This window comes from Labedella endophytica (assembly GCF_003990045.1).
Lineage (GTDB): Bacteria > Actinomycetota > Actinomycetes > Actinomycetales > Microbacteriaceae > Labedella > Labedella endophytica.
This window is the reverse complement of the sequence record NZ_RZGZ01000003.1, coordinates 397,004-454,323: the sequence shown is the minus strand read 5'-3', so window position 1 is coordinate 454,323 and position 57,320 is coordinate 397,004. Positions and strand designations below refer to the sequence as shown.

Below are 57,320 nucleotides of genomic sequence, written 5' to 3'. Positions count from 1 at the left end.
ACCCACCGGCACTCTCGAGGGAGAACAGCGCCACGATCCCGACGACCCCGACGCCAGCGGCCACGACGGCCAGGCGCTCCCCCAGCACGAGTCGGAACCCGACGAAGAGTGCGAGGACTCCCACGAGGGAGACGATGAGCCCCCACGGGATCGTCGCCGGCCCGACGGTGAGGACGAGGGGGTGGGCGACGGTACCGACGGCGCCGTACACGACACCGACGACGAACGCGAGGGCTGCGCTCACGAAGCGCGACGCGGCACTCGGGCCGTCATCGACGGGCGAGACGGAATCTCTCGGGTCTCCGGTCGCTGTCACCGCAGAAGTCTATCTGGACTTCTCGAGGACCCCTCGCTATGGTCGGGAGAGGCTCGCTGGTTAGGCAAGCCTTCCCATACCAAACACACCCGGCGCTCCTCCACGTCGTCGGGTCCCGCGTGAAGGACCGTCGTGTTCGCCAGTCTGCTGATCGGTCTCCGAGAGGGCCTCGAAGCCGCCCTCGTGGTCGGCATCCTCGTGGCCTACGTCGACCGGATCGGGCGACGGGATGTCCTCCCCCGGCTGTGGCTCGGCGTCGCCGCGGCGATCCTCCTGTCCCTCGGTGTGGGGGCCGCGCTCACGTGGGGGCCCTACGGGCTGTCCTTCCAGGCGCAGGAGATCCTCGGGGGCGTCTTCTCCCTCGTCGCCGTGACGCTCGTCACCTGGATGATCTTCTGGATGGCCGCTAACGCCCGCACGCTGGGCACCGACCTGCGCGGCCGGGTGGACGCCGCGATCGGAGCATCCGGGGGCGCGGTCGTCCTGATCGGCTTCGTCAGTGTGGGTCGCGAGGGGATCGAGACGGCCCTCCTGCTCTGGGCCGCGACCGCGTCGTCGCAGAACGCGATCTCGGGATCGATCGCCGCGGTGCTCGGGATCCTCATCGCCGTCGCCATCGCCTGGCTCATCAACCGGGGCCTCGTGCGAGTGGACCTCTCACGCTTCTTCCGGTGGACCGGCGTCTTCCTCGTCGTCGTCGCCGCCGGAATCCTCGTCTACGGCATCGGCGACCTGCAGGAGGCCGCTGTCCTCCCCGGGTGGGGCGTCGCCGCCTTCGACGTGAGCAGCATCGTGCCGCCCACGAGCTGGTACGGCACGCTGCTCGCCGGAATCCTCAACTTCACCCCGCAGCCCACGTGGGCGCAGGTCATCGCCTGGGTCGTGTACCTCGCGGTCGTCCTCTCGCTGTTCCTGGTGCGCACTCGACGCCCGAGCGACCGGACCGGATTCGGTCGAGCCGGACCCTCTCCGAGCACGAGCCTGCCCGCCTGACAGGCGCCCCGGCCTCACGCTCTCCCGCGTCGACCGCCGTCGCGGACACTCGTCCGCACTCGTCGCGGCGCCGCGCGGCACCGCACGGCACGCGCCGATGCGTCGTCCTCTCGCTCTCCCCCCCCCCCCCCCCTCCCCATCCGACAGGAGTCCCCCATGCACGCCCGTCCTCTCCCCCTCGCCGGCGGTATCGCCCTCGTCTCGCTCGCCCTCGCCGGCTGCGTCGCGAACAACCCGACCGACGACGCATCCGCGCTCACCGTCTCCATCGCGGACGACGCGTGCGAGGTGTCCGCGGATTCCGCGGCCGCCGGCGTCGTCACGTTCAGCCTCTCCAACGACGGCTCTGACGTGAACGAGTTCGAGATCCTCGCCGACGACAAGCTCCGCATCGTCGGAGAGAAGGAGAACATCGCCCCGGGGCAGACGGTCGACTACGTCGCCGATCTCCCGGCCGGCACCTACTACACGGCGTGCAAATTCCAACAGGTCGGCTCCCCCGTGGGCCTCGCCGAGTTCACCGTGAGCGGCGAGTCCGCCGCCGTGACCGAGGACGAGCAGGAACTCGCGGACACCGCCGTCACCAACTACGTCGGGTACATCCGCTCGCAAGTGGGCGAGCTCGTCCCCGCCGTTCAGGCCTTCGCCGACGCCTACGCGGACGGCGACGACGATACGGCCCGCTCGCTCTTCGCGTCCACTCGCGTGTTCTACGAACGGATCGAACCCACGGCCGAGGCGTTCGGCGACCTCGATCCGAAGATCGACTTCCGCGAGGTGGACGCCGCCGCCGACGGTCTCGACTGGACCGGTTTCCACCGGATCGAGAAGGACCTCTGGGCGCCCGAGAGCGGGGATCTCAACTCCGACGGTACCGACGCGCTCCTCGGCTGGGCCCCGTCGACACCCGCGCAGAGGCAGGAGTTCGCCGACGGTCTCGTGGAGGACGTGGCCGAACTCCACGAACTCGTGACGGCCGACGACTTCACGGTGTCGCTGAGCGACATCAGCAACGGCGCCATCGCCCTCCTCGACGAGGTCGCATCCGGCAAGATCTCCGGCGAGGAGGACTGGTGGTCGGCGACGGACCTCACGGACTTCGCCGCCAACGTGCAGGGGGCCGAGGTCGCCTTCGGCAACGTCAAGGACATCGCGAACGCCCAGGGCGACGACGGGGCCGCCCTCGTGAACGAGATCGATGAGCGGTTCGCGTCCCTCGACGCCCTCCTCGCCGACTACGGAAGCATCGATACCGGATTCGTGTCGTACGACGACGTCGATGATGCCGACAGGAAGGCGTTGTCGGACGAGGTCAACGCCCTCGCCGAGCCCCTCTCGCAGCTCACGAGCGTCGTCCTCGGAGCGTCCTGACGATGACGCACCGTCCGGAGGAGCCGATGACGGGCGACGACGCGACACCCGGTCGCGGCGTCTCCCGTCGCGGGCTGCTCGGGCTCGTCTCGGCGGGAGCCGCCGGGCTCGCGGCCGGTGCCGCCGGTGGAGTGGGCTTCGCGACCGGTATGGGCAGCACGGGTGAAGGAACCGCCGGCTCCACGGCCACCTACCCCTTCTACGGAGATCACCAGGCGGGTATCACGACCCCGGCGCAGGATCGACTCCACTTCGCCGCGTTCACCGTCTCCTCGACGCTCGATCGCGAGGGACTCATCGGCCTCCTCTCCGATTGGTCCGCCGCGGCCGCCCGATTGACCCAGGGCCTCGACGTGAGCGAGACGGGTGCGCTCGGCGGATCCGACGTCGCGCCGCCCGACGACACCGGGGAGGCCATCGACCTCCCCGCGAGCGGGCTGACGATCACGTTCGGATTCGGCCCGACGCTCTTCGAGGACGCCGACGGGGTCGATCGCTTCGGCATCGCGGCCCGCCGCCCGCCGGGCCTCGCACGCCTGCCCCGTTTCGCCGGGGATGCCCTCCGGCCGGAGTGGAGCGACGGCGACCTCTGTATCCAGGCGTGCTCCGACGACCCGCAGGTAGCGGTCCATGCCATCCGCAACCTGAGCCGCATCGCATTCGGCCGAGCCTCCATCGCCTGGTCGCAGCTGGGCTTCGGGCGGACCTCCTCCACCTCGACGGCTCAGACGACGCCGCGTAACCTGTTCGGCTTCAAGGACGGCACCGCGAACCTCAAGCTCGAGGATCGATCCGGCGTCGACGACCACGTGTGGGCGGGAGCGGACGATATCGCGTGGATGCGGGGCGGGACCTACCTCGTGGCGCGGAAGATCCGGATGGTCATCGAGGTGTGGGATCGCCAACAGCGTCAGGAGCAGGAGCGCGTCATCGGGCGATCGAAGGGCGAGGGTGCGCCGCTGTCCGGCGGCACCGAATTCACCGAACCCGACTTCGCGGCGACGGGAGCGGCGGGCGAACCCCTCATCGACACGGCGGCCCACGTCCGTCTCGCCCACCCGGAGAATCTCGGCGGGGTGCGGCTCCTCCGCCGCGGCTACAACTACGTCGACGGGAACGATGCGCTCGGCTCCCTCGACGCCGGGCTGTTCTTCATCAGCTTCCAGCGCTCGATCGATCAGTTCACGGCCGTGCAGACAGCCCTGGCCGGGGACGCCATGGCCGAGTACGTGAAGCACGTCGGCTCGGCCGTGTTCGCTGTCCCTCCGGGCGCACGCGACGACGGCTACGTCGGAGCGAGCCTGTTCGCCTGATCGAGCGAACACGCTCGTCCCGGCACCATCGCCCACGCGGTACCCTCGAGACCGCACGGTTACGCCGACGAGCCCTGTTCTCGTCCTGAACGGAGGCGACGATGGCGGTGACACCCACGGCAGAGCTCGACATCGACGCGACCCTCGTCGCTTCGCTCCTCTCCGATCAGCACCCCGATCTCGCAGGTGAGCCGCTCCGTCTGGTGGCGAACGGCTGGGACAACACCCTCTTCCGGCTCGGCGACGATCTCCTCGTCCGCCTCCCCCGGCGCGCGGCCGCCGCGCAGCTCGTGGAGCACGAGGCGGCGTGGCTCCCGATCCTGAGCGCACTCGTCCCGGTGGCGACGCCCGTCCCCGTCCGGACGGGGTCTCCGTCGTGGCGGTACCCCTGGTCCTGGACCATCTCGCGCTGGATCGACGGTGAGAGCGCACGTCGGCTGACGCCGGGCCAGCGCGCTCCCCTCGCCCGACCGCTCGCCGAGGCGCTGACAGCACTCCACGTGCCCGCACCCTCCGACGCACCGCTCAACCCCGTGCGTGGGGTCGACCTGCGTTCCCGCGATGCCGCCGTGCGCGGCCGGCTCACGGCGTCGGCCTCACCCGCTGCCGGTGGGCTCGAGGCGCTGTGGTCGGATCTCGTCGACGCACGCGCGTGGTCGCGCGAGCCCGTCTGGGTCCACGGCGACCCCCACCCGGGAAACGTCCTCGTGAGGGACGGCCGGCTCGCCGCTCTCATCGACTTCGGCGATCTGTGCGCCGGGGACCCGGCGACCGACCTCGCCGCCGGGTGGCTCTTCTTCGAACCGGACGCTCGCGCGCACTTCCGCGCGACGGCGGACGCCCGAGGGCACTACGACGCGGCCGATTGGGTCAGGGCGCGCGCGTGGGCCCTGATCATGGGCACCGCGATCGACGCCCACTCCGACGACGACCCCGCCATGGCCGCGCTCGCAGCCCACACCCTGACCCAGGTCGCCGAGGGCTGAAGCGGAAACGAGAACGGCCCCCTCTCACGGAGGGGGCCGTTCCATCGAGCAGGTCCGGTCGGACCGATCGAATTACTCGGACTGCTTCTTGAGGCGTGACGTGTTGCGGGCGCGCGCGTTCTGGTCGAGCTCGACCTTGCGGATGCGCACGATCTCGGGGGTGACCTCGACGCACTCGTCCTCACGGGCGAACTCGAGGCTCTCCTCGAGCGTCAGCTGGCGCGACGGTGTCATGGACTCGAACGTGTCGGAGGTCGACTGACGCATGTTGGTCAGCTTCTTCTCCTTCGTGATGTTCACGTCCATGTCGTCGGCGCGCGAGTTCTCGCCGATGACCATGCCCTCGTACACCTCTTCCGTGGGGTTCACGAAGAAGGACATGCGCTCCTGGAGCGCGATGATGGCGAACGGCGTGACGACGCCCGAGCGGTCGGCGACGATCGAGCCGTTCTGGCGCGTGACGATGGCGCCGGCCCACTCGCCGTAGCCGTGGGAGATCGCGTTGGCGATACCGGTGCCGCGCGTGATCGTGAGGAACTCGGTCCGGAAGCCGATGAGCCCGCGGGACGGGACGATGAACTCCATACGGACCCAGCCCGTACCGTGGTTCGACATGTTGTCCATGCGACCCTTGCGGGCGGCGAGCAGCTGCGTGATGGCGCCGAGGTGCTCCTCGGGAGCGTCGATCGTGAGGTGCTCGAACGGCTCGTTGACTTTGCCGTCGATCCGCTTCGTGACCACCTGCGGCTTGCCGACGGTGAGCTCGTAGCCCTCGCGTCGCATCTGCTCGACGAGGATCGCGAGAGCGAGCTCTCCACGGCCCTGGACCTCCCAGGCGTCGGGGCGACCGATGTCGAGGACCTTGAGCGAGACGTTGCCGATGAGCTCGCGGTCGAGGCGGTCCTTGACCATGCGCGCCGTGAGCTTGTGACCCTTGACCTTGCCGACGAGCGGCGAGGTGTTGGTACCGATGGTCATCGAGATCGCCGGGTCGTCCACCGTGATGCCCGGGAGCGGCCGCACGTCGTCGGGGTCGGCGAGGGTGTCGCCGATCATGATGTCGGCGAAGCCGGCGACGGCGACGATGTCACCGGGGCCCGCGCTCTCGGCGGGGTAGCGGTCGAGGGCCTTCGTGATCATGAGCTCGGTGATGCGCACGTTGTGCACGTCGCCGTCGTGGCGGACCCACGCGACCGTTTGGCCCTTCTTGAGCGTGCCGTTGAAGACGCGCAGGAGGGCGAGGCGACCGAGGAACGGCGACGAGTCGAGGTTCGTGACGTGCGCCTGCAGGGGGTGCTCGTCGTCGTACGTCGGCGCCGGGATGTGCTTCAGGATCGCGTCGAAGAGCGGCTCGAGGTCCTCGGCGTCCGGCAGCGTGCCGTTCTCCGGCTTGTTGTCCGAGGCGCGGCCGGCCTTGCCCGAGGCGTAGACGACGGGCACGTCGAGGACGGCGTCGAGGTCGAGATCGGGGACGTCGTCCGCGAGGTCGGAGGCGAGACCGATGAGGAGGTCCTGGCTCTCGGCGACGACCTCGTCGATGCGCGCGTCCGGTCGGTCCGTCTTGTTGACGAGCAGGATCACGGGGAGCTTCGCCTCGAGTGCCTTGCGGAGCACGAAGCGCGTCTGCGGGAGGGGGCCCTCGCTCGCGTCGACGAGAAGGCAGACGCCGTCGACCATCGAGAGGCCTCGCTCGACCTCTCCACCGAAGTCGGCGTGGCCGGGCGTGTCGATCACGTTGATCGTGATGGGGCCGTCGGTCGCGTGGACGCCGTTGTACGAGATCGCCGTGTTCTTGGCGAGGATCGTGATGCCCTTTTCGCGCTCGAGCTCGTTCGAGTCCATGGCGCGGTCCTCGAGGTGCGCGTGCGCCTCGAACGAGTTGGTCTGACGGAGCATGGCGTCGACGAGAGTCGTCTTGCCGTGGTCGACGTGTGCGACGATCGCCACGTTCCGGAGGTCTTTACGTGTGGCAATCGCCATAGTGCTGTCCTGGTCCTTCTGTTCGGCTGGGTGTCGCGCCTCGGACGAGCACGTTGCTCGGGGAGGATCAGGCACGGGAACGGCACTGATGAGACGCTGGATGGGAGGTTCTTCGGGCGCTCGGACGCGAAAATCGTCGGTACCCTGTCACTACTTTACCCGGATGACGGGTCCCCCCGCAGATCACACCCGATTCACGGGCGTCGTCGCTCCCTAGTCGTCCGTGCCGGCCGCCAGAATCTGGCGTCGCAGATCCCGTCGTGCGGCCTGCGTCTCGGGGTCAGGGATCGGGATCGCGGCGATAAGGCGTTGCGTGTACGGGTCCTTCGGCGATCGGAGGATCTGGTCGCGCGAGCCCGTCTCGACGATCTTGCCGTGGTGCATCACGGCGATGCGATCCGCCATGATGTCGACGACGGCGAGGTCGTGGCTGATGAAGAGGCACGCGAAGTCGAGCTCCTGCTGCAGCGACTTGAGGAGGTCGAGCACGGTCGCCTGCACCGAGACGTCGAGTGCGGACGTCGGCTCGTCGGCGACGAGCAGCTGGGGACGCAGGGAGAGCGCCCGCGCGATGCCGACGCGCTGCTTCTGACCGCCCGAGAGCTCGTGGGGGTATCGGTTGCGGTAGTTCTTCGGGAGCCGCACGCTGTCGAGGAGCTCCTCGACGCGACGATCGAGGTCCTTGCCCTTCGCCTCACCGGCGAGGAACAGCGGCTCGCCGATGCTCTCTCCGATGGGGAGTCGCGGGTTGAGCGACGACGACGGGTCCTGGAAGACGATGCCGACCTTCCGTCGGAGCTGCTTCACGAGCCCACGGCTGTGCTTCGACAGGTCGATGTCCGTCACCATGAGGTGACCGTCCGCGATGGGCTGCAGTCCGATCGCGGCGCGACCGATCGTGGACTTTCCCGACCCCGATTCGCCGACCAGGCCGAGGATCTCGCCCGTGGCGATCTCGAGCGAGACGCCGTCGACGGCTCGGAAGGTCCCGACCTTGCCCCGCGCGCCGTACTCGATCACGATGTCGTTCATCGCGAGCACCGGCTTGGCGACGTGCTCGGTGGTGACCGCCGGACCGGACTCCCGAGCCGTCGCCTCAGCGAGGGTCTCGACGACGTCGATCTCCGGTCCGTCGTCCGTCTGGCCGAGGTGGGGCACCGCAGCGAGAAGCGCCTGGGTGTAGGGGTGCTGCGGAGAACCGAAGATCTGGGCGGCCGTGCCCTGCTCCACGATGACGCCCTCCTTCATCACGACGATGCGGTCGGCGATGTCGGCGACGACGCCCATGTCGTGGGTGATGAGGAGCACGGCGCTGCGCAAGCGATCCTTGAGGTCGCGGAGGAGCTCGAGGATCTCGGCCTGCACGGTGACGTCGAGGGCCGTCGTGGGCTCGTCGGCGATGAGGAGGGACGGGTCGAGGACGAGGGCCTGCGCGATCATCGCGCGCTGGCGCTGGCCGCCCGACAGCTGGTGGGGGTAGGAGTCGAACGCCTTCTGCGGGTCCGGCATCTCTACGAGCGCGAGCATCTCCATCGCCCGGGTCGCCGCCTCGGTCGGCGTCATCGAGCGGTGCGTCCTGATCGTCTCGATGATCTGGAACCCGACCGTGTAGACGGGGTTGAGCGCCGTCATGGGCTCCTGGAAGATCGCGGCGACCTCCTCACCGCGCAGCGAGTGGAGGTCGCGCGGCTTCAGTCCGACCACGGAGCGACCGTTCACGCGGACGTCGCCGCGGACGCGCGCATTCTTCGGGAGCAGGTCGAGGATCGCCATCGAGCTCGCGCTCTTGCCCGACCCCGATTCACCCACGACCGCGACGACCTCTCCGGCGTCGATCGTGTAGGAGAGCTTCTGGGCGGCCGGGACCCACACACCGTCGACGCCGAAGTCGACACTCAGGCCGTCGACCTCGAGGACGGTGCCCTCCGGCCCGGGGACGGTCGTGTTCTTCGGTGACTCTGCAGTCGTCATCGGACGACCTTCCTTTCGATGGTGCGGCCGGCGCCAAAGCGTCCGGTCCGAGGGGAGGCCGCGCAACGGCGACCTGAGAGGATGGATGAATGCCAGATGCTTCGGCGCGGTTCGAGCCCGTGCGCCTCACGTCCCGCTTCAACAGGGTGGTCGCCGGTCTCATCTGGGCGGTCGTCGTGGTCTTCGGGGCCGGAATCGCCGCGACGGGACGGATGGACGACTACGTCAATCTCGCCCCCCTGCTCGCCTATGCGGCCGCGGCCTCGTACTACCTGCTGTGGCGACCGTGGCTCGGCGTATCCGACGACGGGATCGACGTGGGGAACGTGGTCACAGAGGTCCACATCCCCTGGGAGAGCCTCGTGGACGTCGACACGAAGTACGCTCTCGCCCTCCGCGTTCCCGGCACGGCCTACTCCGTGTGGTGCGCTCCGGCGCCCGGCGCGGTCGGCATGATCCGTGCGACCCGTGCGCAGCGATCCCAGACGCGGGCTACGACCCGCGAGTCGGTCGTGCGCCCCGGCGACCTGCCCGACACCGAATCGGGTCGAGCCGCCGCAGTCGTCCGGGAACGCTGGTTCGCTCGCCGCGACGCCGGCCTCATCGAGGCGGGCGTCGCAGATCGGACCCCGGTGCGCGTCACGCGCGACGTCGTCGCCATGACGGTGCTCATCGGTGGAGCCGTTGCGGCGATCGCGGGTCTCGCGTTCCTGTGAGATCAGGAGGGACGGCGCGGTCATGACCGCTTCGCGACGGTGTCCGTGATTTCCCGCATCTTGCGCCGCTTGAAGCGCTTCTGACGGGGGTCGAACGCGTCGCGCAACCCGTCTCCCACGAAGTTCACGAGCAGGGCGAGGCCGACGATGAAGAGGGCCGGCCACCAGTAGAGCCAGGGGCGGGTCGAGAACGCCGACTGGTTGTCGCTGATCAGGAGTCCGAGCGACGACTCCGGCGGGCGGATGCCGTAGCCGAGGTAGCTGAGTCCGGTCTCGAGCAGGATCGCGCTCGCGGCCAGCAGCGTCGCACTCACGATGACCACGCCGACGGCGTTCGGCAGGATGTGCTTGAAGATGATGCGCATGTCGCTCGCCCCCGCGACGCGGGCGGCCTCGACGAACTCTCGCTCGCGGAGGCTCAGGAATTCAGCGCGCACGAGTCGGGCGATGCTCATCCAGGACACGAGCGCGAGCAGGATCGACAGGACCCACACGCCGAGTCCGCTCGACCCGGCCGTCTGGCCGACGACCGCGCCGATGACGATCGCGGGGATCACGATGAAGACGTCCGTGATACGCATGAGGACGGCGTCGACCCAGCCACGGTAGTACCCGGCGATGGCACCGATGACTGTACCCACGACTGTTCCGAGCCCGCCGATCACGAGCATGACGATCACGGAGTTCTGGATGCCACGCATGACGAGCGCGAAGTAGTCGACGCCGATCCGGTTCTGACCGAAGGGGTGGTCGCCGAGAGAGAACGGCCAGAGCGACAGCGACGGGGCACCCGCCTGCGCGTTCAGCGACGTGAAGCTGTGCTTCCACCAGCCGGGGATGGGCCCGAAACCCGTCGCCGAGAAGGCGAAGACGATGACGAGCACGAACAGGACGAGCGACACCACCGAGATCCGGTTCTGGAGGAAGCGCTCAAAGATCAGGCGACCCTGGCTCTTGCCGACGACGGCGTCGGGCCGGTCCTCGGGTTCGGGCTGGGTGGGAACGCCCAGTTGGATGTTGACGCTCATCGGTTCACCTCGTGAGTGGGGAGCAAAGCGGGACGGACGATCACTCGGGCGCGCATCAGCGCACCCGGACTCTCGGGTCGAGAGCGGCGTACGCGAGGTCCGCGAGGAAGTTGAAGGTGATGGCGACGATCGCGATCACCAGGAAGTAGCCCATCACGGGATTCAGGTCTGTGCGTCCGAGCGACGTCGCGAAGAGGTTGCCCATACCGCTGATCGCGAAGACGCGCTCGGTGATGACCGCGCCGCCGAGCAACGCTCCCACGTCGGTCGCGACGATGGTCGCGATCGGGATGAGCATGTTCCGGAACGCGTGACGCATGACGACCGTGCGCTCCGGCAGACCCTTGGCGCGAGCCGTTCGGATGTAGTCCTGGTTGAGGACCTCGAGCAGCCCCGCACGGGCATACCGCGTGTACTGCGCGAACGAGATGAGCAGGAGCGCGATCGTCGGCAGGAGGAGGTGGGTGAAGGAGTCGATTCCCGTGAGCCACACGTCACCGTTGAACCCAGGGGTCTGAGACCCGATGGTGGCGATCGGGCGTCCGTTGATGCGCGAGCTGTTGACGTAGTCGGGCCACGACTGCATGAAGCGGTCGAGGAAGACGAGCACCATCGAGACGCCGATCGTGATGGCGCCGGCTCGCATGGACTGGCCGCGGTCGGGACCTCCGAGCAGCCATCCGATGGCGAGACCGACGACGACCGTCGCGAGGAACACGAAGAGGAGCGTCCACACGGACGAGATGTCGAACAGGCCCTGCAGGGCGAAGTAGGCGACGAACGCGAGGGCGGCGGAGATGCCGGCCGTCGTGAGCGCGCGACGATTTCCGAGTCCCGACACGAGGAGGGTCGTGACGATGGCGACGACGGCGACACCGACGAGGATGCCGACCGGCCCGAGGCCGGGGTTCTGGAACCACTCCGAGACCGCCATGTAGCCGAGGACGACACCGGTGGCCACGGCCGAGATCGCGAAGACGGTGAGTCGTCTCCTGAGTGGTCCGCCGATGAGCACTTGCCAGATGAGACCGGCGACGATCGCGATCACGATCACCGTGACCGCGGGTATGGCACCACCCTGCTGGAGGAAGTTGTTGAACCCGATCGCGATGAATTCTTTGAGGAGGACGGCGACGAGGAAGGACGGCAGGGAGAAGAGGAAGAAGCTCACGAATGTGATCGTGAGGTCGAAACCGCTGTACTGACGGAGTGCGGTGACGATTCCGACGACCACGCCGAGCAGGATCGCCGAGAGCGTTGCGACGGTGACGAGCTGCAGCGTCGACAGCATCGCCGACGGCAGGATGGTCGCGACTTCCGCGTTGTTGAGCGTCAGGCCGAGGTCGCACGAGTTGGCGAACGGGATGAGGCACTGTGCAGCGCCACCGAGCCAGAGGAACCACCGCAACGGTGCGGGGACGTCGAGATCGAGAGCGGCCGTGCGGGCCGCGATGAGTTGGGCCTCGGTCGCGGGGTTTCCACCGCGCAGATCCCTGAGCGGATCCCCGGAGTTGGCGGCGAGCACGTACATGATGAACGATGCCGCGAGCAGGATGAGGACGGAGACGGCGATCCGCCTCAGAATGAATGACGCCATGGACCTGAGACCTCTGTGACTCCGAGTGGGAGTGCGTGTCGAGTGGGAAGGGGTGGCGTCCGGTGTGCCGGACACACGAGGCGCCGGATCCCTGAGGACCCGGCGCCTCGCTCACCCCACGGGGGTGTGAATCGGTACTAACTTACTCGGCGATCGTCCAGTCCTGAGCGTTCCAGACGATTCCGGTCTGGTTGCCGAAGAACTCGATGCCATCGACGGTGCCGTTCGTAGCGAACAGTCCGGGCGACTGGAACAGCGGCAGGCCGTAGAAGTCGGCGGCGGTGGCCGCGTCGATCTGGACCTTCAGCTGACCGAGGGCCTCGGGGTCGAGCTCCGTCTGTGCGGCGTCGACCATCTCGTCGACCTCCGCGTTCGAGTACTTGTTGTAGTTTCCACCACCGGCGGTCTTGAAGATCTGCGCGAGGGCCGAGTTGCCGGCTCCCGGGGAGATCCAACCGAAGATCGAGGCGTCGTATTCTCCACCCGGCAGGAGCGAGCTCCAGTCGGGCGATCCGGCGTCCTCGATGATGAATCCGGCCTCGGTCGCCGAGGCCTGGATGGCCTGGAACGAGTCGACACGGTTGGGGTTGTCCGTGTTGTAGAGGATGCGGATCGTCGGGGTCGCACCGGCGAGGAGCTCCTTGGCGCCCTCGATGTCCGGCTCGGCGTACGCGTCGTAACCGGATGCCGCAACGGCGTCGGTGTACTCGGTGTTGGCCGGGACGAAGATCTGGGAGTTCAGGACCTCGGCGCTCGGGTTGATCGGGGTGATGATCGACTCGAGGATCTGCTGGCGCGGGATCGTCTTGAGGAACGCCTCACGGACGTTCGCGTCGGCGAAGACCTCGGAACCGAAGTTCAGGTCGAGGTGGTCGTACGAGAGCTGGTCGCCCTCGATGACCGTCTGGTTCGCGTTCTCGAGAGCGGTCAGCGTGTCGGCGGAGGCCTGCGGGTAGATCGCGTTGACCTCACCGTTCTGGAGCGCCGTCACCTGGGCGTTCGCGTCCGGCACGAAGCGGAGTACGAGCTCGTCGTAGGCGGGGACGTCCTCACCCGTGTACTCCGGGTTCTTCGAGAAGGTCATCGACTGGTTCGGCGTGTAGTCGCTCATGATGAACGGTCCGCTCGCGACGAGAAGCGACTCGTCGGTCGGCATCGAGGTGAAGTCGTAACCGGTGTTCCAGAAGTCGGCCGCGGCCTTGAGGGTCTCGTTGGGCTCGACCGGGTTGGCCGGGTCACCCTTCGGGGTGTCCATGAGGACCTGGATGAACTCCTCTTCGGTCACTCCGGCCTGCTCGGCGAGAACGTGGGCCGGCTTGTCGAGCAGGTTGCCGAGCTCCCAGTCCACGAAGGGCTCACCGTAGACGAGCGTCAGGCCGAGGCCGTCCTCGCTGATCTCGGGCATGGCCGTCGTGTCGAGTCCATCGGTGCTGCCGGCGAGCTGGAAGTACTGCGTTCCGCTCGTGGGCTCACCGGTCGCCTCGTCGAGCGTCGCGTCGTTGTAGTAGCCGGACCCGATCGCCCAACCGACGAGCAGGTCATCAGCGGTGATGTCTTCGCCGTCGGACCACTTCAGTCCGTCGTTGAGCTTGTACTCGACCGTGAGCGGGTCGTCCGCGGTCTTCTCGTACGTGCCGATGTTGTCGTTGTGGACGATGTTGAATTCCTCGTCCAGCGTGTAGAAGCCACCGAGGCTCGCGCCACCGGAGGATCCGGTCGTTCCGGTGAGGTAGCCCACCATGCCGTTCGTGTCGAGGTTTCCCTGGGGCGTCGAACCGTTGAGCGAGGTCACCTCGTTCGTCACGGCGACGGTGATGGTGCCACCCTCAGCGGCATCGTCGCCTCCTTCGGTCCCGCCGGTCGTGCAGCCGGCGAGCACAAGTGCTGTTACACCCGCTGCGGCTACGGCGGCGGCTGAACGCCTCGCCCACCGATTCGTGTTCGTCAATGTTCCTCCTGTGCAAGGTGATACGGACTCCCGGGCGCACGAATGCCCCCGGTGCCGATTCAGATATCAATGACCCTAGGCACCGCCTCCCCCGTGGGCCAAACCGAGGGGCGATAACGTTACAAAGCGGTAATGAGGTTTCACGATCGTTGCAGCATCCGGGTTGATCGGTGCGCGACATCGCAGATTCGCGCACGAATCGGGCGTGCCGCTGCGAAGTGTGCACTTTCGCCCGCCTGAAAGCCCGCCGATCACCCGCTGAACGGGTCACAGACGTATGCGCTTACGTACGCGAGAATGACGGCATGAGTCGCGCGCGCATCCGGTGGGAGATCGTCATCGTCCTCGGCCTGTCCCTCGGGGCGTCCGCCGTGTATTCGGTCATCACGATCATCGCGCGGGCCACGGCCGGCACGGCCCTCGCCGACCAGACCGCCTCCGTGAATCCGTCGCGGAGCGAGCGAGAATGGCTCGACTTCACGAACCAGTTCCTCTCGCTCTTCTTCGAGCTCTTCGGAGTCGCCCTCGTCCTCTATCTCCTGTGGGCGCCCGGACGCAGCGCGTTCTCCCGGCTCGGACTCGATCTGCGGAAGCCGCGCTTCGACCTCACCCGCGGCGCCGGACTGTTCCTCGCGATCGGTCTCCCGGGGATCGCCTTCTACGCGATCGGCCGCCTCATCGGGATCACCGTCGAGGTCCAGGCCTCGCCGCTCGACACCTACTGGTGGACGGTTCCGATCCTGATCTTCTCCGCCCTCCGCGCCGCTCTCGTCGAGGAGGTCATCGTCGTGGGCTATCTGTTCACCCGATTGAAGGAACTGCACTGGTCGCCGTGGTGGATCATCGGCGCGGCGGCGCTCCTGCGGGGCAGTTACCACCTCTACCAGGGCTACGGACCGTTCGTCGGCAACGTCGTGATGGGCCTCGTCTTCGGCTGGTGCTACCTGCGCTGGGGGCGCGTCATGCCCCTCGTGATCGCGCACGCCCTGCTCGACATCGCCTCGTTCGTCGGGTACCCGCTCGCCGTGTCACTCTGGCCGGCGATCTTCGCCTCGGGCTGAGAGCACTCGACGCGTGAAGGCGGGGCCATCGGCCCCGCCTTCACGGTCTTCGTCCTACGCGAACGCCTCCGGCGGCGGGCACGAGCACACGAGGTTGCGGTCCCCGAACGCCTGATCGATCCGGCGCACGGGCGGCCAGTACTTCGAGCGCACGAGGCTCCTCACCGGGTAGACCGCGGTCTCGCGGGAGTACGCGTGGTCCCACGCGTCGTCCACGACGCTCTCGGCCGTGTGCGGCGCGTTCACGAGGGGGTTGTCCTCGGCAGACCACTCCCCCGCACCGATCGCGTCGGCCTCGGCCTTGATCGCGATCATGGCGTCGATGAAGCGGTCGATCTCCGGGAGGTCCTCGCTCTCCGTCGGCTCCACCATCAGGGTGCCCGCGACGGGGAACGACATCGTCGGAGCGTGGAAGCCGTAGTCGATGAGGCGCTTCGCGACGTCGTCGACGGTCACCCCCGTCGCCTCACGCAGGGGGCGGAGGTCGAGGATGCACTCGTGTGCGACGAGCCCCGCGTCACCCGTGTAGAGCACCGGGAAGTGATCACGCAGGCGCGCGGCGACGTAGTTCGCGGACAGCACCGCGGCGCCGGTGGCTTCCTTGAGGCCCTCGGCTCCCATCATGCGCACGTAGGCCCACGAGATGGGCAGGATGCTCGCGCTGCCGTAGGGAGCAGCGGAGACCGGGATGCCGTCGTGCACGACGCCGTCGTGCTCCGCGCGCTGCGCGAGCGGGTGCCCGGGCAGGAACGGCGCGAGATGCGCCTTGGCGGCCACGGGACCGACGCCGGGTCCGCCACCGCCGTGCGGGATGCAGAACGTCTTGTGCAGGTTGAGGTGCGAGACGTCTCCGCCGAAGTCCCCGAAGCGCGCGTAACCGAGCAGGGCGTTGAGGTTGGCTCCGTCGACGTACACCTGACCGCCGGCGTCGTGCACCGCGTCCGTGATCGCGCGGACCTCGTGCTCATAGACGCCATGCGTCGACGGATACGTGATCATGAGTGCCGCGAGCGACTCGGCGTGCTGAGCGATCTTCGCGTGCAGGTCGTCGAGGTCGACGTTGCCGTGCTCGTCGCACGCGACGACGACGACCTTCATGCCGGCGAGCACCGCCGACGCGGCGTTCGTGCCGTGCGCGCTCTGCGGGATGAGGCAGACCGTGCGGCCCTCCTCCCCCCGCGACCGGTGGTACCCGCGGATGGCGAGCAGCCCGGCGAGCTCGCCCTGACTGCCCGCGTTCGGCTGCAGGGAGACCGAGTCGTAACCGGTGACCTCGGCGAGCCAGCGCTCGAGCTGGTCGACGAGTTCGAGTGATCCCTCGACGTCGGACTCCGGGGCGAAGGGGTGGAGGGACGAGAACTCCGGCCACGTGATCGCCTCCATCTCGGTGGCCGCGTTGAGCTTCATCGTGCACGAGCCGAGCGGGATCATGCCGCGATCGAGCGCGTAGTCACGGTCCGCGAGCTGCTTGAGGTAGCGCATCATGGCCGTCTCCGACCGGTGCGTGTTAAAGACGTCGTGCGTGAGGTACTCGCTCGAGCGCTCGAGAGCTGCGGGGATCCGCGACACGGCTTCCGAGGGCGTGGCAGCCGCCCCGAGGAGCGACGAGACGAGGTCGAGATCGCTCTCCTCGGTGGTCTCGTCGACGGCGACGTGCACCGTGTCCGCGTCGGCCTGCCAGAGGAGGAGACCGTGCTCGTGGGCCGTCGCGACGATCTCCGCCGCCCGGCCGGGCACGACGGCCCGGACGGTGTCGAAGAACTCCGATGCGACGAGCTCGACGCCGACGTCCTCGAGTGCAGCAGCCAGTCGCGCGGCGCGGCCGTGGACCTCCTGCGCGATCCGGCGGATGCCCTCGGGGCCGTGGTACACCGCGAACATCGACGCCATGACGGCGAGGAGGACCTGTGCCGTGCAGATGTTCGACGTGGCCTTCTCGCGCCGGATGTGCTGCTCACGCGTCTGCAGCGTGAGGCGGTAGGCGGGGTGGCCGGCCGCGTCCTGACTGACGCCGACGAGTCGGCCCGGCATCTGCCGCTCGAGCCCCGCGCGCACGGCGAGGTAGCCCGCGTGGGGTCCGCCGAAGCCGAGCGGCACGCCGAAACGCTGGGTCGTTCCGACCGCGATGTCCGCTCCGAGCTCGCCCGGCGACCGCACGAGGGCGAGGGCGAGGAGATCGGCCGCGACGACCGCGAGACCGCCGCCGGCCTGCACCGCCGAGACGACCGCGCTCGGGTCCCACACGCGCCCGGACGCTCCCGGGTACTGCACGAAGACGCCGAAGGCGGCCGGGAGCTCGTCGTCCGCGGCGGACGAGAAGTCGACCTCGACGACCTCGATGCCGACCGGCTCCGCGCGACCGAGGAGCAGCGCCTTCGTCTGCGGGAGCGCATCCGAGTCCATGAGGAACACGTCCGTCTTGGCTTTCGAGGCGCGGCGGGCGAGCAGCATGCCCTCGACGACGGCCGTGCCCTCGTCGAGCATCGAGGCGTTCGCCGTCTGGAGGCCCGTGAGGTCGGTGACCATCGTCTGGAAGTTGATGAGCGCCTCGAGGCGGCCCTGGGAGATCTCCGGCTGGTACGGCGTGTACGCGGTGTACCAGGACGGGTTCTCGAGCACGTTCCGCGTGATGACGGCCGGCGTGACCGTGCCGGAGTAACCGAGACCGATCAGGGAGCGGTTGACGGAGTTCCGCGCCGCGAGGGCGCGCAGCTCCGCGAGGGCGCCCCGCTCGTCCGCTGCGGCCGGGATGACCGAGGACTCGAGCTCGAGCACCTGGATCGCACCAGGCACCGCGGCGTCCATGAGCGCGTCGACGCTGTCGTAGCCGACGGCCGTGAGCATCGCCCGCTGCGTGTCCGCGGTCGTGCCGACGTGGCGATCGGAGAAGCGCTCCGCCATCACTCGCCGACCAGGGCGGTGTAGTCGTCGCGGTCGAGGAGGCCGTCGGGGAGCGCCGTGAAGCGCACCTTGACGAGCCAGCCGTCGCCGAACGGGTCGCTGTTGACGAGCGACGGGTCGTCGACGACGGCCTGGTTGGCCTCGACGACCTCGCCGTCGACGGGGGCGTAGAGCTCACCGACCGACTTCGTGGACTCGATCTCCCCGACGACGGTGCCGCCGGTGACCTCGCCGCCCACCTCGGGCAGCTCGACGAAGACGACGTCGCCGAGCTTGTCCGCGGCGAAATCGGTGATGCCGACGGTCGCGACGTCGCCGTCGACGGCGATCCACTCGTGCTCGGCGGTGTAGTGGAGGGCGGTGAGGTCGGTCATGCGGTCGCTTCTTTCTTCCGGGAGTAGAACGGGAGGGGTGTCACGGTCGCGGGGATGCGCGTTCCGCGGACGTCGAGGGAGAGGGGGGTGCCGACGGCCGACGACTCGGGCGCGACGTAGGCGAGGGCGATGGGGTGGCCGAGGGTGGGCGACAGTGCCCCGCTCGTGATCTCGCCGACGGCCGTGCCGTCCGCGTCGAGCACCGCGTAACCCGCACGACCGGCGCGACGCCCCTCGGCGACGAGACCGACGAGCACACGGGCGCCATCGGCCGGGCCGGCCTCGATCGCGGCTCGACCGCGGAAGTCACCCTCCTTCGCAAGCGCGACGACGCGACCGAGGCCGGCCTGCACGGGCAGGGTGTCCGCGTCGAGCTCGTGGCCGTAGAGCGGCATGCCGGCCTCGAGACGGAGGGTGTCGCGGCACGCGAGTCCCGCAGGGACGAGACCGAGGGGGGCGCCCGCGACGGTGATCGCCGACCAGAGCGCGACGGCGTCGTGCACGGCGACGTAGAGCTCGAATCCGTCCTCGCCCGTGTAGCCGGTGCGCCCGATGAACACGTCGTCGTCCCCGAACGTCGCCGCGGTCGCGCGGTAGTAGCGCACCTCGGCGAGCGAGGCCTGACCGGCGACGATCGCGAGGCCGTCCGTGCGTTCGAGGATGGCCTGCGCCGCGGGACCCTGGACGGCGATGAGGGCCATACCGTCGCTCACGTCGTCGACCGAGACGTCGAAGCCGGATGCGGCGCCGACGAGCTCCCGTGCAACGGCGTCCCGGTTCGACGCGTTGGCCACCACGAGGAACTCGTCGTCGCCCGTGCGGTAGACGATGAGGTCGTCGACGATGCCGCCGCCGTCGTTGAGGAGGAGCGTGTACTTCGCCTGCATGAGCTGGAGGACGGACAGCCGCCCGGCGAGTGTCGCGTCGAGGAACGCGGACGCCTCGGCACCGCGGACCGAGATCTCGCCCATGTGCGAGATGTCGAAGATTCCCGCCGTCGAACGGACGGCGTGATGCTCCGCGAGATCGCTCGAATACTTCACGGGCATGGCCCACCCGGCGAAGTCGGTGAACGTCGCCCCGAGGCCCACGTGCACGTCGTTCAGGGGGCTCAGACGCGGTTCGACGACGGCCACCGGGGCGGCGGGCGGAGGGACGGGAGTGGAAGGATCGGACACGAGTTCTCCTGGAGGTTCTCGCCGGAGCCCGGGCTGACGCCTCGGCCCGCGACGAGGGCGCGATGCGCGCCTGGTCGGGAACTCCCCCTCTGTCATGGGCCTGAGAGTTTCGCTCCGCACCGTGCCGTCGTCGAGGACACCAGTGCGGGACTTTCACCGTCGGCGGGACGCTCCCGACACGAGGTCGAGTGAGCGTCCACTTTCCAGAGTGGCCAGTTCGATGCGGTACAGAACCTGAGAGATTGGCGGGGAGGCTTGCTCCTTCGGTGCCGGGCGAGCCCGGCTCTCCCGCATCGCGTACGCGGCCCGATGTTCGATTGTGGTCCCAGCCTAGCGGCCGGGGCACGAACCGGCCGGATCCGAAACGAGACGTTCTTATAGTCATTCCGACTTTATGTTGTCGTCGCCTGTTAGAGTCGAAGCAACCCGAAGGAGACGCCATGACGACCACGCGCGAGCACGACCGACCCGGGTCCGCCTCGCTCGCGGTCTCGACGGTCATCTTCGCGCTCCGCAGCGACGAGGGGATCGCGGCGGAGAACGACGAGCCCACCATCTGGCTGCCCCTCGTCCGCCGCATCCGCGACCCGTACGACGGCCGGTGGGCGCTCCCGGGGGGTCCACTCGGCCACGAGGAGGGCCTCGCGGACGCTGCCGCCCGATCACTCTCCGAGACCACGGGCCTCACCTCGCGCTACCTCGAGCAGCTCTACGCCTTCGGCGACGTGGACCGCTCCCCCGGCGAGCGCGTCGTCTCGATCGTGTACTGGGCCCTCGTGGACGGTGAGGAGGCCCGACGCGCCCAGATCGGGCAGAACGTGCGCTGGTTCCCGGCCGATCGACTCCCCCGGCTCGCCTTCGACCACAACACGATCGTCGACTACGCCCTCTGGCGCCTGCGGACGAAGATGGAGTACAGCGACATCGCCCGGTCGCTCCTCGGAGAGACCTTCACCCTGTCCGAGCTGCGCGCGGTCCACGAGGCCGTCCTGCGGAGGCGCCTCGACCCGGCGAACTTCCGCCGACAGATCGATGCCCAGGGCCGCATCGAGGCGACGGGCGAATCGCGCCGCTCGGGGGCGCACCGTCCCGCCCGGCTGTACCGCTACGCAGCAGACGACGCCACGGGGCCGCCTTCCCCTTATGCGATCACACCGGACTCGATCAACCCGGACTCGATCAACCCGGACTCGATCGCCCCGGACTCGATCACCTCGGACTCGATCACCTCGGACACGATCAACCCGGACTCGGCCCCTGCTCTCCCGACACCTCTCACAACGAACGGGGACCCGTCATGACCTCCACCGCATCCGTCGACCTCACCATCCGCGACATCGCGCGGGGGGCGACCACCGGCGACACGTGCAGCCCCGATCTCGCGCAGGCGCCGTGGACGTTCGACCTGCAGGCCCCCGGGTACGGTCCCGGCGCATCGCTCGGCGACGTGCTCCCGACCGGCTCCCCCCGCCAGGGCCAGCTGCCCGCGTTCTACCGCGACGCCCCTCCCGAGGAGCTCGACCGCCGGATCCGCTCCGCGAAGGACCTCCTCGGCGAGCGCCTCGTCATCCTCGGCCACTTCTACCAGCGCGACGAGGTCGTGCAGTACGCGGACTATGTCGGCGACTCCTTCCAACTCGCGGGCGCGGCGAAGGCGCGCACGAACGCCGAGGCGATCGTGTTCTGCGGCGTGCACTTCATGGCGGAGACGGCCGATCTGCTCTCTTCTCCCGACCAGGCGGTCATCCTCCCGAATCTCGCTGCCGGTTGCTCGATGGCCGACATGGCGGACATCGACCAGGTCGAGGAGTGCTGGGAGGAACTCACCGCCCTCTACGGCTCCGAGCCCGACGCGGACGGTCGCGTGCCCGTCATCCCCGTGACCTACATGAACTCGTCCGCGGCGCTCAAGGGGTTCTGCGGGCGCAACGGCGGCATCGTGTGCACATCGTCGAATGCACAGACGGTCCTCGAGTGGGCGTTCGAACGGGGCCAGCGGGTGCTCTTCTTCCCCGACCAGCACCTCGGCCGGAACACCGCGAAGGCGATGGGCGTGCCCGTCGAGGCCATGCCGCTCTGGAACCCCAACCGCGCGCTCGGGGGCAACGACGAACGCGCGATCGAGGACGCCCGTGTGATCCTCTGGCACGGGTTCTGCTCGGTGCACCGGCGTTTCACCGTCGACCAGATCGATCGCGCCCGGGCAGCGCACCCCGGGGTCCGTGTGATCGTGCACCCCGAGTGCCCGATGCCCGTCGTCGACGCGGCCGACGAGAGCGGCTCCACCGACTACATCACCAAGGCGATCGCGGCGGCACCCGACGGCAGTACGTTCGCGATCGGCACCGAGATCAACCTCGTGCAACGACTCGCGGCCCAGTACCCGCAGCACACGATCTTCTGCCTCGACGACGTGATCTGCCCGTGTTCGACCATGTACCGCATCCACCCGGGCTACCTCGCGTGGGTTCTCGACGAGCTCGTCGCCGGGCGGGTCGTCAACCGCATCACGGTGGGCGACGACGTCGCCGTGCCCTCGCGGGTCGCCCTCGAACGTATGCTCGCGGCCCGCCCGCCCGTGTCGGTCGCCTGACGTGGCCGCGCGCGCCCGGCGCCGCGTCGTCGTGATCGGGTCCGGCATCGCCGGTCTCACGACCGCTCTCCACGCAGCGGTCGATCACGACGTGGTGCTGATCTCGGGAGGGGCCCTCGACGAGGCCAACACCGCGTGGGCCCAGGGCGGCATCACCGGGGTCCTCCCTGCGGAGAACGACGACCCCGGCGCGTCTATCGACTCCATCGAGAACCATGTCACCGACACCCTGCGCGCGGGCGCCGGGATGGGCATCGAGGACGCCGTCCGGGTGCTGTGCACCGAAGCGCCGGAACGGCTGCGCGAGCTCATCGCCCTGGGGGTGCCGTTCGATCGTTCGGGCGGACGGCTCGCGCGAGCCCTCGAAGCGGCCCACTCCGCACCGCGCGTGCTCCATGCGGGCGGCGACGCGACGGGGGCGGCGATCGAACGTGTCCTCGTGGAGGTGGTTCGCGACCGGGTCGACGTCGTGCTGGAGCACACCCGCCTCATCGACCTCGTACTGCGTGACGGCGCCGTCATCGGCGCGTCGGTGCAGGGTCCAGACAGGCAGGGGCCGGACGGGCCCCGCGTCCTCGATGCGGACGCCGTCGTCCTCGCGACGGGCGGTTTCGCCGGGCTGTTCGCACGCACGTCGAATCCCCGGTCCGCTACGGGGTCGGGCATCGCGATCGCCGCCCGTGCCGGCGCCCTGCTCGCGGACCTCGAGTTCGTCCAGTTCCACCCGAGCGTGCTCGCCGCCCCCGGATCCTTCCTCGTGTCCGAGGCCGTTCGCGGCGAGGGCGCCGTGCTCCGGAACGCACGCGGCGAGCGCTTCATGTCGCGCGTACACCCTGACGCGGAGCTCGCCCCCCGCGATGTCGTGGCCCGCGCGATGGCCGCCGAGATGCGGCTCCAGAACGGGCGACCCGTCGTGCTCGACGCGACGGCGATCGGCGCCCGGCTCGACGCCCGGTTCCCGAGCATCGCCCGACGTGTCCGCGCAGCGGGGTACGACTGGACCGCGTCCCCGATCCCCGTCACCCCCGCAGCCCACTACACGATGGGAGGGGTCGCGACGGATCTCGACGGACGGACGAGCGTGCCGGGGCTCTTCGCCGTCGGAGAGGTGGCGCGGACCGGCGTGCACGGGGCGAACCGACTCGCCTCGAACTCCCTCCTGGAGGGCGCCGTGTTCGGTGCACGCGCCGCTCGCGCGCTGTCGTCGCCCGAGCACCCGCCTCTCCCGGTCGATCCCCGCACCGCTCCGAGCGTCCCGATCCCGGCGTCCGACCGTCCGGGAGCACCGGACACCTCGCAGACGCTCGGCACGCTGCTGTGGGACGACGTCGGGCTCGTCCGATCCGAGGAGGGACTCGTTCGCGCGATCGACGGCATCGCCGCGCTCGCGTCGACGGGAGCAGCGCGCGATGCCCTGACCGTCGCGACCCTCGTCGCCCACGCCGCCCTCCTGCGGCGCGAGTCTCGGGGGGCGCACGCCCGATCGGACCACCCCGCCACCGATCCGGCGCTGGCCAGCCCGCAGTTCCTGCGCGCTCGGTGCGTATCGACACGGGTTCCGCTGACCGCCGACGGCGCGAACGGCGGGTCATCCGAGACCGCCGCGCATCCCCGTCATCACGAGACCAGGGAGACCGGAGAAACGAGCGAAACCAGGGAAACCGGAGAAACCAGGGGAACCGGACGAACGAGGCAGACCGGGGAGACCGGGAAGACGAGAGAGATCAGGGAGACCATCGCATGCTGACACGTTTCGAGATCGAGACCGCCGTGCGCGCGGCCCTCGTGGAGGACGCTCCCTGGGGCGACCTCACCTCGTCCGCCCTCTTCGTCACACCCGTCCGGGCGGAGGCGGCCCTCGTGGCTCGCGAGCCCGGCGTCTACAGCGGAGGCGACGTCTTCCGGGCGGCCTTCGAGCTCGTGGACGCGCGCGTCGCCGTGACCGAGGTGGTTCCCGACGGCACCGCCTTCGGCCCGGGCGACGTCCTGGCCCGCGTCGACGGCGATGCGCCGGCGGTGCTCCAGGCGGAGCGCGTCGCCCTCAACTTCGTGCAGCGCATGTCGGGCACGGCCACGCTGACGTTCCGGTTCGTCGAGGCTGTCGCCGGTACGAGCGCCCGCATCGTCGACACCCGGAAGACGACGCCCGGACTCCGCGCGTTCGAGAAGCATGCGGTCGTGAGCGGAGGCGGACGCAACCACCGCTACTCCCTCTCCGATGCCGTGATGGTGAAGGACAATCACCTCGCCGTCGTCGCGAACGGCGGAGTGTCCGTGCCCGACGCGTTACGGGCGCTTCGCTCGCGCCTGCCACACACGAGCCACGTCGAGGTGGAGGTGGATCGGCTCGACCAGATCGAGGACGTGATCGCGGGCGGCGCCGACACCGTGATGCTCGACAACTTCTCGCTCGACGACCTCCGACGCGGTGTCGCCCTCATCGCCGGACGGGCCGTCGTGGAGGCGAGCGGCACCGTCTCGCTCGACACGGTGCGCGCGATCGCCGAGACCGGAGTCGACGTCATCTCCGTGGGTGCACTGACCCACAGCGCTCGGGCTCTCGACCTCGGCCTCGACATCCGCGTGCACAACCAGTCCGGCCCGGAGCGCTCGTGACCTACCTCGATGCCGCCGCGACGACCCCGGTGCGCCGGGAGGTGATCGAGGCCATGTGGCCCTACCTCACCACGGAGTTCGGCAACCCGTCGAGCGTGCACGCGGTCGGCGAGTCCGCGGCGGTCGCCCTCGAGGACGCGCGGCGGCGCATCGCACGATCCCTCGAGGTGCGCGCGACCGGGGTCGTCTTCACCGCCGGCGGGACGGAGGCGGACAACCTCGCCCTCAAAGGTCTCGCGCTCGCGAACCCGCGCGGTCGTCACATCATTGTCTCGGCGATCGAGCACGAGGCCGTGCTCCAGAGCGCCGCGTACCTCGTCCGCTTCCACGGGTTCCAGGTCTCGGTCGCTCCGGTCGACGCGTCGGGGCGAGTCGACCCCGAGGAGATCTCCGCCCTCCTCCGCCCCGACTCCACCCTCGTGAGCGTGATGCACGCGAACAACGAGGTCGGAACCGTTCAACCCGTGCGGGAGATCGCCGAGCGCGCCCACGCCGTCGGCGCACTCGTGCATTCAGACGCTGTCCAGACCACTGGCCAGCTCGACGTGCGCCTCGGTGAACTCGGGGTGGACGCGTTGACGCTTTCCGGCCACAAGCTCGGTGCCCCGAAGGGAACGGGCGCCCTCGTCCTCCGCGGTCGACTCGACCTCGAGCCGCTCGTGCACGGCGGCGGTCAGGAGCGCGGGCGGCGTTCCGGCACCGAGTCGGTCGCGGGCGCCGTCGCCCTCGCGACGGCGCTGGAGCTGGCCGAGGACGAACGCGCGAGCGGCGGCTCGGACGTCGTCTCGCGCGACGGCTTCGTCGCCGCCGTCCTCGCCACGACGCCGGATGGTCGGCTCACGGGGCACTCGTCGCTCCGACTCCCGCGCAACGCGTCGTTCGTCTTCCCGGGCCTCAGCGGCGAGGCGATCCTCCTCGAGCTCGAGCGCCGGGGCGTCGTCTCCTCGAGCGGCTCGGCCTGCGCCGCCGGTCGCACCGAAGCGTCCCACGTTCTCCTCGCGATGGGGTTCGCGGAGGACATCGCCCGATCGGCGGTCCGATTCACGTGGGGACACGGGACGACGACCAGTGATCTCGCCGCGGTGGCCGACGACGTATCCCGATCCGTCGAGGCGGTCCGATCCATCCGATCCTGAGACCGCGCCGACCCCGCCGACGTCCTTCCGTCGGAGACACGATGGTGGAAGCATGACGTCCACCACGAACGACGGGCGGCGCGGCATTGACGATCGTCGCGGAGCGGGTGTGCCGACGTCGAAGAGCTCCCCGGTCTCAGCCCTCGACTCGTTCCCCGTTCAGGGCTGAGCCGACGTCCCGCTGAGAAATGATCGGGACTCGCGAGCGGCACCGACGAGATGACGATTCCTCTCCTCGATGAGTTCGCGCATATAGCGCTCGAGGACGAAACGTTCGGCGACACGACCCATCGGGCCGAACGGCGCCTGGAACACGATGTGGTCCGTCATGAGGCACCCGTCGGGGTGCCCACTGAATCGGTGCTCGTGACGCAGGCTCCGGAACGGACCGGCGATCTCCTCGTCCACGAACATCTCGCCCTCCTCGAAGGCGGTGATGCGCGACATCAGCGTGAACGGGAGTCCGAGGTGACGGGCCCGCCACGCGACGAACTCCCCGGCGCCGATGAGGCCGCCCGTTCGGCCCGCGACGATCCGCTCCCCCGACGAGCGCATCGAGGCGAGATGGGCATCGAGGTCTCGCGCCAGGTCGAACGCGACGCCGGGCGGGACAGGGAGGACGGTCTCGAGGTGCAGACGGACGGTCATGGCCGAGGGGCTCCGCGCCTCAACCGAGCGACTCGGGTCGTCGCCAGTCCCGGCCGTGGACGTGTTCGTCGAGGAACGCGAACACGGTCTCGTACCAGAGCACCGCATGCTGGGGCTTCAGCACCCAGTGGTTCTCGTCGGGGAACAGCAGGAAGCGGTGAGGCGTCGTCCCATCGGCGGCGGCGTGATGCTCGGCGAGCTCGGACCACAGCCGCAGGCTCTCCCCGACGGGCACGCGGTAGTCCCGGTCCCCGTGCACGACGAGCATCGGGGTCACGATGTCGCGGACGGCGTGGTGAGGGGAGTTGGCCTCGAGCCCCTCGGGGGTGAACGCGGTCTGCCAGAACTCGGAGTTGTCGGTGGTGCCGGCGAACTGGTCGAGCGCCCACAGACTCGCGTGACTCACGATCGCCCGGAAGCGGTCAGTATGCCCCGCCACCCAGTTCGCCATGTAGCCGCCGAACGATCCGCCCATCGCCGCGGTCCGGGACTCGTCGATGTCGTCCCGACGTTCGGCCTCGTCGGTGATCGCGAGGAGGTCGGTATAGGGGGCAGCCCCCCACGCGTTCCAGCCGCGTGCGATGAAGTCGATCCCGTACCCGGTGGAGAGGGCCGGGTCCGGGAGGAGAACGGCGTAGCCCTTCGCGAGGGCGAGCTGGGGGTTCCACCGCCAACTCCAGGCGTTCCAGCTGTTGAGGGGACCGCCGTGGATCCAGAGCAGGAGCGGAGCCGGTGCGGCCGCGTCCGCCCCCTCCGGGAGGAGGAGCCAACCGCGAACGCGTGTGCCGTCCGTCGCCGTCGTCTCGATCCCGGTGATCGTGCCGATCGGCTCGGGCACCGGAGCGGGAGAGGCGAGCGGCGTCACCGATCCGTCCGCATGGATACGGACGGGGTGGGGCGGTGCGGTCCACGACGACCGGAGGGCGACGAGGTCGTCTGTGGCCGGGTCGACGGACACGTCCGTGTAGGAGAAGTCGTCGCTCGTCAGCCGGACGGGGTCCGATCCGTCGAGCGGGATCCGGTAGACCGGCCCGCGGCCGTCGTCGTCGGCGGTCGCGATGAGCGACTCGCCGCGCGCGTCGAACCGGAGCGAGGTGGGCCAGCGGTCCCAGGTCGCGGCGACCCGCCGAGCGTTCATACCGTCGATGTCCGCGACCCAGATCTCCTGATCGGCCGATGCCGTCTGCGTGTGGAAGGGCACCCGGAGGAACGCGATCGTCGCCCCGTCCCGGCTGATCACGGGCGACTCGATGTGCACGCGATCCTCGTCCATCAGGGTTGTACGCTCGCCCGTGGCCACATCGATGGAGACGAGGACGAATCGACCGGATCGCCGCTCAGGGACGCGCAGGGCGACGAGGAGCGTCCGCCCGTCCGGCGTGAGGGCCTGTCCGGCGGTGTCGGCCGATCGGCCGGGTCGCGGCGTGAGATCGGTCGGACGCGGGAGGTCGGACGGATAGGAATCAGTGACCGTGCCGTCGGCTCCGCCGACGTCGCCGCGATCCGGCGCGGATCCTGCGACCGACTCCGCAACCGCCGCCATATCGAGAGCGAACAGGTGCGGTTCCGCCGGCCCGAGGTCGTGATCCCAGTAGCGCACCGGATAGCTGTCGTGGAAGACCGCGGTCACCTTCTTGTCCCGGCGGAGCCGGCGCGACGCCGCGTCGTCCTCGAGCGTGGCGGACGACGGGAGCAGATCGGCCGCGACGACGATCGTCTCGGCCGCGAGCGCCGTCGCCGCGATGCCGGAAACGCCTCCCGCCAGACGGGTCACGGGTCGCGCCTCGCCTCCTCCGGCCGGCAGCCTCCAGAGCTGAGCGACCTCCGGGGCGTCCGTCGCCGCCGGGTCGATCCGGGAGGAGACGAAGACGATGTCACCGGAGGCCGTGAATGCGGCCCCGCTCTCCCCCTTCACCGATCGCGTGAGTCGACGCGGGAATCCCGATCCGTCGGCCGCGATCTGCCAGAGAGAGCGTTCGAACGCGGTACCGTCCGCGGTGAGCGTCGCGACCGTCAGGACGGCGCTCCGGCCGTCCGGAGACAGTGTGAGCGCCTCCGCCCGGGGAACGGCGATGTAGTCGGTCAGCGACGTGTACGGAGAGTCCATGCACCCACGCTACGTGGTCACGGCTAAGAGGCCAGCGACCAACGACCAACGACCAACGACCCGAGAGCAACGACCAGCGGTCAGCGGTCAGCGACCAGCGGTCAGCGGTCAGCGGCCAACGACCAACGACCAACGACCCGAGAGCAACGACCAGAGACCAACGACCAACGACCGACGACCGACGACCAGCGATCAGCGGTTGCCGTCGTAGTTCGCCCCGCCGACCGCCGCGGAGAGAGGGATCTGTAGCGAGCGCAGGATCGCCTCGAAATCGTCGGGGCCCATCGCCCGGACGACCATCTTGCCGTGGGTGATGAGGGCGTCCCGTTCGATGCGCGAGAGGTGGTGGAGGCTCTTGAACCCGACGAGGGCCGTGTAACCCGCCGTGACGTTCTTGAAAGCGGTGGCGCTGGAGATCATGAGCATGTCGTGCCTTTCGAGGTCACTGGAGCCGTTGGCTGTGGAGGAGATCGGAGCGAGCGGGGCGAGATGGATCTTCGGAGCGGGGTCGATGCTCGCGTTGTCCTGTCGCACCTCGATGTGCAGATGAGGACCGGTCGACGAGCCGTTGTGTCCGACCTGTCCGATCTGGGTTCCGGCGGCGACCCACCCGAGTTTCGCGACCGAACCGCGCTCGAGATGCGCGTACACGGTCTGGAGTCCGCCGCCGTGATCGATCGTCAGGACGTTGCCGAAGCTGTTGCTCTCGAACTGCCCGTGACCGAGGACGTCTCGACGGTAGATGACGGTTCCCGCCCTGACGGCATGGATCGGGGTGAAGCGGCCCGGCGAGTAGTCGAGACCGCGATGGAAGGAGCTGCATCCGGCGCAGGGGGACGATCGCGGGCCGAAGTCGCTTCGGATGGCCCGGCGCGTGGTGAACGGGTGATACCAGCCGGAGGCGGCATCGGCGGACTCCGGGTGGAGGAGCACATCCGCCACGACGGAGGACGCCGCGACCAGAGCGGCGCCGGCGAGCATCGTCCTCCGCGTGAGGAGAGACGGCTCTTGCGAGTGAGTGACAGACACGAGGAGAAGTCTCGCAAGTACTCACCCGTCACACCAGTCACCAGATCGGGTGTGGTTTTGGGTGCTCGGGCTGCGGCCCGCCCACCCCTCCGAGACCCTCAGGCGAGTACGAGCTCGATGCGCGGGTGGCTCTCGAAGATCTCGAGCACCGTGTCGAAGTAGGTCGACCCGGTGCCGGCCTCGAGGTCGGCGATGGCCGATCGGGCTCGTTCAGCGTTGAACGTCCCCGGGCGGTCGAGCTTCGACCGGTGGTGCGCGATCGTCTCGCTTCGCCCCAGTGCGTGGCGGCTCGCTGCGTGGTCCGTCCACACGACACGCGCACCCTCGAGGCCGTGCAAGGCGCCGTAGCCCCCGTACAGCATGTCGTCGAGCGCATCGAGGCTCGGCCCGAGCGTCCAGGACTCCCCGGCCATGAAGACCCGATTCAACTCGTCGTAGAACGACAGGATGCCCACGACGGCCGTGCCCTCGATCCGGAACTCGGTCGACACGTGTGTCGTCCTCAGCGGCGGCGTGAACGCGAGCCGCGTCGCGACGAGCGCTTCGAACCGCGGGAACGGGAGAAGCGGCCCTTCTTGGTCTGCTTCTCATCGCCGAACAGCCGTCGGGCGAAGTTGAGGAGGAAGGGGAGGGCGAGTCGCATGAACATTCGGATTTCCTTCGTCTGGAGGACCGACGGATAGTCGGCGCACCCCGAGCGTAGGCAGAGCCAGACGATCGGTACCCCCCATTGACGACGCGCGAACCACGTCCCGACGGACGACCGGCTCTGCCCGTCACCTACGCGTCGGTGACCTCGTAGAAGGACGGGTCGGCCGCGTCTCCGGGGGTGGCGCCGCCGTCCTCGTGACCGGCGTCGACCGCGCGGTACGTGACGCCCTCGTAGACGATCTCCGGCCCGTCGTCCTCGACGACGGCGACGGTGATCCCACGGGAATTGATGAGTTTGGCCTTCATGACGTCATCCTCTCACCCATGGGCGCTGCCTCGGACGCTGCGAGCAATGCGGTGTCCTCGTCGGCCCCGAGCATCGCATCCGCGCGGCGCCGGTGCTCCGTGCGCTTGTCGTCGCCCATCTTGTCGAGCAGCGACACGACCATGCGACTGCGCGGGTTGGAGGCGAACACGGCGCGGTGATCCTCGATGAAAGACCAGTACAGGGCGTCCCAATCGGGCATCCACTCCCCCGCCAGGAGATCCGACATCCTCTTCAGATAGTTGCTGCCCGACACGTAGGGCTTCGTCGTGATCTGCGCCCCCGAGGCGAACTGGCTCATGGCGTAGACGTTCGGCACCATCACCCAGTCGTATGCGTCGATGAACAGCTCCATGAACCACTCGTAGACGGCATCGGGGTGGACCCGGAGCAGCGACATCGCGTTGCCGAGCACCATGAGCCGCTCGATGTGGTGGGCGTAACCGGTGTCGAGCACCCGGGAGATGACGACATCCACGGGTTCGAGCCCCGTGCTCGCATCCCACCACCCCACGCCCAGCCGTCGCCGGTGGTCGAGCACGTTCGACGTCCGCATCCGGCGCCCGGCGGTGCGGTAGGTCGCGCGCATGTACTCGCGCCAGCCGATGATCTGCCGGACGAATCCCTCGAGCGACGCGAGGGGGGTGCCCTCCCGTGCACCCGCGAGGACGGCGTCGATCACGTCACGCGGGTCCAGCAGCCCCACGTTGAGGGTCGCGGTGAGGAGACCGTGGTTGATGAACGGATGGACCGCGGAGATCGCATCCTCGTACGGGCCGAAGTCGTCGAGGCGGTCCCGGACGAACTCGTCCAGGTGCTCTCGGGCCTCGTCGCGGCTCGTGGGCCAGGCGAAGAGGTGGGGGTCCCCCGGGTTGTCGGGGAACTCCTCGGCGACCCAGGCGATCGCCGACGACACCTCCGCCGGGAGAGCGTCCTCCGCGGGTGCGTCGATCACCAGGGTGCCGTCGGCGTGCAGGACGGGATGGTGCGCGAACCGCCCGACGACGCTCGGCGAGTACCCCTTCGGCAGCTTCTTGCGGTTGTCCGCGTCGAACGACCACTTCCCGCCGACGGGCCTGCCGTCATCGAGGAGGATGTCGAGCCGTTTCCGCTGCCAGACGTAGAAGTTCTGCATGCGCGCGTCGTTGCGGGAGAACCACTCGTCGATCTCCTCGCGATCCGTGAAGAAGTTGGGCGACTCCATCACGTCACTGCGGCGCATCGTGTAGCCGCCGTCGGCGAGGGCTTCGAACAGGTCCTTCTCGAGCCAGTCGTCGACGACGTCGAACCAGGTCACGAGGGACGGGCCGCGATCGCGCACGAGCTCCGCCAGTTGATCGTGCGAGCTGTGAGCGGCCTCGCTGCGGAGGTGGTCGACCGTGAAACCGCGTTCGATCAGGCGACCGGCGAAGCGGTCCATCGATGCGCGGTGCAGAACCAGCTTGTGGGAGTGGAACCGGTACTGACGGAAGAGCAGGTCGTGCTCGATCAGCACGAAGCCGGTACCGTCGGGCGCCTCGAGGTGCTCGTCGAAGAGCTGATGCGGCAGGACGAGGCGCAGGGATGGGGCGGAACTCATCTGTCCACGGTAGGAGGACGCCGCCCCTGCGCAGGGTGGGTTGCGCGGTCAGCCGGCGAGCAGTCGTCCGATCGCGTCCGCCGCCCGGACACCGGAGACGAGCGCACCCTGGATCGACGCGGTCTCGAGTTGATCCCCGGCCACGAGGGTGCGCTCGCCCGTCCAGACGGGTCCGCGATCCACGAGGGGCGGCGGCTCGGCCGGGAGCGTGTGCGGCACGACGTGACGGGCGATCACGTCCCACCCGTCGGTGGACGTGCGGTACAGCCGTTCGAGGTCGCGGCGGATCTCGCTCTCGCTCGCGAGTCCGTCCGGCCGGTCGAGGAGTGTCGTGGCCTGCACGAGGTGGCCGCCCGGCGGTGCGTACGACGGCGCGACCTCGCTCATCACGGCGGTGTTCCAGATCGGACCGGCCGGTCCCCCGCCGGGACCCGAGGCGTCGAGCATCAGGAACCTGCCGGCAAGCGGACTCTCCGGGGTGCAGAACCACCAGGTCGTCAGACCGTTCATGACGGGCGCCGGGATGTCGGCGAGACCGGGGGCCTCGTGCGGCCCGGCGGCGGCGATGACGGCCCGCGCCGTGAGCACCCCGGCGTCCGTCGTCACCTCGACGCCACCCGACGTCTCGTGCACCCCTCGCGCAGCGGTGTCGAGCCGGACGGGTACGCGCAGCCCCGCAGCGAGCTGCTCGGGCAGCGCCTGCATCCCGTCGCGCGGGAGGCCGGGTGCGCCGAGGACGAAATAGCGCAGCAGTCCCTTCACGTAGCGCGCGGAGCTGCCGCCCGAGGTGTCCGAGAGGACGCCGGCGAGGAACGTGTCGAGTACATCGCGTCGCAGCCGCCCGGTGAGGCCGGCACGATCGAGGGACGCGCGGAGGGTCTCATCCGTCGCCGAACGCACCGGGCGTCTCACGCGCAGGAGCGTCGGCCCGAGCCACCGGGCGAGAGCGACCAAGTCGGACGGCGGCGTATGCGCGCTGAGCAGCGTGCCGAGGGCGTACCGCGGGTGGCGCAGCGGATGCGCGAGCGTCGTCGAACGCTGACCGTCGCGCACCACGGCGCCGACCCCGAACGACTGGAGGTCGAGCGCGGGGACATCGACATCGCGGTACAGCGCCGGGTAGGCCGGGTTGAGCACCTGGAAGCCACGGTCCACCCGGTAGCCGTCGATGATGTCCGTCCGGATGCGTCCACCGACGGCGTCGGCGGCCTCGAGCACGATGACGTGCCGACCGTCCTGCTCGAGTCGACGGGCGCTCTGCAGTCCCGCGAGTCCCGCCCCGATCACGATCACGTCGCTGTCCACGCTGCCCCTGTCTCTCGGAGATTCAGCGTGTCACCCGTCGGGAGCGAGGCGCAACGGGGCGCGCGCGAGTGAGGAGTCGACTCCTCGTTCCGGGCTGTCAACCCACGGAGGGCTCGGATGAGGGCGACGTAGCCTGGCGGGACGCATCACCCAGGCCACACGCATCACGCGGGCCGAACGCATCACGAAGGAGCGATCGCCATGACAGAACAGGATTCCGCCCACACGCCGGACGACGAGACCGGAGCGAAGGCTCCCGTCAACGACAGCGAGGGCACCCCCAAGACCGACGGCGTCGGCAGCGACGAAGGAACGATCCCCAACCACCCGAACGGCATCGCCCTCGGCCACAGCGACGGGGCCTCGACCTTCGAACCCGAAGAGGACGAGCACGCCGAGTAGCCGCTCCGATCCACGACGAAAGCCCCCTGTCCGATGACGGACAGGGGGCTTTCGTGTCGGATCAGTGCTCCGCGCACAGGGTCAGGGGGTCACACGTCACGCGGAACTCCACCACTTGGCGCAGCTGAATGACCTCTGCATCACCTCGGCCGAACCTAGAACGCGGTACTGGGCAGATCCTTCTCGCCATCGAGGATCGCGGTGATGATCCGTGCGGCAACCCGGTCTGGATCCAGACCCGCTCCGAATCTCGGCGCCGACCCGGCGATCGGATGCTCGGACAGCTCGGTGCCCGTGTGGCCTGGGCGGGCGTCCAGGATTCGGATGCCCGCGCGGCGATACTCGCGCGCCGCTGCGACAACGAAGGCCGCGAGCCCAGCTTTCGACGCCGAGTATGCGGCCAGGCCGGCGACGGGCGCCTCAGCGACGACGCCGCTCAGGGTGACCACGAACGGCTCCCGGCCGTCATGTGCCGAGGCTGCGAGGTAGGCCTGGCTCTGGGTGATGAGCTGGATCGCACTGGTCGTGTTCACAGCGAACAGTTCGTTCACCGTGGCGGGTTCGAGCTCGGAAGCTGCACCGAAGGCGACGACCCCGGACGCAACCACGAGCCCGTCGAGCCGTCCGTACTGCGCATTCGTGGCATCCAGCACCTCCCGAATCACAGAGGGTGCCCGGAGATCGTGCCCTGCGGACTTTGACGCCCGGGCCACAATGGCGCCGTTACTCTCCAGCTGATCGGCGATCCGTGAGCCGAGCCCGCCAGTGGCGCCGACGACCAGAACGACCGCACCCTGAAGATTCGTCATGGGCTGATCTTAAAGCGCATGAACAGAGACCGCCCCATATGCCGAAGCAGATGGGGCAGTCTTCACACTCATCGAGCTACACGTTGAAGCGGAACTCCACGACATCGCCGTCCTGCATCGTGTAGTCCTTGCCCTCCATGCGGGCCTTGCCCTTGGAACGGGCCTCGGCAACGGAGCCGGTCTCGACGAGGTCGTCGAACGAGATGACCTCGGCCTTGATGAAGCCCTTCTCGAAGTCGGTGTGAATCACGCCGGCGGCCTGAGGCGCCTTGGCGCCCTTCGGAATCGTCCAGGCGCGGGACTCCTTCGGGCCGGCGGTCAGGTAGGTCTGGAGGCCCAGGGTCTCGAAGCCGACGCGCGCGAGCTGGTCGAGGCCCGACTCCTCCTGGCCGGTCGACGCGAGCAGCTCGGCGGCGTCCTCGGGATCGAGGTCGATGAGCTCGGATTCGATCTTCGCGTCGAGGAAAACGGCGTCCGCGGGCGCGACGAGAGCGGCGAGCTCCGCCATGCGCTCCGGGTTCGTGAGCACGGACTCGTCGACGTTGAAGACGAAGATGAACGGCTTCGCGGTGAGCAGGCCGAGCTCGCGGAGCGCGGCGAGGTCGAGCGTCGTGCCGGACAGGAGCGTGCCCTGCTGGAGCGCCTCGATCGCGGCCTTCGCGGTCTCGAGCACGGAGGGATCCAGCTTGCGGCCCTTGACCTCCTTCTCGTACCGCGTCGCGGCCTTCTCGAGCGTCTGGAGGTCGGCGAGCATGAGCTCGGCGCCGATCGTCTCGAGGTCCGACTTGGGGTCGACGGCGCCGTCCACGTGAACGACGTCCGAGTCGACGAATCCGCGCACGACCTGGGCGATCGCGTCGGCCTCACGGATGTTGGCCAGGAACTGGTTGCCGAGCCCCTCGCCCTCGCTCGCGCCGCGGACGATGCCCGCGATGTCGACGAAGCTCACCGTGGCCGGCAGGATGCGCTCGCTGCCGAAGATGCCCGCGAGCACCTCGAGCCGGGGATCCGGCAGGTTGACGACCCCCACGTTCGGTTCGATCGTCGCGAACGGATAGTTCGCAGCGAGCACGTCGTTCTTGGTCAGCGCGTTGAAAAGCGTCGACTTGCCGACGTTGGGGAGACCGACGATTCCGATAGTAAGAGCCACGAGGGTCCATCGTAGTTGCCCGCGCTCCTCACCGTCCGCCAGTGAGCGGTTCCGGTGTCCGGCGGCTCCGGGAGGTGATCGTCACTCCGAGCACGACGAGCAGCCCTCCGAGCACCGTCGGCCATCCGAGCGCGACGCCGATCGCGAGGCCCAGGATGGCCGTGAAGACCGGCAGCAGGTTGAGGTAGACCCCGGCCGTGCTCGCCCCGACCTTCTTCACCGAGACGTTCCAGAGGACGAGCGACAGCACCGACGGGAAGACCGCGATGTAGAGCAGGCCGCTGATCGCGGCCCCATCGAGGGAGACATCGCCGAGCTGCGGGATGGCGATCGGGGCGAGCACGATCGTCGTGAGGCTTGCTTGCACCGCCGACGCCGTGACCGGTCCCGTGGTCAGTCGGCGCCCGAGGATCGTGTAGCCCGTCCACACCACCACGGCCCCGAGCATCCACACGTGTCCCTCGTTGACATCCGCGCGGAGCAGCGATGCCGGATCGCCGCCGCTGATGACGATCAGGACCCCGACGAGGGACACGAGGATCCCGAGGCTGCGTCGCCACCCGACCCGCTCCCGTGCGAGCAGTCCCGCGACGACCGCGATGATGGCCGGGTTGATGGCTCCGACGACGCTCGCGTCCGCCGGGGTCGTGTGTCGGAGCGCCTCGTAGCTGAAGATGCAGAAGCAGACGAGCCCGAGTCCCGCGAGCAGCAGGTGCATCGGCCACTCGCGGAGGGCCTCCCGCCAGCGCGGTCTCTCGACGATCACCGCGAGCAGGATGAGGATGGGTGCTGCGGCCGCCCAGCGCAGCGCGGTCATGAGGAACGGCGAGAGCTGCTCGACGACGACGCTGCCGAACAGGAAGTTCCCGGCCCAGAACAGGTTCGCGAGCACGAGGAAGACGGGGAACCGGGCCGTACGCACGACGTCAGGCTATCGCCTGCCGGAACGCGTCCGATCGGTGCGAGCCGGCCGGAGGCGGACGGATTCCGCCCCGCCCTGGACCGCGTCCGGCCCCGGTCTCAATGTCGGTGGTGGGTGATTGAGTGTGGGTATGCATCGGGGGATGCTCGCGGGGGCGAGCGAGACACAGTCGGCGGCACGTCGAGTGCTCGATGGCGCCTCCGGGAGGGCACCTGAGGGGCCCGGTAGCGGCGAAAGGGCGTCGCTGGAGACCGCGTCGCTGGCGACTGCGCCCTCCGAGTCGGCCCCGCTCGAGCTCGCGCCCGTGACCGTGCCCGTCGACGCCTCATCGATCGAGACCGCCTCCGTCGACGAACTCCTCCGCCGTCTCCTCGACACGGACCGCGAGGCCTCGGCGATCCACGCCCGCCGCACACGGCTGCTCGCCGAGCTCGACACGCGGGCGACGGCGGTGGGAGCGGCCCACGTCGTGATCGATCCGCGCGCCGTGCGCGGCGCCCCCCCGTCAGAATCGCGCGAAGCGGCTCTCCGCGACGAGCTCGGGGCCCGACTCATCGTCGCCGAACTCGCGGTCGCGAGCCGACAGAGCGAGTCGACCATCCGCGCTCAGCTCGACGAGGCGGCTCGTCTCGCGCGGCTCCCGGCCGCCCTCGTCGCTCTCGACGAGGGCCTCCTGTCCCCCGCCCACGCTCGCGCCCTCGCCGACGGGGTGTCCGACATCCCCGGGGTAACCATTCCGCAGTTCGAGGAGTCGGTCCTTCCCTCCGCTCTCCGCGGCACGCCGGCTCAGGTCCGCCGCCGGGCTCGCGCCGTGCGCGAACGTCTGCACCCCCTGTCGATCGAGATCCGCGCGGCCCGACGGCGCGCCGAACGGCGCCTCGTCTTCGAGGCCGATCGTGACGGCATGGCCTGGCTGCACCTCCACCTGCCGTGCGCCGATGCCCGCGGCGCTTTCGAGCGCATCGATTCCGGCGCACGCTCCTTGGCAGCTGAGCCCGGTGAGTCGCGGAGCATCGGACAGATCCGCGCCGACGTCGCCGCCGACCTGCTGCTGCACGGCGACGTCGCCGAATCAGACGGCTCCGAGAAGGGTTCGACCACCGCGAGCGGGGTCGAATCGCGAGTATCACATCCTGCCGCCGGCACCCGCCTCTCGGATCGACGCGGACGGTATGCGGGCTTCCGGCCGACGGTCCGCGTGACGGTTCCCGTCCTCACGCTGCTGGGACGGTCGGATGAGCCCGCGGTCCTCGACGGGTACGGCCCGATCCCCACGGCCATGGCCGAGGACCTGGCGGCGGAGGCGCCGTCCTTCATCCGGATCCTGACGCATCCGGAGACGGGCACGGTGCTCTCCGTGGGTCGCACGTCGTATGCCGTCCCCGCCGACCTCAGACGCCTCGTCCAGCTCCGAGACGTGCGATGCCGCTTCCCCGGCTGCGAGCGCGGTGCGAACCGATGCGACATCGACCACACCCGCTCGTGGGAGCAGGGCGGCACCACGTCGCACGACAATCTCGCGTGCCTCTGCCGATCCCATCACCGCCTCAAGCATCAGAGCACCTGGCAGGTGTCGAGACCCCCGGGACCGTCTGGCGATCTGGTGTGGACGAGCCCGCTCGGCCGGACCGTGTCGGACGTACCGGATCCACCCTTCTGACACGCGGTCCATCGAGTCGACGAGAAACGATCGGGAAAAGACGAGGGCCGCTCGGAACCGCGGGTCGGGTCGGGTCGGGTCGGGTCGGGTCGGTCGGTCGGACGGACGGACCACGGTACCCGAACTGACGGAGGTGCCTGAGCAGCCCGGCGTACCCGAACGTGCTGTCCTTACGCGCGTCGTCAGTCCACCGTGGGCCGATTATCCGCCGAGCGTCGTCAGTGCGCCGTGCGTGTGCGGAAGACCTCGGTGACGTAGGCCATCTGGACCGTCCCGTCGCTCGACGCGTCGTCGACCAGTCGCGAGATGTCGCGGATCATCTCGCGTCGCCGTTGCTCGTCAGCGGTGAGGAACCAGCTCCGAGAACGGACGAGATCGAGGACCTGCTCCCGGGTCATCGACCTCGACCAGGGGAACGCCGCGCGCTCGAACGCCCCGAACTGCGCCCCGACGACGGGGTCCTCCCCCAAATCCCGGAACGACCTCTCCGATCCGGCGATCTCACCGAACCGACGGAGCCACTCCACGCCCTCGTCGCGGATGTTCCAGACGAGGGACAGCGTCCCACCGGGCACGAGGACTCGGGCGGCCTCGGCGCTCGCCGCGATCGGATCGACCCAGTGCCAGGCCTGTGCGACGGTCACGACATCGACCGATGCGTCATCGAGAGGGAGGTCCTCGGCACCCGCCACCACAGGCCGTACTCCCGGTGCACGGCGCGCCAACACGTCGAGCATCTGCGGCGACGGATCCACCGCGACGACGTCGAGCCCACGATCAGCCAAGGCCTTCGTGAGCTTGCCCGTGCCCGCCCCGAGATCGAGGACACGGCGCGCGCCCTCCGGCAACATCCAGGCGACGGCTTCCGCGGGGTAGTCGGGGCGCGACGCGTCGTAGATCTCGGCCGCACCGTCGAAAGAACGCGCCGATCGCGCGTGTCGATCGACGGGCTCGTCGCCGGACAGGGGCTGGTCCCTGAGCTCGGAGTGGTCTCCGGACTCGGAATGGTCTCCGGACTCGGAATGGTTGCCGGACAGGGACTCGGGCTGCCTGCCGGACACGGACTCGGACCGGGTGTCGGACACGGTCGGGCTGTCGGACACGGACGGGCTGTCGGACACGGACGGGCTGTCGTCACCGACTGCGGACTGATCACCGGACTCGATCCGTCGCGTCATGTCGGTCCTCCTTCCTGTGCGTGTGTGCCTGTGCCTGTGCCTGTAACGGTGCCTGTAACGGTGCCTTTGCCTGTGCCTGTGCCTGTGCCTGTGCCTGTGCCTGTGCCTGTGCCTGTAACGGTGCCTGTGCCTGTAACGGTGCCTGTGCCTGTAACGGTGCCTGTGCCTGTGCCTGTGCCTGTGCCTGTAACGGTGCCTGTGCCTGTGCCTGTGCCTGTGCCTGTGCCTGTGCCTGTAACGGTGCCTGTGCCTGTAACGGTGCCTGTGCCTGTGCCTGTGCCTGTGCCTGTGCCTGTAACGGTGCCTGTGCCTGTGCCTGTAACGGTGCCTGTGCCTGTGCCTATGCCTGTATCTCGCACTGATGGGCTTGGCGCCCGGACTGTGCTGCCGCGGGTCTCCCGGCCGGTGTCGGTGGTGTGCCGCACACTCGATTCTATGGACCCGATCCTGCTTCTCATCGCGATTCTGGCTCTCGTCGCGGGCGCCGCCATCGGCTTCGTCCTCGGCGGCGCGGCGGCTCGTGCGCGACCTTCCGCCGACCCGTCGTCCGCCGATCCCGCCCTGCTCGAAGCACGGGCGGAGGCCTCTGCCGCGACGCTTCGAGCCGAGGAGGTCGCGCGACGATCGGTGCTCGAAGCGGAACTCGCCGCCATGTCGGCGGCCCTCGACGGAGTGCGCGAGCAGCTCGACGCCGAACGCTCGGAACGGGCAGCCCGCGAACTCCGGGAACGCAACGAGCGCCGCGTCCTCGAGGCCCTCGCTCCCGTCCGGGACTCCCTCCAGACCATGCAGCGCACGGTCGCGGATCTGGAGCAGCAGCGCAGCGAGCAACTCGGATCCCTCGCCGAACAGCTCGCGGCCTCGCGCCAGTCCGACGAGCACCTCCGCGCAACGACGGAGTCCCTCGCGAGCGCGCTCCGCTCGAACAGCACGCGCGGCGTGTGGGGAGAGACCCAGTTGCGCCGGGTCGTCGAGGTCGCAGGTCTCACCCAGCACGTCGACTTCGATCTGCAGCACAGCATCACGACGGACGGCGGCTCGTTCCGCCCCGACATGGTCGTGAGACTCCCCGGCGGCGCGGCGATCGCCGTGGACGCGAAGGTGCCCCTCGAGCACTTCCTCACGGCGTCGAGCATCCCGGTGACCGCCACGGGTGAGGAAGCGGCGAGGCGGAGTTCCCTCATCGATCGACACGTGCGGGCGGTGCGATCGCACGTCGACGCCCTGTCGAAGAAGGCGTATTGGCAGGGCTTCACGTCGAGCCCCGAGTTCGTCGTCGCGTTCGTACCGAGCGAATCACTGCTCTCCGCCGCCCTCGAAGCCGACCCGAGCCTGCTCGACTACGCGTTCGGGAAACGCGTCGCCCTCGCCTCCCCCGTCACGCTCTGGTCGGTCCTCAAGACCGTCGCCTCGGCGTGGCAGCAGCACGCCGTGACCGACGAGGCGAAGCGGCTCCTCGAGCTCGGGTCGCTGCTCTACGACCGACTCGGCACCCTCGCCGGCCACGCCGACGGGCTGCGCCGTTCGCTCGAACGCACCGTAGACAGCTACAACCGATTCGCCAACTCCCTCGAGACGCGTGTGCTCGTGACCGCCCGGCAGTTCCCGGGTATCGACGAGACCAAGCTGATCGAGGTGCCGCAGACCATCACGCAGGCGCCCCGCAAGCTGACGGCTGCGGAATTCGAGAGCGGTGCGACCGATGCGGACTCGGTCGAGGAAAGCCAGACTGGGGAAGACGCTGCCCAGGACGCTGCCGCCCAGGAGCCCGCTGCCCAGGACGCTGCCGCCCAGGAGCCCGCTGCCCAGGACGCTGCTGCCCACAACCCCGCCGCACAGAACGCCGCCGCACAGAACCCCACCGCACAGGAGCCCGCCGCACAGGACACTCCTCTCGAGAGCGGCCAGGACGCGGCCAGCCCCGCGGTCGAGGACCTCGATCGGACCCACGAGGGGTCCGTCGCGCAGCGCGCAGAGTTCGACGGGCGTGAGGACCTGGAGCGTCGCATCGACGCGACTGGGCCTGCGGTCGACGGCCCCTACCCGGATATCGACGACGCGGTCGACGAATTGTCGAGTCGCGGCCACCAGGCCTGAGGCAGGGTCACCGCGGCTGCCTCATCCCCGTGGGTCTAGAGCCAGCGCTCACGCAGGTGGTCCGCCTGGATGCGGCGCACGGTGCCGGAGTGGCTGCGGAAGATGATGCTCGACGTACTGACGATGGGGCCGTTGGTCGACACCCCGTCCACGAGTTCGCCGTCGGTCACACCGGTGGCGACGAACAGGGTGTTGTCGCCCGAGACCAGTTCGTCGGCGGAGTAGACGTAGTCGAACTTCAGTCCGGCGGCGAGGCCGGCGGCCCGCTCCTGCTCCGTGAGAGGGGCGAGTCGGCCCTGGATGAGGCCTCCGAGCGCTTTGATCGCACACGCGGTCGCGACGCCCTCTGGGCTTCCTCCCGTGCCGATGCACATGTCGACGCGGTGAGTCGACTGGGCCGCGTTGATGCCGCCGGCGACGTCGCCGTCGAGTAGCAGGCGCGTGTGCGCTCCGGCGGCGCGGATCTCCTCGATCAGGCCCTCGTGGCGCGGCCGGTCGAGCACGGCGACGCGGATGTCCCCGACGGGCTTCCCCTTGGCCTTCGCGAGCTCGCGGATGTTGTCGCCGACCGACTGGTCGAGGTGCACGACGCCGTGGCCCTCCGGACCCGTCACGATCTTGTCCATGTAGAACACGCTCGACGCGTCGAGCATCGTGCCGCGATCGGAGACCGCGATCATCGAGATGGCGTTCGGGCGTCCCGTCGCCGTGAGGGAGGTGCCGTCGATCGGGTCCACGGCGATGTCGCAGGACGGACCGGAACCGTTGCCCACGCGCTCCCCGTTGAAGAGCATGGGCGCCTCGTCCTTCTCGCCCTCGCCGATGACGACGACACCGTCGAAGTTGACGGTTCCGAGGAAGGTGCGCATCGCGTCGACGGCCGCACCGTCGGCGCCGAGCTTGTCACCGCGCCCGATGAACGGGACGGCGCGGATGGCCGCCGCCTCCGTGGCCCGGACGATCTCGAGACCGAGGTTCCGGTCCGGGTGCGAGGCGTATGAGGCGGTGTCGTTCTGGAGCGTGGGCATGGGTCCTCCCGGGGAGCGTTGATCGGCGTGAGCAGTCGAAGCGGGCGGCGGGTACCCGTCATCGAGCTTACCCGGCCACATCAGTAGACTCGACCCACACCCGTTCGACCGCTAAGGAGCCGTCATGCCCATCGCCACCCCGGAGCAGTACGCCGAGATGCTCGATCGAGCGAAGTCCACCGGCTTCGCCTACCCGGCCTTCAACGTCTCGAGCTCGCAGACGATCAACGCCGTCCTGCAGGGCCTCACCGAGGCCGGATCGGACGGGATCATCCAGGTCACGACGGGAGGCGCCGACTACTTCGCCGGTCACACCGTCAAGAACCGTGCGGCGGGAGCCCTGGCCTTCGCGGCCTTCGCGCACGAGGTCGCGAAGAACTACCCCATCACGGTCGCTCTCCACACGGACCACTGCCCCAAGGACGCTCTCGACGGCTTCGTCATGCCGCTCATCGCCGCATCCGAGGAGCGAGTGAAGGATGGCGGGAACCCGATCTTCCAGTCGCACATGTGGGACGGTTCCGCCGTACCTCTCGATGAGAACCTCGAGATCGCGAAAGAGATCCTCCCCCGCATCAAGGCCATCAACGCCATTCTCGAGGTCGAGATCGGCGTCGTCGGCGGCGAAGAGGACGGCGTGAGCCACGACATCAACGAGCACCTCTACACGACGCTCGACGACGCGATCGCGACCGTCGAGGCGCTCGGCCTCGGCGACGAGGGTCGCTACATGGCCGCCCTCACCTTCGGCAACGTGCACGGCGTCTACAAGCCCGGCAACGTCAAGCTCAAGCCGGAGCTGCTCGGCGAGATCCAGGCCGGCCTCGCCGCCAAGTACGGCACGGATTCCAAGCCGCTCGACCTCGTCTTCCACGGCGGCTCGGGTTCGACCGACGAGGAGATCTCCACCGCGGTCGCGAACGGCGTCATCAAGATGAACATCGACACCGACACCCAGTACGCCTACACGCGCGCGGTCGCCGGTCACATGTTCTCCAACTGGGACTCCGTGCTCAAGATCGACGGCGAAGTCGGAAACAAGAAGCTGTACGACCCCCGCGCCTGGGGCAAGGTCGCCGAGACCGCCATGGCGGCTCGCGTCACGGATGCCACCCGTCAGCTCGGCTCCTACGGCCAGTCGCAGAGCTGATTCGAGACTCCGAGACCGAGACACAGCGACTCCGAGACACACGACTCTGAGACACAGCGACTCCGAGACACACGAAAGCCCCGGCCTCGGCCGGGGCTTTCGTCGTTCAGTGGGTGGCGATCTCTCAGGACGCCGCCCCGGACATCTGCTGGATGTACTGGAAGACGGCAGGATCGATCATCATCGCTCCACCCACGCAGACGAGCACGACGATGATCGAGATCAGTCCCGTCACGAGGGGGATCCACCAGCTGATGCGTCCCGCGTTGACGCGACGCTGGACGAGGACGAGCGTGAGGATCCAGAGCCCGACGCTCACGACGAGCGCGGCGATACCGAGGACACGCGCAGTCCCCACCGGGCCGTAGGGATCGAGGTCGTCGGCGGCGAAGAACTGGGTGATCGCGGCCGGGAGATCGATGAGCGCCGAGGACGTCGTGAGGATGTTGAAGAGCCCCAGGCCGAGCAACGCCCAGCTGGCGAACCGATCCGACGGCGCGCGAACCGCGGTGCCCGTCGACGACTCCTTCTGATCGGCGAGGGTCGGCTCGGCGTCACGATCCGCCTTGGCCGCCGCCTTCGCAGCCGCCTTCCCGTCGGCCTTCTCGCGTGCCGTCGCATCGGCCTCGACGACGGGGACGGACTCCGAGGCGGCCACATCGAGCGGCACGGCGATCGCCGCCCGCTGTTCCTCCGGCGTCGCGAGCTCGCCGAACTGCGGTCGCGGACGGGCCGTCGGCGTCGTCGGGGCGGACGGTGCGGGAGGAGTCGTGTTGCTGTGGTCGGTCATGAGAGGTGCCTTCCGGCCTGGGAGTGAGCATCGCGTGCCTCACTGTGGTCGGTGGGGAGGGGGTCGGTGGCTAGGGGGCCGGTGGCGCGGAGGCGGATCACGAGGAGCGGCGCCCTCCCATGGCCCGCGCGTCCTGCTGGCCGGAGCGATCCGTCCGGAGTTCCTTCGGCAGCGAGAAGACGAGGTCCTCCTCGGCCGTGGTGACCTCTTCGACGTCCGCGAACCCGGCCTCGGCCAGGTCCGCGAGGAGGTCGCGGACGAGCACCTCGGGCACGGACGCCCCGCTCGTGACGCCGACGGTCTCGACGCCCTCGAACCACTCGGGCAGCACCTCGCTCGCGAAATCGACGCGATAGGCGGCCCTCGCCCCGTATTCGAGGGCTACTTCGACGAGGCGCACGGAGTTCGAGGAGTTCGCCGACCCCACGACGATGACGAGATCCGAGCGGTCGGCGATCTTCTTGATGGCGACCTGGCGGTTCTGGGTGGCGTAGCAGATGTCGTCGGAGGGCGGGTCCGCGAGGGCCGGGAAGCGTTCCCGCAACCGGCGTACCGTCTCCATCGTCTCGTCCACGCTCAGCGTGGTCTGCGAGAGCCACACGACCCGCTCGGGGTCGGCGACCTCGACGGTGTCGGCGGCCTCCGGGGAGGTCACGAGGGTCACGTGATCGGGCGCCTCGCCCGCCGTGCCCTCGACCTCTTCGTGTCCCTCGTGCCCGATGAGCAGGATCTGGTAGTCGTCGCGAGCGAATCGCACGGCCTCGCGGTGGACCTTCGTCACGAGAGGGCAGGTCGCGTCGATCGCCTGCAGTCCGCGGTCGGCGGCAGCCGACACCACGGCGGGCGACACTCCATGGGCGCTGAAGACGACGTGAGCGCCCTCGGGCACCTCGTCGACCTCCTCTACGAAGATCGCACCCTTGGCCTCGAGGGACGTCACGACGTGCACATTGTGCACGATCTGCTTGCGCACGTAGACGGGAGAACCGTAGCGTTCGATGGCCTTCTCGACGGCGATGACGGCGCGATCCACACCCGCGCAGTATCCACGGGGGGCGGCGAGGAGGACCCGGCCGGCACCCACCGTCGCGGTATCCTTGAGCCGGCCGCGCGGGCTCGGCACGCGTGGGGTGGGCAGTCCGATGGAAGTGACGGTCACGATCCGATTCTACGGTGGTGCACCCTGTGTAGCGGTGGTGCGCCCAGGGTTTCAGCGGTGGCGCGCCCCCAGTCCTACCTGGGCGGGGTGCGAGAGAGGCAGTGGAGACGGATGAGCGAATCGCGCACGCCACGGTTCCCCGGAGGGGACGGCACGACGGAGCGCGGGCCGGCGACGGCTGAGTCGCCGTGGCCCGTCGCGCTCCTCGGCGCCAAGCTGCGCGACTACATCGACCGTCTCGGCACCATCTGGGTGGAGGGGCAGATCACGCAGTGGGGCGTCTCGGGCGGCAACGTCTACGGCAAGCTCAAGGACCTCGACGCCGACGCGACCGTCGGATTCACGGTCTGGTCGTCGGTGCGCGCTAAGATCCCCGCCGACCTGAAGCAAGGCGACCACGTCCTCGTGCTCATGAAGGCGAACTACTGGATCAAGGGCGGCAGCCTCACGATGCAGGTGCTCGCGATGAAGCACGTCGGGCTCGGTGACCTCCTCGAACGCCTCGAGCGCCTGCGCGCCCAGCTCGCCTCCGAGGGCCTCTTCGACGCCTCACGCAAGAAGACGGTGCCCTTCCTCCCCCACTGCATCGGGCTCGTCACCGGGAAGGACTCGGACGCGGAGAAGGACGTTCTCCGGAACGCCCAGTTGCGCTGGCCGCAGGTCGAGTTCCGCGTCGCCCACGCCGCGGTCCAGGGAGACCGGGCCGTCGGCGAGGTCGTCGCCGCCATCGAGCGCCTCGACGCGGATCCCGAGGTCGACGTCATCATCGTCGCCCGCGGCGGCGGCGACTTCCAGAACCTCCTCGCCTTCAGCGACGAGAAGGTCGTCCGCGCGGCCGCGGCCGCGACGACCCCCCTCGTCTCGGCGATCGGCCACGAAGCGGACCGGCCCCTCCTCGACGAGGTCGCCGACCTCCGCGCATCGACCCCCACCGACGCCGCCAAACGGGTCGTCCCGGACGTCACCGAGCAGTCGGCGCTCGTCTCCCAGCTCCGCAGCCGCATCACCGTGCGACTGAGCTCCATCCTCTCCACGGAGACCCACCGACTCGAGGGCCTGCGCTCGCGACCGGCGCTCGCAGAGCCCTCCTGGATCATCGACCAGCGCGCGCAAGACCTCACCCGCTACGTGTCCCGGGGGGTCGACCTCGCGGAGCGCGCGATCGAACGCCAGGAGCGGCTGGTCGCCGAGTCGACCTCGCGGTTGCGCGCCCTCTCTCCTCAGCGCACCCTCGCGCGTGGGTACACGATCACGCAGACGGAGGACGGGGCGATCGTGCGCACGGCGGCCGACGCGGCCGACGGAGAGGTGCTCCGCCTCACGACGTCAGACGGAGCGCTCGGCGCCGTCTCCACCGGGCCCGAGCGCAGCGAACGATGACGCCGGTACCCCGGCGAACACCAGACCAGCCCTCGATAGAATGGACACCATGACCACGCCCTCTGACGCCTCCTCCCGGGGGGACGACGTCTCCTCTCTGAGCTACGAGGACGCTCGCGACGAGCTCGTGCGGGTGGTCTCCGAACTCGAACAGGGCGCGCCGACGCTCGAGCAGTCGCTCGCCCTGTGGGAACGCGGAGAGGCGCTCGCGCGACGCTGCGAGGAGTGGCTGATCGGGGCCAAGAAGCGACTCGAAGCCGCTCGCTCCTCTGCCGCGACGTCCCCGGCCCCATCGTCGGACGGCGCATGAGCCAGGACCCGCGGGGCGCTCGCCGCCCACCACGCGGTCGGGTCGTCGCGGAACTCGGTCGCCCCGAGACCCCGGAGGAGACGGCTGCTCGCAAGGCCGAGAACTCCCGCAACTACCGCGCGCGCAAGACCATCAACAACCTCGTCTACTCCCTGCTCGCGACGGTCGGTGTCGTCGTCCTCATCGTTCTCGTCGTGCCGCGGTCGGACCAGCCTCTCGACCGCGCGGTCGACTGGCGGGCCGTCACACAGGAGGCGCAGCAGACGCGCGAGGAGACCCTCGTGGACCCGGAGCTGCCCGCGGGGTGGACGAGCAACTACGCGGAGATCCGCTCGACGGGCACCGGCGGGGTCACCTCCTGGAACCTCGGCTTCGTCACTCCGAGCGACGACGCCGCGAACAGCGAGTTCGTCGGAGTGACGCAGGGCTTCGACGCCGACCCCACGTGGCTCGCCGTCCAGCTCAACCGCTCCGCCGCCTCCTCCGTCGTCACGATCGGCGGTCTCGAGTGGACCGTCTACGACAACCGCGAGGACACCGACGGCGTGGGGAACGTGCACTACGCGCTCGCCACCGAGGCCGGTTCGAGCACCGTCGCCGTGTTCGGCACGGCCACGATGGAGGACATCACCCTCGTCGCGGAGGCCATCGCACCGCAGGTCGCCGACAACGCGGCCGCCGCCCCGGCGGACGACACGGCTCCCGACGGCACGACAACGGAAGACGGAGGCGAATGATGCCCACGAAACGACCCGGCAAGGCCTGGCAGGAGATGAAGCGGGGCAACGCGCGATTCGTCGCCGGCGAACCGCGCCACCCCCGACAGGACGTCGAGCGACGGAACGAGCTCGCCCACCACCAGCTCCCGGATGCCGCCCTCTTCGGGTGCGCCGATTCACGACTCGCCGCCGAGATCATCTTCGACAAGGGTCTCGGCGACCTCTTCGTGGTGCGCAACGCCGGCCAGGTCATCTCGGACTCCGTCGTCGGTTCACTCGAGTACGCCGTGGGTGTGCTCGGGGTCCCCCTCATCGTCGTGCTCGGACACGACGAGTGCGGGGCGGTCCGCGCCGCGATCGATTCGCGCGCGGCCGACGCCACTCCCCTGCCTCCTCACATCGACGGCATCATCCAGCAGATCGTGCCGGCCGTCACACGCGTGGCGGGCGACGATCCCGTCGATCCGGACGGCGTCGACGCCGCCCTCGTGGGCAAGGAGCACTTGCGGGACACCGTCTCTGGGCTCCTCGAACGGTCTGTCATGATTGCAGAGGCGATCGCCGCGGGAACGCTCGCGATCGTCGGAGCCAACTACAAACTCACCGAGGGCACGGTCATTCCCGACGTCGTCGTCGGGAAGGTCGATCCACCCGAGGCGTAGCCGGACCGCGCCCGTCGCGCCCGACGTACCGTCCACCGACGCACGATCCACCGACGCACTGAAGCGTCACCGATGTCACAAGGAGTCAGCGTGTCCCTTTCGTCCCCCTCGTCCTCAGCCGGAGACGTCCGCATCGAGCACGACACGATGGGCGAGGTGAGGGTGCCGGCCGCGGCGCTCTACGCCGCCCAGACGCAGCGCGCCGTCGAGAACTTCCCGATCTCGGGGACTCCCCTCGAGTCGAACCAGATCGCGGCTCTCGCCCGCATCAAGAAGGCCGCGGCTCGCGCCAACGCCGACCTGGGCGTCCTCCCCCAGGACATCGCCGACGCGATCGGCGTCGCAGCCGACGAGGTCATCACGGGCCGGCACGACGCCGAATTCCCGATCGACGTCTACCAGACGGGGTCCGGCACGTCGTCGAACATGAACATGAACGAGGTCCTCGCGACCCTCGCGTCGCGTCACCTCGGCGCACCGGTGCACCCCAATGACCATGTGAACTGCTCACAGTCGTCGAACGACGTGTTCCCGACGTCCGTCCACATCGCCGTCACGAGCGCCCTCATCGACGACCTCATCCCGTCGCTCGACCACCTCGCCGTCGCCCTCGAGGCCAAGGCCGAGGCGTGGAAGGAAGCCGTCAAGCCCGGCCGCACCCACCTCATGGACGCGACGCCCGTCACGCTCGGCCAGGAGTTCGGCGGGTACGCCCGCCAGGTGCGGCTCGGCATCGAGCGCGTGCGGACGGCCCTCCCCCGCGTCGCCGAGGTGCCCCTCGGAGGCACCGCCGTGGGAACGGGCATCAACACGCCCGCCGGCTTCCCCCAGCGCGTCATCGCCCTCCTCGTGGAGGACACCGAGCTCCCGATCACCGAAGCGGCCGACCACTTCGAGGCGCAAGCCAATCGCGACGGTCTCGTCGAGGCCTCCGGGGCCCTCCGGACCATCGCCGTGAGCCTCACGAAGATCTGCAACGACCTCCGCTGGATGGGGTCGGGGCCCAACACCGGGCTCGGCGAGCTCCACATCCCCGACCTCCAGCCGGGATCCTCGATCATGCCAGGCAAGGTCAATCCCGTGATCCCCGAGGCGGTCCTCCAGGTGTGCTCGCGCGTCGTCGGAAACGACGCGGCGATCGCGTGGGGCGGGGCCTCCGGCTCGTTCGAGCTCAACGTGCAGATCCCGCTCATGGGGACGGCGCTGCTCGAGTCGATCCGGCTCCTCAGCAACGCCACCCGGGTACTGGCCGACAAGACCATCGACGGTCTCGAGGCGAACCTCGACCGCGCAGCCGCCCTGGCCGGGATGTCACCGTCGATCGTCACCCCCCTCAACAAGGTGATCGGCTACGAGCAGGCCGCGAAGATCGCGAAGCACTCGGTAGCCAAAGGCATCACGGTACGCGAGGCCGTCGTCGACCTCGGCTACGTGGAGCGCGGCGAGGTCACCGAGGAGCAGCTCGACGCGGCCCTCGACCTGCTGTCGATGACCCACCCGGGCTGAGAGTAGAACGGACGGAGAAGGGCGGGCCCGTGCGGGCCCGCCCCTTCCTTGTCCTCATCGTTCGCGCGTCACGTCGCGTTCCAGAAGGCGCGGTAGTACCCGACGCGTTCCCGGTCGGGCTCGATCATGATTCCTCGATTCGAGAGCGGCCTGTCGCCCGTCACGTCGCGTTCCAGAGGGCGCGGTAGTACCCGACGCGTTCCCGGTCGGGCTCGATGCCGTAGCCCTCGAAGTACAGGTGGTCGAAGCCCGGTCCGTAGTTCCACTCGAGGCTCATCGATCCCACGGCGAGGTCGGCCCAGCGGTCCGCGAGGCCGAGGGCGCCGAGGTCCACGAAACCGGCGGGCGCGCCCACGTCGTCGAGCAGCGTGTTGGGGACGCAGGGGTCGCCGTGGCACACGACGAGTCGATCGATCGGCGGGGCGCTGCGAAGCGCCTCCGGGACGACGACGCCTCGCGACTCCGCCTCGGCGATGCGGGTGTCGACCTGCCAGGAGAACGGGCACGATGCCACGGGGAGCGCGTCGTGGAGCTGTCGGAGTGCCTCTCCGCACGCCCGAGCGGCCGTCTCGGGCCGCGCGATCCAATCCGGCACGACGGCGGAACGGCCCGCGATCGACGAGGTCACGAGAATCACGCCGCCATCCGCGTCGAGCACGTCGAGTTCGAGCACACGTGGGACGGTGATCCACGGCGCGGCCCAACGCAGCGTCGACGCCTCGCGCCGAAACAGATCGCGGTAAGAAGCTGGGCCCCACTTCACATGGACACCCGACGAGCTCTCTCCCACGCGGAAGGTCAACCCGCCGTCCGCGTTCTCCCACACCGGCACCACGGGCGAATCGCCCGCCCGCCGGCGGACCGAGGCTGGAACGTGAGCAGTGGGAGGAGGAATGGTCATCGATCGACGATAACGCGTGGGTCAGCGCGAGAGGACGAGCGCTGTCCAGAAGCCGACCAGCAGGAACGGGCCGAACGGGATGCTGCGCTGACGCGATCGGACGTGCACCACGAGTGCCGCGACCCCACCCGCGCCGAACGCGACGAGCGCGGCGACGATCACCGCATCGACGCGGACGAGCGCGAGAACCGTCGCGACGGCGATCGCGAGCTTGACGTCGCCCATGCCCATCCCTCCCCCGACGCTGAGGATCCCGAAGAAGAGGGCCGCCACCACGACGGTCGCGATCGGAGCGACGGGCCACGCGCCCTCGCCGACACCGAGAGCGACGAGACCCCCGAGCGCGAGACACCCGATCGGAAGCACGAGCGCGTTCGGGAGCCTTCGCTCGGCGACGTCGACGCGCCACAACACCGGTGTCGCGACGGCGAGCGCGAGGCCCGATACGGTCGCCGGTCCGATCCCCACCGCGACGACGAGGAGGACGGCGAGGGCGGCGCCGACGGCGAGGTCGGTCCGTTCCCACAGCCACACCCGCCAGCCGAGCGACCACGGGTGTGACTGCGACGTGCTGTGGGCGGACGCGAGTCGCCGATCGGTCTCGGGGGCGGGCATCCGGCGATGGTAGCCGTGCGATGACCGACCGTGTGGGCGTTCTCCACATGGGAGAACGGCCCCGCCCGTCGGGACGGGGCCGTTCTGTGTGTCACGTCGGGAGTTGCCGATCGCCGTCCGCTAGGCGAGCTCGGTGGACTCCAGCAGTTCGGCCACGAGCCCGGCGATGGCGCTGCGCTCCGAGCGCGTGAGCGTGATGTGCCCGAAGAGCCGGTGGCCCTTGAGCGTCTCGATCACCGACGCGACGCCGTCGTGCCGGCCCACGCGCAGGTTGTCGCGCTGGGCGACGTCGTGGGTCAGGACGACGCGAGAGTTCTGCCCGATGCGCGAGAGCACCGTGAGCAGCACGTTCCGCTCGAGCGACTGCGCCTCGTCGACGATCACGAAGGCGTCGTGCAGCGAGCGGCCGCGGATGTGCGTGAGCGGGAGGACTTCGATGATGCCCCGCTCGACGACCTCGTCGAGGACGTTCTGAGAGACCACCGAGCCGAGCGTGTCGAAGACCGCCTGGCCCCACGGGTTCATCTTCTCGCCCTGGTCGCCCGGCAGGTAGCCGAGCTCCTGGCCGCCCACGGCGTAGAGCGGACGGAACACCATGATCTTCCGGTGCTGCCGCCGCTCGAGCACGGCCTCGAGACCGGCGCAGAGGGCGAGCGCGGACTTCCCCGTTCCTGCTCGACCTCCCAACGACACGATCCCGATCTCCGGGTCGAGCAGCATGTCGATCGCGAGCCGCTGCTCCGCGGACCGCCCGTGGAGCCCGAAGACGTCGCGGTCTCCGCGCACGAGCGTGAACTCACGTTTGCCCGAGACGCGACCGAGGGCGGAGCCGCGCTCCGAGTGGATGACGAGCCCCGTATTGAGCGGCAGCGACTCCACCTCGTTGGAGAGCGCGATCTCGCTCTCCCAGAGGTCGGACATCTGGTCGGCCGTGAGGTGCACGTCGGCGAGACCCGTCCAGCCCGACTCGACGGCCTGCTCCGCGCGGTACTCCTCCGCGGCGAGGCCGATCGACGCGGCCTTGACCCGCAGCGGCATGTCCTTCGACACGACGGTGACAGCGAGACCGTCGTTCGCCAGGTTGAGGGCGACCGCGAGGATGCGGGAGTCGTTGTCGCCGAGCTGCAGACCACTCGGCAGCACCGACATGTTCGAGTGGTTGAGCTCGACGCGGAGCGTTCCCCCGTCTGGCCCTGTCGGGACGGGGAAGTCGAGCCGCTCGTGCTCGATGCGGAGGTCGTCGAGCAGGCGGAGGGCCTGCCGCGCGAAGTAACCGATCTCCGGGTCGTGTCGTTTCCCTTCGAGCTCGCCGATGACGACGACGGGGATCACCACCGAATGCTCGGCGAATCGGAACAGCGCGCGCGGATCGGACAGGAGAACCGAGGTATCGAGCACATACGTGCGTTCGGCCTGGTCCGGTCTGCGACCGGCCCCCGATCGCGCGCTGGCCTTCTTCTCCGGAGTCCGTCCGCCGGCTGTCACCGTGGAGGTATTGATCGTGGTCACGAGCACTCCCACCCCGAGCATCGCTCGGAATCTCTCGACGAGCGGCCACGGAGTGGTTGCGAATCGAACTTACGTGGCCGACTCGATCAGGCGCGATACCTGATACCTCGGAGGCTACGGCTCCGCGCGACCCAGTGGAACGCCGACACGCGTATTCGAGGTTTCGCCGACGTTAACAGTTCGTGCCGGTGAGGCGACCGCGGGACGACGGGGCCGCTGAGGAACCGACGGTCGCGGCCGAGATGAGGGCGTCGCGGAACAGACCGAGGGTCTCGGACGTCGTACCGGCGTGCACGCTCACACGGAGCCGACCCTGCCTCGTCGTCACGGTCACGCCGTGATTATGCAGGGCGGCTCCGATCGCTCCGAGCTCGCCGGCGGAGGGTTCCAGCACCACGATCCCCGCGCGTTCGTGCTCGGCCCGGGGCGACACGACGGGCAGCGCGAGCTCGTCCGCGATGTCGATCACCTGGGCGGCACGTTCCGCGATGGCCGACGCGATGACGGGCACGCCGGTCGCGTCGATCTCTTCGAGCGACGCGGCGAGGCGCGCGAGCGCGAGCAGGTCGGGGTTCGACAGCGTGAAGGCTGCGATCGAGCCGGCGGGCTCAGGGACCACATCCCACGGCTCCCTCTCAGCGGTTCCGGTGAATCCGGACAGGACGGGACTCAGCTGCTCGAGCGCACGATCGCCCATGGCGAGGAAACCCGTGCCCCAGCCGGAGCGCAACCACTTCTGTCCGCCTCCGGAGATCACGTCCGCGACGTCGTAGCGCGCATCGACGACGCCGAAGCCCTGGATGGCGTCGACGACGAGGAGACGGTCGCCGATGACGCGACGGATCCCCTCGAGATCCGCGACGTAACCCGTGCGCGGGTCGACGAGGCTCACGGCCACCGCCGTCACGTCGTCGTCGAGCGCCGCCTCGACCGCGTCCGGCGTGACGTGACCGGACACGCCCGTCGCGTCGGAATCGAGCCAGCGCGGTGTCATCGCGCCGAGAGCGTCCGCGGCCCGCTGCGCGGCGACCGGGAGGCTCGGGAACTCGGCCGGCGAGAGCAGCAGGGTGCCGGAGAGACCGAACATGACGTGCACGAGCCCGTGGCTCGTGGTCGGCTGCGGGACGATCTGGTCAGGACGGAAGCCGCTCACGGCGGAGAGACCGGAACGCACGCGATCGGAGGCCGTCGCGAGAGAGTCCAACGCACCGTGGCGGAAACGACCGAGCGCTTCCTGCGCGGCCGAGGCCTCGGCCAGGACGGCTGCGGAGAGCGGACCGACCTTCGCGAAATCGAGATACCCGGGGTCCTCGGTGAAGCCCGCTGCGAAGGCGGACTCGGCGGTGCCCATCGAGGGAGCCGTCGCGCCCTCGATACCCTCAACACCCTCGATGGCCTCGACGGTCGTGTCGTCGTTCATGGATTCCTTCACCGTCATCCGCCGAAGCGGCGATGCCGCCTGGCGTAGTCGCGGAGCGCGCGGAGGAAATCCACCTCGCGCATGTCGGGGCCGAGCGCCTCCATGAAGTAGAACTCGCTGTGGGCGCTCTGCCACAGCATGAAGTCGCTCAATCGCTGCTCCCCCGACGTTCGGATGACCAGGTCGGGGTCCGGCTGGCCGCCCGTGTAGAGGTGCTCACCGATCAGATCGGGGGTGAGGAGCTCGGCGAGCTCGTCGAGGCTCCCGCCCTCCAGGTGGTGCTTCCGGACGATGGTCCGCATCGCGTCCACGATCTCGTGCCGCCCGCCGTAGCCGACGGCCAGATTGACGTGCAGGCCCGTGCGATCGGACGTCCGTGCCTGTGCCGCAGAGAGAGCCCCGGTCAGCGGGACGGGGAGCCGGGCGGAGTCGCCGACGTGCTGGACGCGCCAGTTGCGGAAGTGGGAGACGTCCTCGGCGAGTTCGGCGATGATCTCGAGCAGCTCGCTGAGTTCTGCCGGTGGGCGATTGTGCAGATTGTCGCTCGAGAGCAGATACAGCGTCACGACGCCGATGCCGAGGTCGTCGCACCAGGTGAGGAATTCGCGCATCTTCGCGGCGCCCGCGCGATGCCCGTGAGCGGCGGTGTCGTAGCCGAGCAGCTTGGCCCAACGCCTGTTGCCGTCGATGATCATGGCGACGTGGTGAGGGAGGGACTCGGGGCGTAGGCCCCGCCGCAGTCTCTTCTCGTAGAGCCGATAGAGCACTCCACGGCCCAACGGTTCGTTCCACCCAGTCACAGAGCTACGGTAGTGCACTCGAACCGGTGGAACCCACATCGCTCCACCACTGTGAGCAAAGCCCCGGAGGTTCGATCGACCCAGCCGAGGCGGCTATTCTGGCCCGATGGCCCCCCAGTACGACGACGACCACGCTGCGGACCGAGCGGTCGCCTCCGACGATGCGCACGGCCCCGATCTCCCCAACATCCCCCTCCTCGATGCCGAGACGGCCGGTCCCGGCGACGCACGCCCCACGTGGCGCGGGTGGATCCACGCCGGCACCTTCCCCATCGCGATCGTCGCAGGGATCGTGCTCGTCGTGCTCGCGCAGGGCACGACCGCGAAGTGGGCCTCGGCCGTCTTCGCGATGTCGTCGCTCATGCTCTTCGGGATGTCGGCGCTCTACCACCGCTTCGACTGGTCCCCTCGCGCGAAGATCCTGCTCAAGCGATTCGACCACTCGAACATCTTCCTGCTCATCGCGGGCAGCTACACGCCCATCGCGCTCCTCGCGCTACCGCCGTCGAAGGGCGTCATCCTGCTCGTGGCGGTGTGGACGGGCGCGCTCATCGGCATCGGCTTCCGCGTGTTCTGGATCGGAGCACCGCGCTGGCTCTATGTGGCCCTCTACATCGCCCTCGGATGGGCGGCGATGGCCTACATCGTCGACATCTTCCAGGCGAGCCCCGTCACGATGACCCTCGTGATCGTCGGAGGGCTCCTCTACACGGGTGGCGCCGTGATGTACGCGCTCAAGCGCCCGAATCCGTGGCCGGGGCACTTCGGCTTCCACGAGCTCTTCCACGTCTGCACGGTGCTCGCGTTCCTGTGCCACTGGACGGCGATCCTCCTTCTCGCGATCGCACCGGTGTACAACGCCTGACCGGGAACGAGCCGCGGCTACGGCTGCTCTCGCTGCGCGCCGTCTTCGCTGTCGCTCGAATCCTCACGGGGATCCTCGGCTACGCCTTCGCCCGACTCGCGCTCTTCGGCGTCGAGGTCCTCGTTGATCTGGGCGCGGTAGTTGACCCGACGCACGCGACGCACCATGTCGACGATCAGGAGGATGACGAGCAGCGCGACGGCGAACGTCACGACGAATCCCACGACTCCCGGCGTCACCCGGTCCGTATCGAGTTCCGTCGGGTTCGGTGTGGGGGTGACCTCGGCGAGGTAGGCGCCGAGCGTTCGGAAGGTCATGCGGTGTCCTCGTTCGTGTGGAGGGGTCGGTGAGCGGAGTCGCGGGTGTCGAGAGAGTCGTCGGTGTCCTCGATACCCTCGAAGAGGTCGTCCTCGCGATCGCGGGTGGGCACGGTGCTGTGCGCGAGTTCGAAGTCCTCGAACGGCCAGGCGCGCCGCTGGAGATCGTTCGACCAGAAGAAGAACCGCGAGTCCGGGGCGATCTGGCAGGCGTGGGCGCGCAGGGCGTCGTCGCGCTTCGTGAAGAAA

The 57,320-nt window shown here is 69.2% G+C and carries 52 protein-coding genes and 2 riboswitches (2 of these 54 running past the window's edge); of the genes, 21 read left to right on the top strand and 31 right to left on the bottom strand.

What is annotated here, in order from left to right:
- Positions 1-316, bottom strand: the 5' portion of a protein-coding gene (locus ELQ94_RS13125; RefSeq protein ID WP_127050801.1) for a hypothetical protein. It extends 137 nt beyond the left edge of the window; 316 of the gene's 453 nt are visible here — the first part of the coding sequence; its start codon is at positions 314-316; the stop codon falls past the left edge of the window.
- 132 nt (positions 317-448) lie between these two features.
- Here ELQ94_RS13125 and efeU point away from each other — a divergent pair, with 132 nt between their 5' ends.
- The 4 genes from efeU to ELQ94_RS13105 all read left to right on the top strand — a co-directional run bounded on the left by efeU (position 449) and on the right by ELQ94_RS13105 (position 4,979).
- Positions 449-1,309, top strand: coding sequence for an iron uptake transporter permease EfeU (efeU, locus tag ELQ94_RS13120; RefSeq protein WP_127050800.1), 861 nt, complete (start codon positions 449-451; stop codon positions 1,307-1,309).
- Between the two features lie 156 nt (positions 1,310-1,465).
- Positions 1,466-2,680: an iron uptake system protein EfeO gene (efeO, locus tag ELQ94_RS13115; protein WP_127050799.1), complete on the top strand. Its 1,215-nt coding sequence runs from the start codon at positions 1,466-1,468 to the stop codon at positions 2,678-2,680.
- A 2-nt stretch (positions 2,681-2,682) separates the two neighbouring features.
- On the top strand, positions 2,683-3,993 hold the full coding sequence (gene efeB, locus ELQ94_RS13110; protein WP_243697012.1) for an iron uptake transporter deferrochelatase/peroxidase subunit: 1,311 nt from the start codon (positions 2,683-2,685) through the stop codon (positions 3,991-3,993).
- A gap of 101 nt (positions 3,994-4,094) precedes the next feature.
- Entirely contained in the window at positions 4,095-4,979 is an 885-nt protein-coding gene (locus ELQ94_RS13105) for an aminoglycoside phosphotransferase family protein (RefSeq protein ID WP_127050798.1), read from the top strand.
- A 72-nt stretch (positions 4,980-5,051) separates the two neighbouring features.
- Here ELQ94_RS13105 and typA read toward each other — a convergent pair whose 3' ends face one another.
- On the bottom strand, positions 5,052-6,959 hold the full coding sequence (gene typA, locus ELQ94_RS13100) for a translational GTPase TypA (protein WP_127050797.1): 1,908 nt from the start codon (positions 6,957-6,959) through the stop codon (positions 5,052-5,054).
- A 213-nt stretch (positions 6,960-7,172) separates the two neighbouring features.
- On the bottom strand, positions 7,173-8,930 hold the full coding sequence (locus ELQ94_RS13095) for an ABC transporter ATP-binding protein (protein WP_127050796.1): 1,758 nt from the start codon (positions 8,928-8,930) through the stop codon (positions 7,173-7,175).
- Positions 8,931-9,019: 89 nt separating this feature from the next.
- On the opposite strand from ELQ94_RS13095, the gene ELQ94_RS13090 reads away from it, so the two are divergent.
- Positions 9,020-9,646 carry a PH domain-containing protein gene (locus ELQ94_RS13090; RefSeq protein ID WP_127050795.1) on the top strand — a complete coding sequence of 209 codons (627 nt, stop codon included), beginning with the start codon at positions 9,020-9,022 and terminating at the stop codon, positions 9,644-9,646.
- 20 nt (positions 9,647-9,666) lie between these two features.
- Here the strand turns inward: ELQ94_RS13090 and ELQ94_RS13085 are convergent, their stop codons facing one another.
- The 3 genes from ELQ94_RS13085 to ELQ94_RS13075 form a co-directional block, all read right to left on the bottom strand.
- The gene (locus ELQ94_RS13085) at positions 9,667-10,674 is read right to left on the bottom strand and encodes an ABC transporter permease (RefSeq protein WP_127050794.1); all 1,008 of its coding nucleotides are present in this window, start codon (positions 10,672-10,674) and stop codon (positions 9,667-9,669) included.
- A gap of 55 nt (positions 10,675-10,729) precedes the next feature.
- On the bottom strand, positions 10,730-12,271 hold the full coding sequence (locus ELQ94_RS13080; RefSeq protein WP_127050793.1) for an ABC transporter permease: 1,542 nt from the start codon (positions 12,269-12,271) through the stop codon (positions 10,730-10,732).
- 142 nt (positions 12,272-12,413) lie between these two features.
- A complete protein-coding gene (locus tag ELQ94_RS13075; RefSeq protein WP_127050792.1) occupies positions 12,414-14,219 on the bottom strand; it encodes an ABC transporter family substrate-binding protein in 1,806 nt (601 codons plus the stop codon).
- 305 nt (positions 14,220-14,524) lie between these two features.
- Between ELQ94_RS13075 and ELQ94_RS13070 the strand changes: the two genes are divergently transcribed.
- Complete coding sequence (locus ELQ94_RS13070; protein ID WP_127050791.1) at positions 14,525-15,280, top strand: CPBP family intramembrane glutamic endopeptidase; 756 nt, start codon at positions 14,525-14,527, stop codon at positions 15,278-15,280.
- 54 nt (positions 15,281-15,334) lie between these two features.
- On the opposite strand, the gene gcvP is transcribed toward ELQ94_RS13070, so the two are convergent.
- Genes gcvP through gcvT form a run of 3 tightly spaced genes read right to left on the bottom strand, consistent with a single transcriptional unit; the run spans position 15,335 to position 19,733 of the window.
- Positions 15,335-18,181, bottom strand: a complete 2,847-nt coding sequence (gcvP, locus tag ELQ94_RS13065) for an aminomethyl-transferring glycine dehydrogenase (RefSeq protein ID WP_127050790.1) — start codon at positions 18,179-18,181, stop codon at positions 15,335-15,337.
- The gene (gene gcvH / locus ELQ94_RS13060; protein ID WP_127050789.1) at positions 18,181-18,555 is read right to left on the bottom strand and encodes a glycine cleavage system protein GcvH; all 375 of its coding nucleotides are present in this window, start codon (positions 18,553-18,555) and stop codon (positions 18,181-18,183) included. Before gcvH ends, gcvP begins: the two co-directional genes overlap by 1 nt.
- Positions 18,552-19,733 carry a glycine cleavage system aminomethyltransferase GcvT gene (gene gcvT, locus ELQ94_RS13055; protein ID WP_243697011.1) on the bottom strand — a complete coding sequence of 394 codons (1,182 nt, stop codon included), beginning with the start codon at positions 19,731-19,733 and terminating at the stop codon, positions 18,552-18,554. Before gcvT ends, gcvH begins: the two co-directional genes overlap by 4 nt.
- Before the next feature lie 82 nt (positions 19,734-19,815).
- Positions 19,816-19,945, bottom strand: a riboswitch (glycine riboswitch).
- A 1-nt stretch (position 19,946) separates the two neighbouring features.
- Positions 19,947-20,034: riboswitch (glycine riboswitch) on the bottom strand.
- A gap of 139 nt (positions 20,035-20,173) precedes the next feature.
- Here gcvT and ELQ94_RS13050 point away from each other — a divergent pair.
- Genes ELQ94_RS13050 through ELQ94_RS13030 form a run of 5 tightly spaced genes read left to right on the top strand, consistent with a single transcriptional unit; the run spans position 20,174 to position 26,078 of the window.
- Complete coding sequence (locus ELQ94_RS13050; RefSeq protein WP_127050787.1) at positions 20,174-21,034, top strand: NUDIX hydrolase; 861 nt, start codon at positions 20,174-20,176, stop codon at positions 21,032-21,034.
- The gene (gene nadA / locus ELQ94_RS13045) at positions 21,031-22,326 is read left to right on the top strand and encodes a quinolinate synthase NadA (protein ID WP_127050786.1); all 1,296 of its coding nucleotides are present in this window, start codon (positions 21,031-21,033) and stop codon (positions 22,324-22,326) included. Before ELQ94_RS13050 ends, nadA begins: the two co-directional genes overlap by 4 nt.
- A 1-nt stretch (position 22,327) precedes the next feature.
- Positions 22,328-24,073, top strand: a complete 1,746-nt coding sequence (gene nadB / locus ELQ94_RS13040) for an L-aspartate oxidase (protein ID WP_127050785.1) — start codon at positions 22,328-22,330, stop codon at positions 24,071-24,073.
- A complete protein-coding gene (gene nadC / locus ELQ94_RS13035) occupies positions 24,067-24,942 on the top strand; it encodes a carboxylating nicotinate-nucleotide diphosphorylase (protein ID WP_127050784.1) in 876 nt (291 codons plus the stop codon). The genes nadB and nadC overlap by 7 nt, the downstream gene beginning before the upstream one ends.
- Entirely contained in the window at positions 24,939-26,078 is a 1,140-nt protein-coding gene (locus tag ELQ94_RS13030; RefSeq protein ID WP_127050783.1) for a cysteine desulfurase family protein, read from the top strand. The genes nadC and ELQ94_RS13030 overlap by 4 nt, the downstream gene beginning before the upstream one ends.
- A gap of 159 nt (positions 26,079-26,237) precedes the next feature.
- Here ELQ94_RS13030 and ELQ94_RS13025 read toward each other — a convergent pair whose 3' ends face one another.
- The 8 genes from ELQ94_RS13025 to ELQ94_RS13000 form a co-directional block, all read right to left on the bottom strand.
- A complete protein-coding gene (locus tag ELQ94_RS13025) occupies positions 26,238-26,726 on the bottom strand; it encodes an SRPBCC family protein (protein ID WP_127050782.1) in 489 nt (162 codons plus the stop codon).
- A 19-nt stretch (positions 26,727-26,745) separates the two neighbouring features.
- On the bottom strand, positions 26,746-28,833 hold the full coding sequence (locus tag ELQ94_RS13020; RefSeq protein ID WP_127050781.1) for an alpha/beta fold hydrolase: 2,088 nt from the start codon (positions 28,831-28,833) through the stop codon (positions 26,746-26,748).
- Between the two features lie 192 nt (positions 28,834-29,025).
- Entirely contained in the window at positions 29,026-29,862 is an 837-nt protein-coding gene (locus tag ELQ94_RS13015; RefSeq protein ID WP_127050780.1) for a M23 family metallopeptidase, read from the bottom strand.
- A gap of 98 nt (positions 29,863-29,960) precedes the next feature.
- Positions 29,961-30,353: a barstar family protein gene (locus tag ELQ94_RS13010; protein WP_127050779.1), complete on the bottom strand. Its 393-nt coding sequence runs from the start codon at positions 30,351-30,353 to the stop codon at positions 29,961-29,963.
- An 11-nt stretch (positions 30,354-30,364) separates the two neighbouring features.
- Positions 30,365-30,511 carry a hypothetical protein gene (locus tag ELQ94_RS17325; RefSeq protein ID WP_166404786.1) on the bottom strand — a complete coding sequence of 49 codons (147 nt, stop codon included), beginning with the start codon at positions 30,509-30,511 and terminating at the stop codon, positions 30,365-30,367.
- 131 nt (positions 30,512-30,642) lie between these two features.
- Complete coding sequence (locus ELQ94_RS17320) at positions 30,643-30,819, bottom strand: hypothetical protein (protein WP_166404784.1); 177 nt, start codon at positions 30,817-30,819, stop codon at positions 30,643-30,645.
- On the bottom strand, positions 30,816-32,417 hold the full coding sequence (locus tag ELQ94_RS13005; protein WP_127050778.1) for a cryptochrome/photolyase family protein: 1,602 nt from the start codon (positions 32,415-32,417) through the stop codon (positions 30,816-30,818). Before ELQ94_RS13005 ends, ELQ94_RS17320 begins: the two co-directional genes overlap by 4 nt.
- Before the next feature lie 48 nt (positions 32,418-32,465).
- Positions 32,466-33,722 (bottom strand): flavin monoamine oxidase family protein, encoded by a 1,257-nt coding sequence (locus ELQ94_RS13000; protein ID WP_127050777.1) that lies wholly within the window; start codon positions 33,720-33,722, stop codon positions 32,466-32,468.
- Positions 33,723-33,923: 201 nt separating this feature from the next.
- Between ELQ94_RS13000 and ELQ94_RS12995 the strand changes: the two genes are divergently transcribed.
- Entirely contained in the window at positions 33,924-34,124 is a 201-nt protein-coding gene (locus ELQ94_RS12995) for a hypothetical protein (RefSeq protein ID WP_127050776.1), read from the top strand.
- Between the two features lie 155 nt (positions 34,125-34,279).
- On the opposite strand, the gene ELQ94_RS12990 is transcribed toward ELQ94_RS12995, so the two are convergent.
- The 3 genes from ELQ94_RS12990 to ELQ94_RS12980 form a co-directional block, all read right to left on the bottom strand.
- Positions 34,280-34,933, bottom strand: a complete 654-nt coding sequence (locus ELQ94_RS12990; protein ID WP_127050775.1) for an SDR family NAD(P)-dependent oxidoreductase — start codon at positions 34,931-34,933, stop codon at positions 34,280-34,282.
- A 76-nt stretch (positions 34,934-35,009) separates the two neighbouring features.
- The gene (gene ychF, locus ELQ94_RS12985) at positions 35,010-36,083 is read right to left on the bottom strand and encodes a redox-regulated ATPase YchF (RefSeq protein WP_127050774.1); all 1,074 of its coding nucleotides are present in this window, start codon (positions 36,081-36,083) and stop codon (positions 35,010-35,012) included.
- A gap of 28 nt (positions 36,084-36,111) precedes the next feature.
- Positions 36,112-37,005, bottom strand: a complete 894-nt coding sequence (locus tag ELQ94_RS12980; RefSeq protein ID WP_127050773.1) for a DMT family transporter — start codon at positions 37,003-37,005, stop codon at positions 36,112-36,114.
- A gap of 304 nt (positions 37,006-37,309) precedes the next feature.
- Here ELQ94_RS12980 and ELQ94_RS12975 point away from each other — a divergent pair, with 304 nt between their 5' ends.
- A complete protein-coding gene (locus tag ELQ94_RS12975) occupies positions 37,310-38,665 on the top strand; it encodes an HNH endonuclease signature motif containing protein (protein ID WP_166404782.1) in 1,356 nt (451 codons plus the stop codon).
- Positions 38,666-38,883: 218 nt separating this feature from the next.
- On the opposite strand, the gene ELQ94_RS12970 is transcribed toward ELQ94_RS12975, so the two are convergent.
- Positions 38,884-39,843: a class I SAM-dependent methyltransferase gene (locus ELQ94_RS12970; protein ID WP_127050771.1), complete on the bottom strand. Its 960-nt coding sequence runs from the start codon at positions 39,841-39,843 to the stop codon at positions 38,884-38,886.
- A gap of 435 nt (positions 39,844-40,278) precedes the next feature.
- Here ELQ94_RS12970 and ELQ94_RS12960 point away from each other — a divergent pair, with 435 nt between their 5' ends.
- The gene (locus ELQ94_RS12960) at positions 40,279-41,940 is read left to right on the top strand and encodes a DNA recombination protein RmuC (protein ID WP_127050770.1); all 1,662 of its coding nucleotides are present in this window, start codon (positions 40,279-40,281) and stop codon (positions 41,938-41,940) included.
- A 35-nt stretch (positions 41,941-41,975) separates the two neighbouring features.
- On the opposite strand, the gene glpX is transcribed toward ELQ94_RS12960, so the two are convergent.
- Complete coding sequence (gene glpX, locus ELQ94_RS12955) at positions 41,976-42,968, bottom strand: class II fructose-bisphosphatase (RefSeq protein WP_127050769.1); 993 nt, start codon at positions 42,966-42,968, stop codon at positions 41,976-41,978.
- Between the two features lie 124 nt (positions 42,969-43,092).
- Here glpX and fbaA point away from each other — a divergent pair, with 124 nt between their 5' ends.
- Entirely contained in the window at positions 43,093-44,118 is a 1,026-nt protein-coding gene (gene fbaA, locus ELQ94_RS12950; protein ID WP_127050768.1) for a class II fructose-bisphosphate aldolase, read from the top strand.
- Between the two features lie 124 nt (positions 44,119-44,242).
- Here fbaA and ELQ94_RS12945 read toward each other — a convergent pair whose 3' ends face one another.
- Both ELQ94_RS12945 and ELQ94_RS12940 read right to left on the bottom strand, forming a co-directional pair.
- Positions 44,243-44,908, bottom strand: coding sequence for a DUF6264 family protein (locus ELQ94_RS12945; protein ID WP_127050767.1), 666 nt, complete (start codon positions 44,906-44,908; stop codon positions 44,243-44,245).
- Positions 44,909-45,005: 97 nt separating this feature from the next.
- A complete protein-coding gene (locus ELQ94_RS12940) occupies positions 45,006-46,046 on the bottom strand; it encodes a 4-hydroxy-3-methylbut-2-enyl diphosphate reductase (RefSeq protein WP_127050858.1) in 1,041 nt (346 codons plus the stop codon).
- 132 nt (positions 46,047-46,178) lie between these two features.
- On the opposite strand from ELQ94_RS12940, the gene xseA reads away from it, so the two are divergent.
- From xseA to ELQ94_RS12915, 5 genes are all read left to right on the top strand, one after another.
- Positions 46,179-47,447 carry an exodeoxyribonuclease VII large subunit gene (gene xseA / locus ELQ94_RS12935; RefSeq protein WP_127050766.1) on the top strand — a complete coding sequence of 423 codons (1,269 nt, stop codon included), beginning with the start codon at positions 46,179-46,181 and terminating at the stop codon, positions 47,445-47,447.
- A 40-nt stretch (positions 47,448-47,487) separates the two neighbouring features.
- On the top strand, positions 47,488-47,757 hold the full coding sequence (locus tag ELQ94_RS12930; RefSeq protein ID WP_127050765.1) for an exodeoxyribonuclease VII small subunit: 270 nt from the start codon (positions 47,488-47,490) through the stop codon (positions 47,755-47,757).
- Entirely contained in the window at positions 47,754-48,494 is a 741-nt protein-coding gene (locus tag ELQ94_RS12925; RefSeq protein ID WP_127050764.1) for a DUF4245 family protein, read from the top strand. The genes ELQ94_RS12930 and ELQ94_RS12925 overlap by 4 nt, the downstream gene beginning before the upstream one ends.
- Positions 48,491-49,138 (top strand): carbonic anhydrase, encoded by a 648-nt coding sequence (locus tag ELQ94_RS12920; protein WP_279432493.1) that lies wholly within the window; start codon positions 48,491-48,493, stop codon positions 49,136-49,138. The genes ELQ94_RS12925 and ELQ94_RS12920 overlap by 4 nt, the downstream gene beginning before the upstream one ends.
- Before the next feature lie 90 nt (positions 49,139-49,228).
- Positions 49,229-50,644, top strand: a complete 1,416-nt coding sequence (locus ELQ94_RS12915) for a class II fumarate hydratase (protein ID WP_279432492.1) — start codon at positions 49,229-49,231, stop codon at positions 50,642-50,644.
- A 160-nt stretch (positions 50,645-50,804) separates the two neighbouring features.
- On the opposite strand, the gene ELQ94_RS12910 is transcribed toward ELQ94_RS12915, so the two are convergent.
- The 5 genes from ELQ94_RS12910 to ELQ94_RS12890 form a co-directional block, all read right to left on the bottom strand.
- Positions 50,805-51,545: an aminoglycoside 3'-phosphotransferase gene (locus ELQ94_RS12910; RefSeq protein ID WP_127050761.1), complete on the bottom strand. Its 741-nt coding sequence runs from the start codon at positions 51,543-51,545 to the stop codon at positions 50,805-50,807.
- Positions 51,546-51,566: 21 nt separating this feature from the next.
- Positions 51,567-52,160 carry a prepilin peptidase gene (locus ELQ94_RS12905; protein ID WP_127050760.1) on the bottom strand — a complete coding sequence of 198 codons (594 nt, stop codon included), beginning with the start codon at positions 52,158-52,160 and terminating at the stop codon, positions 51,567-51,569.
- Positions 52,161-52,280: 120 nt separating this feature from the next.
- On the bottom strand, positions 52,281-53,645 hold the full coding sequence (locus ELQ94_RS12900) for an RNA 5'-3' helicase PhoH2 (RefSeq protein ID WP_424977340.1): 1,365 nt from the start codon (positions 53,643-53,645) through the stop codon (positions 52,281-52,283).
- A gap of 196 nt (positions 53,646-53,841) precedes the next feature.
- Positions 53,842-55,089: an aminotransferase class V-fold PLP-dependent enzyme gene (locus ELQ94_RS12895; protein ID WP_243697009.1), complete on the bottom strand. Its 1,248-nt coding sequence runs from the start codon at positions 55,087-55,089 to the stop codon at positions 53,842-53,844.
- A gap of 14 nt (positions 55,090-55,103) precedes the next feature.
- Entirely contained in the window at positions 55,104-55,928 is an 825-nt protein-coding gene (locus tag ELQ94_RS12890; RefSeq protein WP_127050758.1) for an isoprenyl transferase, read from the bottom strand.
- Between the two features lie 67 nt (positions 55,929-55,995).
- Here ELQ94_RS12890 and trhA point away from each other — a divergent pair, with 67 nt between their 5' ends.
- Positions 55,996-56,754, top strand: coding sequence for a PAQR family membrane homeostasis protein TrhA (gene trhA / locus ELQ94_RS12885; RefSeq protein ID WP_127050757.1), 759 nt, complete (start codon positions 55,996-55,998; stop codon positions 56,752-56,754).
- 17 nt (positions 56,755-56,771) lie between these two features.
- Here trhA and ELQ94_RS12880 read toward each other — a convergent pair whose 3' ends face one another.
- Both ELQ94_RS12880 and mca read right to left on the bottom strand, forming a co-directional pair.
- Positions 56,772-57,071, bottom strand: a complete 300-nt coding sequence (locus ELQ94_RS12880) for a hypothetical protein (protein WP_127050756.1) — start codon at positions 57,069-57,071, stop codon at positions 56,772-56,774.
- Positions 57,068-57,320, bottom strand: the 3' end of a protein-coding gene (gene mca, locus ELQ94_RS12875) for a mycothiol conjugate amidase Mca (protein ID WP_127050755.1). The gene runs 674 nt beyond the window's last position; only the last 253 of its 927 coding nucleotides appear in the window; its start codon lies off the right edge, out of view; the stop codon is at positions 57,068-57,070. The genes ELQ94_RS12880 and mca overlap by 4 nt, the downstream gene beginning before the upstream one ends.

Bases quoted from the DNA above. Each gene is read 5' to 3' on its own strand.
- ELQ94_RS12925 (WP_127050764.1), top strand. From the start codon at position 47,754: ATGAGCCAGGACCCGCGGGGCGCTCGCCGCCCACCACGCGGTCGGGTC.
- ELQ94_RS12920 (WP_279432493.1), top strand. From the start codon at position 48,491: ATGATGCCCACGAAACGACCCGGCAAGGCCTGGCAGGAGATGAAGCGG.
- efeB (WP_243697012.1), top strand. From the start codon at position 2,683: ATGACGCACCGTCCGGAGGAGCCGATGACGGGCGACGACGCGACACCC.
- ELQ94_RS12990 (WP_127050775.1), bottom strand. From the start codon at position 34,933: ATGACGAATCTTCAGGGTGCGGTCGTTCTGGTCGTCGGCGCCACTGGC.
- ELQ94_RS12930 (WP_127050765.1), top strand. From the start codon at position 47,488: ATGGACACCATGACCACGCCCTCTGACGCCTCCTCCCGGGGGGACGAC.
- trhA (WP_127050757.1), top strand. From the start codon at position 55,996: ATGGCCCCCCAGTACGACGACGACCACGCTGCGGACCGAGCGGTCGCC.
- ELQ94_RS12890 (WP_127050758.1), bottom strand. From the start codon at position 55,928: ATGTGGGTTCCACCGGTTCGAGTGCACTACCGTAGCTCTGTGACTGGG.
- ELQ94_RS13085 (WP_127050794.1), bottom strand. From the start codon at position 10,674: ATGAGCGTCAACATCCAACTGGGCGTTCCCACCCAGCCCGAACCCGAG.
- ELQ94_RS17325 (WP_166404786.1), bottom strand. From the start codon at position 30,511: ATGTTCATGCGACTCGCCCTCCCCTTCCTCCTCAACTTCGCCCGACGG.
- ELQ94_RS12945 (WP_127050767.1), bottom strand. From the start codon at position 44,908: ATGACCGACCACAGCAACACGACTCCTCCCGCACCGTCCGCCCCGACG.
- ELQ94_RS12960 (WP_127050770.1), top strand. From the start codon at position 40,279: ATGGACCCGATCCTGCTTCTCATCGCGATTCTGGCTCTCGTCGCGGGC.
- nadC (WP_127050784.1), top strand. From the start codon at position 24,067: ATGCTGACACGTTTCGAGATCGAGACCGCCGTGCGCGCGGCCCTCGTG.
- xseA (WP_127050766.1), top strand. From the start codon at position 46,179: ATGAGCGAATCGCGCACGCCACGGTTCCCCGGAGGGGACGGCACGACG.
- gcvH (WP_127050789.1), bottom strand. From the start codon at position 18,555: ATGACCGACCTCACCGCCCTCCACTACACCGCCGAGCACGAGTGGATC.
- ELQ94_RS13025 (WP_127050782.1), bottom strand. From the start codon at position 26,726: ATGACCGTCCGTCTGCACCTCGAGACCGTCCTCCCTGTCCCGCCCGGC.
- ELQ94_RS12895 (WP_243697009.1), bottom strand. From the start codon at position 55,089: ATGAACGACGACACGACCGTCGAGGCCATCGAGGGTGTTGAGGGTATC.
- ELQ94_RS13020 (WP_127050781.1), bottom strand. From the start codon at position 28,833: ATGGACTCTCCGTACACGTCGCTGACCGACTACATCGCCGTTCCCCGG.
- ELQ94_RS13005 (WP_127050778.1), bottom strand. From the start codon at position 32,417: ATGAGTTCCGCCCCATCCCTGCGCCTCGTCCTGCCGCATCAGCTCTTC.
- gcvP (WP_127050790.1), bottom strand. From the start codon at position 18,181: ATGGCGGAGCGCTTCTCCGATCGCCACGTCGGCACGACCGCGGACACG.
- ELQ94_RS12995 (WP_127050776.1), top strand. From the start codon at position 33,924: ATGACAGAACAGGATTCCGCCCACACGCCGGACGACGAGACCGGAGCG.
- nadA (WP_127050786.1), top strand. From the start codon at position 21,031: ATGACCTCCACCGCATCCGTCGACCTCACCATCCGCGACATCGCGCGG.
- ELQ94_RS13095 (WP_127050796.1), bottom strand. From the start codon at position 8,930: ATGACGACTGCAGAGTCACCGAAGAACACGACCGTCCCCGGGCCGGAG.
- efeO (WP_127050799.1), top strand. From the start codon at position 1,466: ATGCACGCCCGTCCTCTCCCCCTCGCCGGCGGTATCGCCCTCGTCTCG.
- ELQ94_RS12905 (WP_127050760.1), bottom strand. From the start codon at position 52,160: ATGCCCGCCCCCGAGACCGATCGGCGACTCGCGTCCGCCCACAGCACG.
- ELQ94_RS13050 (WP_127050787.1), top strand. From the start codon at position 20,174: ATGACGACCACGCGCGAGCACGACCGACCCGGGTCCGCCTCGCTCGCG.
- ELQ94_RS13105 (WP_127050798.1), top strand. From the start codon at position 4,095: ATGGCGGTGACACCCACGGCAGAGCTCGACATCGACGCGACCCTCGTC.
- typA (WP_127050797.1), bottom strand. From the start codon at position 6,959: ATGGCGATTGCCACACGTAAAGACCTCCGGAACGTGGCGATCGTCGCA.
- glpX (WP_127050769.1), bottom strand. From the start codon at position 42,968: ATGCCCACGCTCCAGAACGACACCGCCTCATACGCCTCGCACCCGGAC.
- ELQ94_RS13070 (WP_127050791.1), top strand. From the start codon at position 14,525: ATGAGTCGCGCGCGCATCCGGTGGGAGATCGTCATCGTCCTCGGCCTG.
- fbaA (WP_127050768.1), top strand. From the start codon at position 43,093: ATGCCCATCGCCACCCCGGAGCAGTACGCCGAGATGCTCGATCGAGCG.
- ELQ94_RS13080 (WP_127050793.1), bottom strand. From the start codon at position 12,271: ATGGCGTCATTCATTCTGAGGCGGATCGCCGTCTCCGTCCTCATCCTG.
- ELQ94_RS12970 (WP_127050771.1), bottom strand. From the start codon at position 39,843: ATGACGCGACGGATCGAGTCCGGTGATCAGTCCGCAGTCGGTGACGAC.
- ELQ94_RS13090 (WP_127050795.1), top strand. From the start codon at position 9,020: ATGCCAGATGCTTCGGCGCGGTTCGAGCCCGTGCGCCTCACGTCCCGC.
- ELQ94_RS12880 (WP_127050756.1), bottom strand. From the start codon at position 57,071: ATGACCTTCCGAACGCTCGGCGCCTACCTCGCCGAGGTCACCCCCACA.
- ELQ94_RS12910 (WP_127050761.1), bottom strand. From the start codon at position 51,545: ATGACCATTCCTCCTCCCACTGCTCACGTTCCAGCCTCGGTCCGCCGG.
- ELQ94_RS17320 (WP_166404784.1), bottom strand. From the start codon at position 30,819: ATGAAGGCCAAACTCATCAATTCCCGTGGGATCACCGTCGCCGTCGTC.